The organism is Pantoea sp., from assembly GCF_028283705.1.
In the GTDB taxonomy this organism is placed as follows: Bacteria; Pseudomonadota; Gammaproteobacteria; order Enterobacterales; family Enterobacteriaceae; genus Pantoea.
The window spans coordinates 340,541-398,211 of the sequence record NZ_JAPWKD010000034.1 but is presented as its reverse complement, the minus strand read 5'-3'; the positions used below and the strand labels follow the sequence as shown (position 1 = coordinate 398,211).

The window sequence follows — 57,671 nt, the reverse complement described above, 5'->3', positions numbered from 1 at the left end:
TGCCCGTATTGCATCCTTTTGCACCCGGTAACCTGATCTTCCTGCGCTATACGCCAGACACCCCGCTTAGCCCGAATAAATTGCGTATCCCCGAGCCACCGCTGGATATCACCCGCATGGCAACGCTCGATCAACTGGATGTGATCATGGTGCCGTTAGTGGCGTTCGACCATAGCGGGCAGCGTCTGGGTATGGGTAAGGGTTTTTACGATCGCACCCTGCAAAACTGGCAGCAACATGGTGTCCTGCCCATCGGGATAGCGCATGATTGCCAGCGCGTGGAAGCGTTGCCGGTAGCGGCGTGGGATGTGCCTTTGCCTGCGGTGATTACCCCCTCAAAGCTGTGGCAGTGGTGATTGGCGCGATAAATCGCGCCGCTACAAAGATATGCAGCAGCGCGATGTTAAATCAGTACAGCAGACGTGCGCGGATGGTACCCGGAATCGCCTTCATCAGTTGCAGCGCTTTGTCCGCTACATCCTGCTGAGCGTCGATATCGATGACCACATAACCCATCAGCGGAGACGTTTGCAGATACTGGGCGGCAATGTTGATGCCCTGCTCAGCAAAAATCTGGTTGATGGCGGTCAGCACGCCCGGACGGTTTTCGTGGATGTGCAGCAGGCGGCTGGCACTGGCAGCATGCATCGGCAACGACACTTCCGGGAAATTCACCGCAGACAGCGTAGAACCGTTGTCCGAATACTTCGCCAGCTTGCCAGACACTTCCAGGCCGATGTTTTCCTGCGCTTCCTGAGTCGAACCACCGATATGCGGCGTCAGAATCACGTTATCAAATTCACACAGCGGTGAGTTAAACGGATCGCTGTTCGTCGCGGGCTCAGTCGGGAATACGTCAATTGCCGCACCCGCCAGATGTTTGTTCGACAAAGCATCGCACAGCGCCGGAATATCAATCACCGTACCGCGTGCGGCGTTAATCAGCAGCGCACCCGGCTTCATCAGCGCCAGTTCAGCGGCGCCGATCATATTCTGCGTGGACGGGGTTTCCGGCACGTGCAGGCTGACCACATCGCTCATGTTCAGCAGGTCAGACAGATGGCGCACCTGGGTCGCATTGCCCAGCGGCAGCTTGCTCTCGATATCGTAGAAGAACACGTGCATGCCGAGGCTCTCAGCCAGCACGCCCAGCTGCATACCGATGTGGCCATAGCCAATGATGCCCAGCTTTTTGCCACGCGCTTCGTAGGAACCCGACGCAATTTTATTCCAGATACCGCGATGTGCTTTGGCGTTCGCTTCCGGGATGCCACGCAGCATCAGCAGCATTTCACCAATCACCAGCTCCGCCACCGAACGGGTGTTGGAGAACGGGGCGTTGAACACCGGTACACCGCGTTTTGCCGCTGCATTCAGGTTGACCTGATTGGTGCCGATACAGAAGCAGCCAACCGCGACCAGTTTCTCAGCCGCAGCGAAAATCTCTTCGGTCAGTTGGGTACGGGAACGGATACCAATGAAGTGCGCGTCGCGGATGGAGGACTTCAGCGTCTCCGCATCCAATGCACCTTTGTGGAATTCGATGTTGGTGTAACCTGCCGCACGCAGATTATCCAGCGCGCTCTGATGGACACCTTCCACCAGCAGGAACTTAATCTTGTCTTTTTCCAGTGATAACTCTGCCATTTCCCGACCCTATTCAGAATTCAACGAGGGCTGCCATAAGCCAGCCTTCTGTCAAAATATCAAAAAATTCGATTGCAGCAAGACAATCGATTGCCTCCGCCCCAGCACGCGTCAGTGCTGGGGCAGCACAATGCCGTACAAAATCGGGATATGCGCCCGGAGCGAAGAATTAACCTGCTGTTGATGACTGTTTTGTGACATAAGTCACCGAATTTCAGCATACGAAGAAAAGATGTTTTGCGTACGGAAATAAGCGGCGCTACGAGAGCGCCGGACAGATCATTTTTTGATGGTTTTTACGCCATCGGCAGTGCCGATCAGGGCGATATCCGCACCACGCGCCGCAAATAACCCGACGGTCACCACGCCAGGCAGCGCGTTGATGGATTTTTCCAGCGCGATAGGGTCGAGAATGCGAAGATTATGCACGTCGAGAATAATGTTGCCATTATCGGTCAACACGTTCTGACGGTATTCCGGCAAGCCGCCCAGCTTCACCAGTTCACGCGCCACATAGGAACGCGCCATGGGAATGACTTCAACGGGCAGCGGAAAGTGGCCCAGCACATCCACTTCTTTCGACGCATCAGCAATGCAGATAAATTTCTCAGCCACCGCCGAGACAATTTTCTCACGCGTCAGCGCCGCACCACCGCCTTTGATCATCTGCATTTGTGGATTGATCTCATCAGCGCCATCAACGTAAACCGACAGCGAGTCCACTTCATTGAGATCAAATACGTGAATGCCAAGGGATTTCAGCTTCTGCGTTGAGGCTTCCGAACTGGAAACCGCACCCTCGATTTGATGCTTAATCGAGCCTAAAGCATCAATAAAGTGGGCGGCGGTTGAACCGGTGCCAACGCCAACAATGGTGCCCGGCTGCACATATTGCAGTGCTGCCCAACCTACCGCTTTTTTCAGTTCATCCTGGGTCATGGTATGTTTAAAACCTGTGCGACAACGAGGTGCGCGTAGTATAAAACAAGGCGGCATAAAAATGCGCGGCTGTTAAAGGCTTTGTAACTCAGTCCACAAAAACCATCTTTTACATTTTTGTGGCATAGTAACCTCCACCCTGAACGAGAGAGAACAAGAATGAAACGCCCGGATTATCGAACGCTTCAGGCGCTGGATGCTGTGATTCGTGAGCGCGGCTTTGAGCGCGCCGCGCAGAAACTTTGCATTACGCAATCGGCGGTATCGCAGCGTATTAAACAGCTGGAGAATTTATTCGGCCAGCCGCTGCTGGTACGAACCGTGCCGCCGCGTCCGACTGAGCAGGGGCAGAAGCTGCTGGCGTTATTGCATCAGGTGGAGTTGCTGGAAGAGGAATGGCTGGGTGATGAAAATGGTGGCACCACGCCGCTGCTGTTATCGCTGGCGGTGAACGCCGACAGTCTGGCAACCTGGTTGCTGCCCGCGCTGAAGGATGTGCTGGCAGATTCGCCGGTGCGCCTGAATATCCAGGTTGAGGATGAAACCCGTACTCAGGAACGTTTACGTCGCGGCGAAGTGGTAGGCGCAGTGAGTATTCAGCCGCAGCCACTGCCGAGTTGCCTGGTGGACCAGCTGGGCGCGCTCGACTATCTGTTCGTGGCTTCACCTGAATTTGCCGATCGCTACTTTCCCAATGGCGTGACCCGTTCAGCGTTGCTGAAGGCACCGGCCATCGCCTTTGACCATCTGGATGATATGCATCAGGCTTTTCTGCAGCAGAATTTCGATTTGTCGCCGGGCAGCGTGCCCTGCCATATTGTTAACTCGTCCGAAGCCTTTGTGCAGCTGGCACGCCAGGGTTCGACCTGCTGTATGATCCCGCATCTGCAAATTGAGCGTGAGCTGGCGAGCGGAGATTTGGTTGATTTGACGCCCGGTCTGTACCAGCGCCGTATGCTGTACTGGCACCGCTTTGCACCGGAAAGCCGTCTGATGCGCCGCGTGACCGACGCGCTGATTGCGCACGGACATCGCGTACTGCGCCAGGACGACCTGGCCGCCTAAGCCAACAGGGGCGCCGCAGCGCCCCTTCTTATTACTGTGCGTTCGGTTTGATATCGAACACCACATCCACCTGATCGTCAAAGTGAATGCTCTGCTGCTCATAGGTCTGCTGTGCTGAGGTATCCGCTTCGGCGGCTGAGGCTTTAAACATGCGCGCCATCGGCATCGGCTGGTAGTTAGCAACGTGATAACGGATGCTATACACCGGACCCAGTTTGGCGTTAAAGCCTTCGGCCAGCGCCGCCGCTTGTTGCGTCGCATTGGCGATTGCGGCTTTGCGTGCCTGGTCTTTGTAGGTTTCCGGGTGTGCCACGCCGAGGTCCACGGCACGGATTTCGTTCAGACCGGATTTCAGCGCCCCATCCAGCAACTCATTCAGCTTCTCCAGCTGACGCAACGTCACCTGCACCTGACGCACCGCGCGATAGCCTTTCAGCACCGATTTACCCTCTTTGGTGTAATCGTACTCTGGCTGAGTGCTCAGATTGGCTGCATCAATATCTTTCTTTTCGATACCGTTTTTTTGCAGGAAATCAAAATATTGCGCGACACGGCTGTCGGCTTGTTTTTTCGCATCTGCCGCATCTTTCGATGAAACATTCACCACAATCGAAAGCGTAGCGATATCCGGACGGGCCTCCACGCTGGCCTGTCCTGAGGTGACCACATGCGGTCCGTTCGGCAATTCACCCGCCAGAACCATACCAGGCAATGCGCCTGCGCTCATTACGGCGGCCAGCGCCAGTGCTTTCAGTTTCACGGAAGTCCTCCTTGAAGAGTCAGTTCTAAGGCCGCCACTATGGCGAAGCCCGCTACACATTACCATGCGTGATGGTCTGAGTTTTGATTCTGCTAAAAGTTCGGGCACTCTGCTGTTTTATCGTCTCCGCGATCACAAAATCACCGATGTTTATTCGCTGAATTTCCGTACAAATGTTTCTATTAAAGAAACACTCTGACCTCCGGGAGAGTTTCACGATGACAGAGCAGCCAATAACCCAAGCTACCGCAGGCATCCGCGCCGGACGCACCCGCTTTCTGATGCTGGGTCTGGTGTTTATCAACATCATCATCAATTATATGGATCGCACCAATCTGTCGGTCGCCGCCACGGCGATGACGGGCGAACTGCGTTTCACCCCGCTGGAGATGGGGCTGATCTTCTCTGCCTTTGGCTGGATTTACGCCGCGTTGCAGATTCCCGGCGGTTTTCTGATTGACCGTCTTGGTGCACGGCTGGTCTATGGCGTCGGGTTATTTATCTGGTCACTGGTCACTGCGCTGCACGCCTTTGCCGGTAGTTTCCTCGCGCTGTTTGGTTTGCGGCTTGGCGTCGGTGCTTTTGAAGCGCCGGTGATGCCCGCCAATAATCGGGTGATTTCCAGCTGGTTCCCGGAACAGGAACGCGCCAGCGCCATTGGCATTTATTCTTCGGCGCAGTTTGTCGGCCTCGCCTGTATGACGCCACTGCTGTTCCATGTGCAGGATGTCTTTGGCTGGCGCGGTTTGTTTGTGATCACCGGTGTCGCAGGCATGATTTGGGCGCTGGTGTGGTACCTGCTCTATCGTGAACCGACCGAACATAAAGGCGTTTCAGATGCCGAGCTGAATTATCTGCGCAGCAATGGCGCGCTGCTGGAAAGCCGTCAACACGCCAGCCAGCCACGCGCCCGCTGGCAGGATCTGGCGCACATGTTCCGCAGCCGCAAACTGGTGGGCATTTATATCGGCCAGTTCACCATCTCCGCCACCTTCTGGTTCTTCCTTACCTGGTTCCCAACTTACCTGGTGGAATATCGCCATATGGGATTTATTAAGAGCGGCTACGTGGCGGCGGTGCCCTACTTTGCGGCCTTTTGCGGCGTGTTGCTGGCGGGATTCGCCTCCGATCGTATGATGCGACGCGGCGTCTCTGCCAGCGTAGCGCGCAAGCTGCCGGTGATCCTTGGGCTGTTTCTGACGCTGTTTATCCTCGGGGCCAACTACACCGATAACGCGACCCTGATCATGCTGTTTATGTCTGTCGCCTTCTTTGGCAATGGGCTGGCCACCATCACCTGGGTCTTTGTCACCGCGCTGGCACCCCGCCATTTGATTGGTCTCGCCGGAGGGGTGTTCAACTTTACCGGCGCGCTCTCCTCGATTGTGGTGCCGATTGCCATTGGCGCGTTAATTGATGGCGATAATTTTGCCCCGGCACTGGCCTTTATTGCCGTGCTGGCTGCCATTGGTATCGCCAGCTATCTGTTTATCGTCGGGAAAATTGACCATGTCAGCGCGCACTGATCATACGCTCGGCCAGCGCCTGCAACTGCGCCAGCCGCTGGCTGAGATGCGCTTCATCCGTCTGCCAGATTTTGGCGAAAGCCAGTGCCGCACGGTTATTGTTAATCGGCTTCGCCATGCTGACTTCGCCATCATCACGATGCCAGATGAGGGTGTCCTGCGACCGTTTACGTGCCAGCAACGGGGCCAGCTGCGTCCATTGCTCATCACTGAAGCGCGGTCGCAGCGCTTCGTCGCTTTCCGCCGCCAGCAGCGAGACACCAATTACCGACTGCCAGGCAGGCAGCATATGGAATCCCGCCAGCGCCTGGCTGGTACTGGTGCGCTCGCCAGGCTCCGAGTGCCAGATATAGATCACCTGATCCTCCCACAACACGCCCAATGCCACCACGATGTCACGCGGTGCGTGCGCCTCCAGCTGCGGCAGCGCCTGGGCAAACAACGACGAACCCCGAATCGCCTGGGCCGCCAGCGCGTGGACCCCCGGTCCGGGCAAATAACGGCGATGTTCGTCCTGCATCGTCAGGCCGATAGCGGCCATGGTCATCAGCAGACGGTTTACCCGTGTGCTGTTCATCCCCATCTGGCGCGCCAGCTCACGGCAGCCTACGGCTTTGCCACTGGAGACCAGATATTGCAGACAGCGAATACCGTCAATCAGGCTTTGATTGGGTTGAGAAGACATAAGTCACCCTGTGGCGGTCAAAAATTTAATCTTAGCTTCAGAGCTACAGGAATGAAATGATGCAAATTTTCTCCTCTCAGCCCGCCCGTGCGTTCCCACTGCAAACATTGCAGGCCGATGTATTGATTGCGGGCGGTGGCCTGGCGGGCGTCTGTGCAGCGCTGGCAGCTGCGCGTGATGGTTTGCAGGTGGTGTTGATCCAGGATCGCCCGGTACTGGGCGGCAATGCCTCCAGTGAAGTGCGCCTGTGGGCCAATGGCGCGACCTCGCATATGGGCAACAACAACCGCTGGGCGCGGGAGGGCGGCATCATGGGCGAGATCATGGAGGAGAACCTGTGGCGCAATAAAGAAGGCAATCCGGTGCTGTTTGATATGGTGCTGCTGGATTTAGTGCAGGCGCAGCCGGGCCTGACGTTGCTGCTCAATACCACGGTCAGCGAGATCGAAAAGTCAGGACGGCAAATTGAGGCGGTGCACGCCTTCAATGCCATTAACCAGACGCGCTATTTTGTCAGCGCCCGGCAGTTTATCGATGCCAGCGGAGACGGGGTGCTCGGCTATCTGGCCGGGGCGGCGCATCGCGTCGGGGCCGAATCGGTGGAAGAATTCGGCGAGAAGATGGCCCCAGGTGAACATTTCGGCCATAAACTCGGTCACTCGATTTACTTCTACACCAAACGCACCACACAGCCGGTGCGCTTTGTTCCCCCCAGCTTCGCCTTGCAGGATATCCAGGCGATTCCGCGTTATAAACGCCTGACTTCCGAACTGAACGGCTGCGATCTGTGGTGGCTGGAATGGGGAGGACGGCTTGATACGGTACATGAGAGTGAAACCATCAAATGGGAACTGTGGAAAATCGTTTGGGGGGTGTGGGACTACATCAAAAACTCCGGTGAATTTCCCGATGCCAACAACCTGACCATTGAATGGGTCGGCTTAATCCCCGGCAAACGGGAGAGTCGCCGCTTTCTCGGCGCGACCCTGTTGTGCCAGCAGGATATTGTTGAACAGCGGGATCATTATGATGCGGTGGCCTATGGCGGCTGGTCGATTGATTTGCACCCCGCTGATGGCGTCTACAGCGAACATGAGGGCTGCCGTCAGTTCCACAGCAAAGGTACCTACACCATCCCGTTTCGTGCGCTCTACAGCCAGTCACTGGACAATCTGCTGCTAACCGGCCGCCTGATCTCCGCCACCCATGTGGCGTTCGGCAGCGCCCGCGTGATGTGTACCTGCGGCGTGCTCGGGGAAGTGGTGGGACACGCCGCAGCGCTTTGCCAGCAACAACAACTCACCCCGGCCCAGCTGGCCGTACCTGAGCGTATCGGGCAGTTGCAGCAACAATTACTGCGTCAGGGTGCTTATATTCCACGCCAGCAGTTGATCAGCCCGGCTGGCGCGGCAAAAATCGCGGTCAGTAGCACCCTCCAGCTCACTACCCTGCCTGCTGATGGTGGCTGGCATCCGTTGCAATCACGCTGTGCACTGCTGCTGCCGGTGAAAGCCGGTGAGCGCCTGCCCGCGCTGAGGGTACATTTACGTGCCACACAAAAACAGTCGTTACAGGTATCGTTGCTGACCAGCGAAAACCCGGCCAATACCTGCGGCGATCGGCAACTGGCCAGCCACACCCTGCTGGTTAACGATCAGGGCGAGTATCGGCTGGATTTTGCTTACCGCGCCGATTGCGATCGCTATCTGATGATCGCCTTCGCGGAAAACCCGGCGATTGAGGTTGCCCTGACGCGTGTGCAGCTGCCGGGCGTGATGATGGTGTTCAACAGCCTGAACCCGCGCGTGGCGAAGCGGACGCGCCAGATTAACGATGGCGATTATGGTGTCGATGAGTTTGATTTCTGGCTGCCGCGCCGCGCGCCGCAGCAGATACTTTTCGCCTTTAGCCTTGAGGCACCGCTGCAACTATGGCATCGCGACTATCTGCTGAATGGCAAGCTGCGACCGGAAAGCCACACCAACGGCTGGGTTCCCGCGCTCGACGATGCCGCGCCTGCGGTTAGCTGGCAATGGGAGCAACCCCAGCAGGCCAGCCAGTTAACCCTGCTGTTTGATAACGATTTTGACCACGCGATGGAGACAGTACAGATGGGCCACGCGCAGGCGGTAACGCCGCACTGCACCACCCATTATCGTCTGTGGCTGGATGAAATGTTGCTGGCAGAGGTCAGAGACAACCATCACTCCCTCTGCCATCACGCGCTACCCCCTGGGGTAAATTTCCGGCAGATACGCCTTGAGATGCTTGCCAGCGCCGGTGCTGTACCCGCGCTCTACGGTTTGCATCTGCATCACCAGTTGGCGATGCCCTGACGCGCCAGCTGGAAGGCGATCACCCACATTACCGATCCCACCAGCAGGTTAATGATCCGCTGCGCCCGCACGGTGTGCAGCCGCGGGGATAACCAGGCCGCCAGCAGTGCCAGGCCAAAAAACCAGATAACCGAGGCACTGACGCTGCCCAGTGCAAACCAGCGCCGCGCTTCTGCCGACGGTAGTTGTCCACCCAGGCTGCCCAGCACCACAAACGTATCAATATAAACATGCGGATTGAGCCAGGTCACCGCCAGCATGGTGGCGATAATGCGCCAGCGTCCCTGTTTCATGACTTCTGTCGATGCCAGCGACACATCACCCTGCCAGGCATTGCGTAGTGCGCCCCAGCCATACCAGGTCAGGAAGGCTACCCCTGCCCAGGTGATCAGCATCAGTAATAGCGGTGACTGATTGAGCAACGCACTACCACCAAAAATCCCGCCGCAAATCAGCGCGATATCACTCAGCGTACAGAGGGCTGCCGTCATCAGATGATAATGGCGCTTAATGCCTTGATTCATCACAAATGCGTTTTGCGGGCCTAGCGGCAGAATGAGCGACGCCCCAAGAGCAAGCCCTTGTAAATAAACAGATAACACGTAATTTTTCCCATCAACAGTAGCGATGACGTGGAGTATAGAGAGGCGTGGGTATTAGAGGAAATGGAAAGATTTAATAGGTCATTAGCAAAACTGCTAATGACCTGGCAGGATGATTATTCAGCGCGCTCAGCTACCGCAGCGTCACTTTTCACCTGATGGAAATGCACATCCATCTGCGGATAAGGGATGCCGATACCATGCGCATCAAGTGTGCGCTTGTAGTTTTTCAGCAGATCCCAGTAGACGTTTTGCAGGTCGCTGCTTTTGCTCCAGCAACGCACCACAAAGTTGAGCGAGGAAGCCGCCAGCTCGTTCAGGCCGATCTGAATCCCCATATCCTTCAGTACGCGCTCGTCGGCTTCGGTCACTTCTCTCAGCAACGCAATCACCTGGTCCACATCGGCATCGTAAGCCACGCCGATAATAAACTCGTTACGGCGAATGGGTTCACGGGAATAGTTGACGATGTTACCGGCAATGATCTTACCGTTGGGCACCACGACGATTTTACCGTCGGCGCTTTTCATGGTGGTGGAGAAGATCTGCACGTTCTGTACCGTACCCGTCACGCCGCCGAGATCGACAAACTCACCGGTACGGAACGGACGGAAAGTCACCAGCAAAACACCAGCGGCGAGGTTAGACAGCGACCCCTGTAACGCCAGACCTACGGCCAGACCTGCGGCACCCAGTACGGCGATAACCGAAGCCGTCTGCACCCCCACGCGCCCCAGTGCCGCGATAATGGTGAAAGCGATGATGCCATAGCGCACCAGCGCCGACAGGAAGTCCGCCACGGTCGCATCGATATGGCGCGCCACCAGCACCCGGTTGATGGTGTTAGAAATCACGCGCGCCACAATCATCCCGATGATGATGATGGCAATCGCCGCGACAATATTGACGACATAGCTCAGGATCAGCTCCTGATTACGTACCAGCCATCCGCTCGCGTTGTTAATGCCGTCAACGACATTTAAATCTTCCATTTGTTAGCCCTGTTGTTGAGTTTCCCGCAGGAAAGAACAAAAACTGCCAGAATGAATCCGACACTCCCGTGTACAAGGGTAAACAATAATGGGGATGAGCGCCAAAGGTGGTCTGAATTTACTGAATATTCCGAAAATAATGCGTAAAAAAAGGCCCTTTCGGGCCTTTTTTGTACTGTAAGTAAAAATTACAGCACGTCGATAGCGTTCAGCTCTTTGAAAGCCTGTTCCAGACGAACCACCATGGAAGCCTGAGCAGAGCGCAGCCATACACGCGGATCGTAGTATTTCTTGTTCGGGCTATCTACGCCGTTCGGGTTACCCAGCTGGCCTTGCAGATAGTCTTCGTTCTTTTTGTAGTACTGCAGGATACCGTCCCAGGTTGCCCATTGGGTGTCGGTATCGATGTTCATCTTGATCACGCCGTAGCTGATAGATTCTTCGATTTCCGCAGCAGAAGAACCGGAACCACCGTGGAACACGAAATCCAGCGCGTTATGCGGCAGACCGTGTTTTTCGCTGACGTATTTCTGAGAATCACGCAGGATGGTCGGGGTCAGTTTCACGTTACCCGGCTTGTACACACCGTGTACGTTACCGAAGGAGGCAGCGATAGTGAAACGCGGGCTGATTTTGCTCAGCTCGGTGTAGGCGTAATCAACGTCCTGCGGCTGGGTGTACAGAGCAGAAGCGTCCATGTGGCTGTTGTCCACACCATCTTCTTCGCCGCCGGTGCAGCCCAGTTCGATTTCCAGGGTCATACCCAGTTTCGCCATGCGGGTCAGGTATTTGCTGGAGATCTCGATGTTTTCTTCCAGTGACTCTTCAGACAGATCGATCATGTGAGAAGAAAACAGCGGTTTACCGGTTTTGGCGAAGTGTGCTTCACCCGCGTCCAGCAGACCGTCGATCCACGGCAGCAGTTTTTTCGCGCAGTGGTCAGTGTGCAGGATAACCGGCACGCCATACAGTTCAGCCATCAGATGCACGTGATGCGCACCGGCGATAGCACCGGCAATCGCCGCACCCTGCGGTTTATCGGTTTTGTAACCTTTACCGGCGATGAAGGCAGCACCACCATTGGAGAACTGAACGATGACCGGCGATTTCACTTTCGCTGCCGCTTCCAGTACCGCGTTGATGGAATCCGTGCCGACGCAGTTCACTGCTGGCAGGGCGAATTTGTTCTCTTTCGCCACTTTGAAGATTTTCTGAACGTCGTCACCAGTGACAACGCCGGGTTTTACGAAATCAAAAATTTTAGACATGGTTGTGTCCTGTTTCGTTTACCGTTCATCCCCGAATCGAGGGGGACTGGATTTTATGCCCCATAAGCGTCAGGGCAAGCCTTCAGGCGACGCCAGAGCGTCGCCCCCAAATGATTACTGCTTCGCGCGCTCTTCCAGCATGGCAACAGCAGGCAGTTTTTTGCCTTCCACGAATTCGAGGAATGCACCGCCACCGGTAGAGATGTAGGAGATCTTGTCTTCGATACCGAACAGATCAATCGCTGCCAGGGTGTCACCACCGCCTGCTACGGAGAACGCTTCGCTATCAGCGATAGCGTTAGCAATAATTTCAGTGCCTTTGCGGAAGTTCGGGAATTCGAACACGCCAACCGGGCCGTTCCACAGAATGGTTTTGGCGTCTTTCAGCAGTTTCGCCATGGCCAGTGCGGTTTCGTCACCGAAGTCCATAATTTCTTCGTTATCCGCCACTTCGGAAACCTTTTTCACGGTTGCCGGTGCGGTTTCAGAGAATTCTGTGCCTACGCGGGAATCGGTCGGAACCGGAATACCGTACTGGTCACGCAGGCCTTTCGCCGCCGCAACGAAGTCCGGCTCGAACAGGGATTTACCCACGTTGTTGTCGATAGCCACGAAGGTGTTGGCGATACCGCCACCGACGATCACGGTGTCAGCGATTTTCACCAGCGACTGCAACACGTCGAATTTAGTAGAAACTTTAGAACCACCCACCACCGCCACCAGCGGACGCTGCGGGTTGCTCATCACTTTGCCCAGCGCTTCCAGCTCGGCAGACAGCAGCGGACCGGCACAGGCGATCGGTGCGAATTTGCCGACACCATGAGTAGAGGCTTGTGCGCGGTGCGCGGTACCAAAAGCGTCCATCACAAATACGTCGCACAGCGCAGCGTATTTTTTCGACAGCGCTTCGTCGTCTTTCTTCTCACCTTTGTTAAAACGAACGTTTTCCAGCACCACCAGCTCACCCGCAGCGACGTCAACGCCGTCGAGGTAATCTTTTGCCAGGGTAACATTGGTGCCGTTCAGTTTGTCTTTCAGATAGTTAACAACCGGTAACAGGGAGAACTCTTCGTTGTATTCACCTTCGGTCGGACGACCCAGGTGAGAGGTAACCATCACTTTCGCGCCCTGTTTCAACGCCGCTTCGATGGTGGGCAGAGAAGCACGGATACGTGCATCAGACGTCACTTTCCCTTCCTTCACTGGTACGTTGAGATCGGCACGGATCAGAACACGTTTTCCAGCAAGATCCAGATCGGTCATCTTAATTACAGACATGGTGAACCCTCTCGTTGATTCTCATAAGTTTTGCCAGACGCAGACCGCGTCTTACCTGAAACCGCTTGCGGCCATTGCTAACGTTGTGTCGAGCATGCGGTTAGCAAAGCCCCATTCGTTGTCACACCAAACCAGGGTTTTGATGAGGTGGTGACCACTGACCCGCGTTTGGGTGCCGTCCACAATGGCACTGTGCGGATCATGGTTAAAATCGACTGAGACTAACGGTAATTCCGTATAGTCAACTATACCACGAAATGCCCCTTCTGATGCGTTTTGCAGCAAGGCGTTGACCTCACAAGCCTTCACCGCCTGACGTACCGAAACGCTTAAATCAATGGCTGTCACGTTGATGGTTGGCACACGCACCGCGATAGCTTCGAAGCGATCGTTAAATTTCGGAAAAATACGCGTAATGCCCGCCGCCAGACGCGTATCCACCGGAATGATCGATTGGCTTGCAGCACGAGTACGCCGCAGATCACTGTGATAGGCATCAATCACCTGCTGATCGTGCATCGCCGAATGGATCGTGGTGACGGTGCCCGACTCAATGCCAAAGGCGTCATCCAGCAACTTTATCACCGGAATAATACAGTTGGTGGTGCAGGATGCGTTGGAGACAATGCGGTCAGTTTGTTTAAGAGCCTGTTCGTTCACACCGAACACTACCGTGGCATCCAGATCGTTGCCGCCCGGATGCGAGAACAACACCTTCTTCGCGCCCGCCTGCAAATGGGCTTCGCCATCCGCACGGCTGCCAAAAACGCCGGTGCAGTCCAGCACGATATCGACATTCAGTTCCTGCCACGGCAGGGTGGCGATATCGGCCTGATGCAGGATACGGATGGTATCGTCACCGACGAACATCAGATCGCGCTCCTGGCGTACGTCAAAGGCAAAACGACCATGGCTGGTGTCATACTTCAGCAAATGCGCCATCCCGACGGCTTCAGCCAGTTCATTGATCGCCACCACGGTGATTTCCGCCCTGCGGCCCGTTTCATACAGTGCGCGCAGCACATTACGCCCGATACGACCAAAACCATTTATAGCTATGCGAACGGTCATCTCTACCTTCAACAACACCTGAAAAAACGTGCCGTTAGCCTGAGCGTTTCAACCTGTTTTGTACAGGGAATTCTTGCTGGCCAGTACAGGGGGAAAACGGTCACATCGCCACAACTGAAACGGTTCAGCCAGAATAAAGCAAGGAAGGAATAACAGGAATGATTGCGATCAAGTGCGCTGCTGATTATTGGATCTGTGTCACAAAATCAGCCAATTTAAGATTATTACTGGAGGAATAATTGGGTGTTTTTACGCCAAAAACAAATCGGGCGGCACTCAGGCCGCCCGTAGGTCTTACAGAATAGATTTCGCAGTCGCAACCACATTCTCAACGGTGAAGCCGAACTCTTTGAACAGCAGTTCTGCCGGAGCCGACTCACCAAAGGTAGTCATGCCGACGATAGCGCCGTTCAGGCCGGTGTACTTGAACCAGTAATCTGCGATACCGGCTTCAATTGCCACGCGCGCAGCCACTGCTTTCGGCAGCACGGATTCGCGGTAGGCCGCATCCTGCCTGTCGAACGCATCGGTAGACGGCATGGAAACCACGCGTACTTTGCGGCCTTCGGTGGTCAGCTGGTCGTAAGCGGCTACTGCCAGTTCCACTTCTGAACCGGTGGCGATCAGGATCAGTTCCGGCTGACCGGCACAGTCCTTCAGCACATAACCGCCGCGCGCCACGTTCGCCAGCTGTTCAGCCGTACGATCCTGCTGCGCCAGGTTCTGGCGGGAGAAAATCAGCGCGCTCGGGCCATCCTGACGCTCGATAGCGTATTTCCACGCCACCGCAGATTCCACCTGGTCACACGGACGCCACAGGCTCATGTTCGGGGTGGTACGCAGGCTCGCCATCTGCTCAACCGGCTGATGCGTCGGACCGTCTTCGCCCAGACCGATGGAGTCGTGGGTGTAGACCATCACCTGACGGATCTTCATCAGCGCCGCCATACGCACCGCGTTACGCGCATATTCCACGAACATCAGGAAGGTGGCGGTGTACGGCAGGAAGCCACCGTGCAGCGCGATACCGTTGGCGATGGCGGTCATACCGAATTCACGCACGCCGTAATGGATGTAGTTACCGGCCGGGTCTTCGTTGATCGGCTTAGAGCCGGACCACATGGTCAGGTTGCTTGGTGCCAGGTCAGCCGAACCGCCGAGGTATTCCGGCAGGATTTTACCGAAGGCTTCGATGGCATTCTGCGACGCTTTACGGCTGGCGATTTTCGCCGGATTCGCCTGCAGCTGCTCAATGAATTTCTGTGACTCTTCTGCCCAGTTGGCCGGCAGCTCGTTGTTCATACGACGTTTGAATTCAGCCGCCAGCTCCGGGTGCGCCGCCGCGTAGGCCGCGAATTTCGCGTCCCATGCCGCTTCTTTCGCCTGACCGGCTTCTTTCGCATCCCACTGCGCGTAGATGTCTGACGGGATTTCAAACGGTGCGTAGTCCCAGCCCAGCTGTTTGCGGGTCAGCGCCACTTCCGCGTCGCCCAGCGGGGCGCCGTGGGAATCATGGGTACCGGCTTTGTTCGGGGAACCGAAACCGATAATGGTTTTGCACATCAGCAGAGAAGGCTTGTCGCTGACCGCTTTAGCTTCTTCCACCGCTTTTTTGATGGCGTCAGCGTCGTGACCGTCCACGCCGCGCACCACGTGCCAGCCGTAGGCTTCAAAGCGTTTTGCGGTGTCGTCGGTGAACCAGCCATCCACGTGACCGTCGATAGAGATGCCGTTGTCATCATAGAAGGCAACCAGTTTGCCGAGTTTCAGCGTACCGGCGATGGAGCAGACCTCGTGCGAGATACCTTCCATCATGCAGCCGTCGCCCATGAACACATAAGTGTTGTGGTCCACGATGTCGTGGCCCGGACGGTTGAACTGCGCCGCCAGGGTGCGTTCAGCGATAGCGAAACCGACGGCATTGGCGATGCCCTGGCCCAGCGGGCCGGTGGTGGTTTCAACACCAACGGTGTAGCCGTATTCCGGGTGACCTGGAGTTTTGGAATGCAGCTGACGGAAGTTCTGCAGCTCGCTCATTGGCAGATCGTAACCGCTGAGGTGCAGCAGGCTGTAAATCAGCATTGAGCCGTGGCCGTTAGACAGTACAAAGCGGTCACGTGCGGCCCACTGCGGGTTCGTCGGGTTATGGTTCAGAAAATCACGCCACAGAACTTCGGCGATATCTGCCATACCCATCGGGGCACCCGGGTGTCCCGATTTGGCTTTCTGTACTGCATCCATACTTAACGCGCGAATGGCGTTGGCAAGCTCTTTACGAGAGGGCATTTTCTACTCCAGGTCGGATTAATACTTCGCCACTCCTAACTTATTGTAATTAATCAGCTATCAGGCGAAGCAAGGGAAAAGTTGCACATCAATGTACATGAAAATCGGGGCAAAAGTACATGCTGCGGGGTGCTAAATTAGGGAGCCTGCGGTTGCAATTTAGCTGCCGTCTGCTAGCCCGCAGAGATAATCGCAGCGAGGGAATGTGACAGGTGGTTGTTTTGACGTAAATAAAAGGTGAAGACAAATGCGATTGTAGCGGCACGATTTATCGCGCCGCTACGGGGTATATCACCGCTTAAACAGCTGATCCACCATCGAACCTAAATCCAGCTGGTTATCATGCAAACTCTGCTCATCCAGCTGTCCCTGCGGTGACATTTTATCGATCAGTTGCGGCAGCAGCAGCGCCAGTGTCCCGGATGCGCCCGGCACATCAGTACCGAGCTTATCCGCCAGCGACTGCAAATCTGCCTGACCAAACGCCGACTGGATATCGCCACTGTCCACTGGCTGGTTATTGCCGGTGCCAATCCACGAACCCAATACGTCGCCTAACCCGCCCTGCTGGAATTTATGCAGCAGCACTTCAACGCCGCCCTGCTCCTGTACCCAGTGCCAGATAGCCTGCAACTGACCCAGCTGATTGCCCGGCCCGGGGCTACCCTCCAACGATCCGACTAAATCATCCAGTAAGCCCATCATGACCTCCGAAGATTAATTGACCGTCAGTAAGTTTAGCCCTTATTGGCCGCCTGCACGTGAAGCATGTCCAGCGCCAGCGTTGCCGCAGCCAGCGAGGTCAGATCGGCGTGATCGTAACCCGGTGCCACTTCCACCAGATCCATCCCGACAATATTCATGCCCTGCAAACCACGAATCAGCTTAGTGGCTTTATCGGTGGTCAGGCCGCCAATCACTGGCGTGCCGGTGCCCGGTGCGTGGGCCGGATCGAGGCAGTCGATATCGAAGGTCAGATACACCGGCAGATCGCCCACGGTGCGTTTTATTTCCGCCAGGATGTCATCCACGCTACGGTCGTTCACCTGCGCCGCATCCAGCACGTTAAAGCCGAGGCTCTTATCAAACTCGGTACGGATACCGATCTGCACCGAATGATTCGGATCGATCAGCCCTTCTTTCGGCGCGGTGAAGAACATGGTGCCGTGGTCAAAGGTTGGGCCGTTGGAATAGGTGTCGGTGTGCGCGTCAAAGTGCACCAGCGCCATTTTGCCGAAGTGCTTCGCATGGGCGCGCAACAGCGGAAGCGTGACGTAATGGTCACCGCCGAACGTCAGCATGCGTTTGCCATTTGCCAGCAGCTTTTCGGCGTGCGCCTGCAGTTTGTCAGACAGATCCTGCGAATCGCCGAAGGCGTACACCAGGTCGCCACAGTCCACCACGTTGAGACGCTGGCGCAGATCAAAATCCCACGGCCAGCGGCAGCCTTCCCACGCAAGGTTGGTGGAGATCTGACGGATCGCCCCCGGCCCTAAACGGCTGCCCGGACGGCCTGATGTTGCCGCATCGAAAGGTACGCCGGTGATCACCCACTCGGCATCGCTGTCGTAGGGCTGGAAGTTAACCGGAAAACGCATGAAACCAAAGGCGTTCGAAACCAGGGAGTTATCATATTGATTACCCAGGGTGTTATACATAAATCGTCCTCTTTAGATCCTGAATCAGCGTATTAAGTTATAGGTGAAATATGACCAAAAAAAATCCCTTCCGCGTCGTTAAACCCGACGAGGAAGGGATTTGATGGCGCTGATTATCGCGAAGATTGGCTCCGCCTGCAATTAACGTTCGCGCAAGGCTTCTTTGGCGCGGTTAAACGGTTTAATCAGATAATCCATCACCGTCTTCTCACCGGTTTTAATATCCACCGTCGCCACCATACCGGGGCTGATCGAGAAACGTTTACCGGCCTTGTTCTGCACAAAATCATGGTCGGTGCGAATATAGACGCGGTAGTAATAAATCTCCGGTTTCACCTCATCCTGGATGGTATCCGGCGAGATGCTCTCCACCACGCCATCGAGGCCGCCATAAATGGAATAGTCATAGGCGGAGATCTTCACCAGCGCTTTCTGATCCGGATGAATAAACGCGATATCACGCGGGGAAAGGCGCGCTTCAATCAGCAGATGATCGTCCATCGGCACGATATTCATCAGTTCGCCATTCGGCGGGATAACGCCACCTACCGTGGTCACCTTGATATCTTTCACCACGCCGCGCATTGGTGCACGAATCGTCAGGCGACTCACGGTATCTTCGCGCCCTCTGACCGTCTGCAACAGGCTATCGGCTTCTGCCGTGGCTTTCGCCAGATCCTCACGCGCCTGCACATAATATTGTGAGCGCACATCCGTCATCTTCAGTTCGAGGTCTGACTTATCACGCTGCAAACGCAGCACTTCGACGCTACTGGCTGCGCCGGTTTTTGCCAGACGCTGGGTAATCGCCAGCTCACGGTTCGCCAGATTGAGCGATTGCTGGATTTGCGAGGTTGAATCCCTCAACTGCGCACGACGCGTGTTGTACAGACGGGTTTCTGAGGCGATCAGGTCAGGAAATTTATTCAGCGCGGCCGGAAACGTCAGCGGCAGATCGTTGACCTCGGCATTAAGGCGCGCACTGGCCGCCAGCGCAGCACGGTAACGGGCGGCACTCTCCCCCACGCTGGATTCCGAGCGAATCGGGTCCAGTTTCGCCACGATTTGTCCAGCCTCGACATGGCTGCCTTCGTGCACAAAAATATCGTCAAGGATGCCCCCTTCCAGCGATTGCAGCACCTGATCATGGGAGCTGGGGATCACTTTGCCGGTGCCGGTAGAGACTTCATCCAGCACGCCAAACCAGGCCCAGATGCAGCTGACCAACAATAAAAAGAAGCTGATGATGATCAGACGTACCGCGCCTGAATAATGCGTTTCCGATTGCAGATCGCCCGCCAGGTCGTCAGAGCTGTCGCCTTCCGCCGCCACCAGCCGCAGTTTTGCCGGTAAGTGTTTCATGGGTTGGCCTCCGGACGCGGATTCGACGCGCGTGGCGGTGGTAATGCATTCTCTTTCGGGCTGTCCATCACCAGTTGTCCCTCTTTTAATACCAGGATGCGATCCACCAGCGCCAGAATAGCCGCCCGGTGGGTAGCGACGATCAGGGTGCGGCCATTCAGCCACTGCCCGAGCCGCTCGATAAACTCTTTTTCTGTGTGAGCGTCCAGCGATGCGGTGGGCTCATCCAGCAGGACGATATTGGGATCGCGCAGCAGCATCCGCGCCAGCAGCACTGACTGGCGCTGACCGCCCGATAGTCCGACACCACCTTCCATCACCGGATGATCAAGGCCGAGCGGCAAACGGTGGATAAAATCAGCCCCGCCACTCACCACCAGCGCGGCAAAAATGGCGTCATCGGTGGCGTGTGCCGCGCCCATTGTCAGGTTTTCCCGCAATGTGCCGTGGAACAGGCGCGCGTTTTGCGTCATCAGGCCCACGTTGCGCCGCACATCCGCCAGATCGATATGCGGCAGGCTGAGGTTGTCCAGCAGCAGCTCACCGCCAATCAGCTCTATGCCACCAATCATCGCCTGCAGCATGGTCGATTTACCGGCTCCGTTACGCCCCAGCACCGCAATGCGTTCGCCCTGCTTGATCGTCAGACGGTTGATGCGCAGCGCCACGGTGAGCGTGTCGCTGTAATAACGGAACATCGCGTCGTTAAACTGATAGTTACCAAACAGCACCGGGCAATGAATGCGGGTTTCGTCGGTGCTGTTCTCCACCGGCAGCGCCATCAGGCCATCAAGGCTGGTTTTCGCCGCTTTGACCTGCTGCCAGCGTGCCAGCACGCCACACAACGTCGCCATCGGCGCAATCATGCGTGATGACAACAGCGATGCCGCCACGATGGCACCGGTGGTGATATCGCCGTCGATAACCATCGGCGCACCAATCACAATCACCGTGGCATAAACCATGCCCTGAATGGTGACGCCCCAGCTCATCAGCGAGTGCATCGCTTTACGCGTCTCCACGCCCGATTGCGCGGTGATGCGAATATAGCTGTTCCACTGTTGCAGAAAGCGGTCCTCCGCCTGCATCAGCTTGATATCCTCCAGCCCCTGCACGCTCTCCACCAGCACCGCATTGCGTAAGGTCGATTCCTTCAGCGCCTGCTGCGCCAGCTTCGACAGTTTTTTCTGCATAAACACACCCGGCAGCACCATCAGAATCACCGCCACCGGCGCGACCCACGCCAGCTGCGGAGCGATGATCGCCATCACCAGTAAAAACAGCAGGAAAAACGGCATATCGACAATCGCGGTCACGGTGGTGGAGGTGACCATCTCGCGGATCGCCTCCAGCTCGCGCAGCTGCGAGATAAAGGTACCGGTGGAACGCGGCACCGCGCTGTTGCGCAGGCGCAGCGCATGACCAAATACCCGGTCGGAGACGCGCATATCCGCCCGCTTGCCGAGCAGATCGGTCACATGATCGCGCCCGACGCGCAGGATGTAGGTGAAGATCACCGAGATAATTACCCCGATATACAGCACATACAGCGTGGGATAGGATTGCGCCGGGATCACCCGGTCATAGACCTGCATCGAAAAGATGATCCCCACCAGCGCCAGCAGGTTGATCAGAAACGATCCCAGCATCACATAACCATAAGGGTGTAGATCTTTCAGTACCAGACGGCGTAACCAGTCCGGTTTCATGGCTTCGAGATAGCGATCGACCCGGCTGTCTTTCGCCGGTGCCAGCGGGCGCAGCGCGGCGGCAAAGCAGATGTCCGGCAGCAGCGCCAGCAGCGAAACGGGCGTCGGCTGTTCATCACCGGCAAAGTGCACACGCACTTCGTCTTCGCCATCGAAGGCGGTGATCACCCCCACCTGGCCATCTACCAGTTCCACAGCCAGCGGCAGACGCCAGTGGGTCAGCTGCCATTTGTCATCCTCATACAGCTGTAACGATAAACCGGCCTGACGCGCCAGATGGCGTAACGCCTTGTCGCGCGTCTGTTTGCCCTGCCACTCGCTGGAGGCGAGGATCATGCCCGGCGAACAGGGTAAGCGATAATGTGTGGCGATCAGGATGATCGCCGTAGCCCATCCGTGTAAGGGAACGCCTCCTTCAGCCTGATCGGGTTTTCCGCCAGGGGCGTCGGGTATTTGCAGTTGCGTCATGGCTGGATCTCCACGGACTGGATCCGCTGATTATTCAAAGCAAACGCCGACCGCATATGCCCGGTGCTATAGAGGCAATCGAGCTGCAGCGAGCGTAACTGGCTGATGGTTTGCTGAAGCGTGAAACGGGTCTGGTACACCTCCTGCTCGGCGTTCAACACATCAAGCAGAGGACGGGTGCCCAGTTGCAGATATTGGTCCTGGTAGAGTTGCTGAGTTTTCTCAGTCAGCTGTTGTTGTCGTCCCAGAATGTTGAGACTGAGGGCAAGACTTTGTGACTCATTTTGCGATTCACTCAGCTGTTGCCGCGCTTTTAAACGCGCCGAATTGACCGCCGCATTGGCTGAACTGAGTGCATTGGCGGCCGCATCACGACTGGCGGTCATCCCACCGCCCTGATAAATCGGCATCTCCACTTTGACCCACGCGGAATACTGGGTGCGATCCAGCGTTTCGCTGCTGGCATAGTGGTCGTTGAGATAATGGGTAACTTCCGGTTCGAGTGAGATGGTCGGCAACATTTGCGCGTTGGCGTTATCCAGCTTGGCCTGCGCCTGATTGGCCGCCGCCCAGGCGGCGAGCACCGCCGGAATCAGCCGATCTTCCGCCTGGGATGACTGGCAGGATCGCATCAGTTTTGCGGGAAAATCATCACTAACGTTATTCACCGTGGGCCAGCCGAGATAGGTTGCCAGCGTAGCGCGCCAGCGATCAAGATTGGCCTGATATTGCGTCAGGGTGGTACGCGCCCCTTCAATACGCGCATCGGTTTGCGTGGCATCAGAGAGTGACGCCGCCCCTTCGTCGTTACGCTGGCGGGCCAAATCACCAATTTTACTCAGCGCTGCCAGCTGCTGTCGGGCAATGACCACCAGCTGCTGATAGCCCTGCACTTCAATCAGGGCAGCAGCCGTGTCATGTGCCACGGTGTCGATGCTGACCAGTACGTTGGCCTGCTCCTGCGCCACGCCCGCTTCGGCGGATCGCACTGAGCTGCTGACTTTGCCAAAGTCATACAACATTTGTGATATCGAGAGGACAAAAGAGGGACTGTAGCCCTTTTCCGTGTAGCTATTGGAGTAGCCGTTATTCATCCCGGCGCTGATTTGTGGATAGTATTTGGCCTTCGCCACATCAACCTGATCGGCCTGCTCCAGTAGCTTTCCCACCGCTTCGGCAATATCGGGATGCCAGTGCACCGCCCGCTGTACTGCCTGATTAAGCGTCAGGGTATCCGGGACGTGGTTCAGTGCGGGTTCCGCCACTTCGCCGGTTAATGAGGGCAGGTCCTGCGGTTGTGACAGACCCTGTGTGGTAATGCGACCGGCCCTGGTCAGGGCAGTATCAGCCGCGTTTGCTTGTGAATGAGTGAGAAAGGCAATGCCAGCACAGAAAACGCTGAGCTTCCAGGAACGGCGAGATAGTGCGCTTGATTGCATCAGGTCCATCGATAGTCCACCCGTGATTGATAGAAACAGGCACATCCTTGTGCCCCGGTTCATCCCTGCCTGCCCCACAGCGCTTACGCCGTATGGGTTTGATGCGGTTGTTGCAGCAACTCCTCCAGTGATGCGTTAGTGCCTTCCAGCGTCACCAACTGGGTACTGCTGTACGCCGTACCGGTGCCATCACGGTCAATCGAGAGCACGGTGCTGCCATCAGCGGTATGATCCACTTTCACAAAATCATTAATGTTACTTGTGTCGTCATTCCAGCCGATAAGCAGGTTGCTGACGTCGATCTTGTCGCCATTTGTGACCGAGAAATCAGTCCAGGTATCATGACCATTGCCACCTGTGGCATCGGCGCTGTTCAGCAGGTGGTAAACCAGCGTATCTGTTCCGGCACCCGAGGTGATGGTGTCGTCATAGGCACTACTGGTCAGCGTATCTGCCGCCGCCGTTCCGGTGATGGTCGGATGCAGCTCAATGGTGAACGAGTTGCTGATCAGGGTGCCGTCGGTTGACGCCAGGGTGTAGCTGAACACTTCCTTATGGGTGATGTTCTGCACGTTAACGTCGGCACTCAACGCGTAGGTGTAGCTGCCGTTGGCAGCAATACTTAACGTACCGTAATCCCCCGCCACCAGGGTGTTACCGCTACTGCTCACGGTCGTGGTGTCACCATGCTCGTTGGCGATGGTCAGCGTACCGGTGTGGCTGGTACTGCTGTCGGCCCAGATGCTGCCGCTCACCGAATGGTCACTGTCAGTGGTGGTCGCTTCTGCGAAGAGGCTGTTGACCGACAGCAACGATGTCGTCGTTGTGCCATGTACCAAATCAATCGTCAGCGTGGCAGTAGTCACAACCCCCTGAGCATCCGTCACCGAATAACTGAAGGTGTCGGTAGTGGGTAACGTACCTGCATCCAGACCAGCCTTCAGCGTATAGGTGTAGTTACCGTGTGAGTCGATGGTCAACGTGCCATAGGCGGTGCTGAACGAGGTACTTGTCCCCACCGTATGACCCGAGACCGATGTCACTGCCGTGCCTGTCGGCACCGTACCTGCAACTGAACTGGTGTCGTTGGTTAGCAAGTTGCCGGTGACAGTGGCCGCCACCGTCGCCGCGATGGTGGTGATATCCGACACCGTGGTAACACTGGTAGAAGGCAGTACACTGATTCCGCTACTGGCCCCCAGTACAACGGCGTAAGTCCCAGTGCCCAGATTGCTATAGGTTATGTTGGATCCGGTTTGTGTCAGCAACGACAGTATCGTCGTGGAGATGTAGTTAGTCGTGGTGGAGATAACCTTCCAGGTACCATCCGTCTGCTGCTGGTAAAGATACAGCGAGTAGCTACCTATCAGAGATATCAGGCTGGTCTCAGACGCGTGCAACGTCACTGTTCGCGTATCACCGGTGCCGACGTTAATCATGTAGGCATTGGAGCTGCTCAACACACCGACTCCAAGCACGCTACCCAGATTGACACTCAACAACGCGGTACCCGTATTTGTGGTACCTGTGGTGTTGCTGATCGTTCCTGAAGTGGTGCTGTAATCCAGTTCGTTGAAGTCATTAACCGCGACAATTTTGATGGCACCCAGCACCGTGGCGGTTGGTGAGGTGTTACCCGCCGCATCGGTCAGGGAGACAGACAACGTTGCCCCGGTTGTTTGCGCGGTGGTCAGCGTGACCGAGAAGCTGCCGGTGACGCCGACGGTGCCAGTACCGATGGTGTTACCTCCGGCATCTTTCACCGTCACCGTGCTGCCCGCTTCGCCCGTACCGGTCAGTGTGGTACCCGCCGAGTTGACCGCCAGCGCGGTGGCAGCTGTCGGTGCCACGGTATCCACATTTACCGTCGCCGTGGTGATGTTACTGACGTTGCCTGCCGTATCCGTTGCCGTGACGCTTATCGGATGAGAACCGTCAGCCAGCACCGCTGTGGTAAAACTCCATGTCCCACTGGCTCCAACCGTGACAGAACCGATGATGGTCGCACCATCATAAATGGTGACACGACTGCCCACCTCTGCCGTACCGCTCAGTACCGGCGTGGTGTCTCTGGTATAGCCACCATTCGGTATCGTCACGTTTGGCGTGACGTTATCGGCGGTGACCGTCAGCGTCGAAGCCGTCGGTGCCACCGTATCCACCGTCAGCGTAACTGACGCGTTCGGGCTGACGTTGCCCGCCGCATCGGTGGCGGTGACGTTCAGGGTGTGGGTGCCTTCAGTCAGGGTGCTGGTGGTAAAGCTCCATGCCCCACTGCTGGCCGCCGTGGTGGTGCCAAGCAACGTCGCACCGTCGTAGATGGAGATCTTCGCCCCGGCTTCCGACGTGCCGCTCAGCAACGGCGTGTTGTCATTGGTGGTGCCATTGTTGGGAATGGCCACCGCCGTACCGCCGTTGTTGTTGCTGGCCGCCAGGCCGGTCACCGCTGCCGGTGCCACGGTATCGATGATCACGCTGGCGGAGGTAGTCCCACTGACGTTGCCCGCCAGGTCAGTCACCGTGACACTCAGCGGATGGGTGCCATTGGTCAGCGTGGCGGTGGTGAAGCTCCAGGTGCCGCTTCCCCCTACGGTTAACGTACCCAGCACCGCGCTGCCGTCATAGATGGTGACTTTGCTGCCGATTTCTGCCGTACCGCTCAGCGTAGGTGTCGTGTCGTTGGTCGAGCCGCCACTCGGCACTGTCACGTTTGGCGTGACGTTATCGGCGGTGACCGTCAGCGTGGAAGCCGTCGGTGCCACAGTATCAACAATCACCGTCGCCGCCGTGGCTGGGCTGACGTTACCGGCCGCATCTTTCACCGTCACGCTCAGCGGATGCGTACCGTTACTCAACGCACTGGTGGTGAAGCTCCATGCTCCTCCCGCACCAACAGTGACCGAACCCAGCACCGTACTGCCATCAGTAATGGTGACGACTGACCCCGCTTCTGCCGTGCCGCTCAGAGTTGGCGTGTTGTCGTTGGTGTAACCACCACTCGGTATCGTCACGTTTGGCGTGACGTTATCAGCGGTGACCGTCAGCGTCGAAGCCGCCGGTACACCGGTATCCACCGTCAGCGTCACGGACGCGTTCGGGCTGACGTTGCCCGCCGCATCGGTGGCGGTGACGTTCAGGGTATGAGGACCATCAGCCAGCGTCGATGTGGTGAAGCTCCATGCCCCGTTGCTGCCTGCGGTCACCGTACCCAGCAATGTCGCACCATCATAAATAGCGACTTTGCTGCCCGCTTCCGCCGTGCCACTCAGGGCCGGGGTGTTGTCGTTAGTGCTACCGTTGTTGGGGATCGCCACTGGCGTACTGCCGTTGTTGTTGCTGGCCGCCAGACCGGTCACCGCTGCCGGTGCCACGGTATCGATAATCACACTGGCAGAGGTGGTGCCACTGACGTTGCCCGCCAGGTCAGTCACCGTGACGCTCAGTGGATGGGTGCCGTTGGTCAGCGTGGCGGTGGTGAAACTCCAGGTGCCGCCTGCACCAACCGTCACCGTCCCCAGCACCGTGCTGCCGTCAGAGATAGTGACTTTGCTGCCCGCTTCTGCCGTACCACTCAACACTGGCGTGCTGTCGTTGGTCGAACCGCCATTCGGTACCACCACACCCGCCGCATCGTTGGTAATGACCAGCGTCGAGGCCGCCGGTGCGACGGTATCGACAATCACCGTCGCCGCCGTAGCCGGGCTGACGTTACCCGCCGCATCTTTCACCGTCACACTCAGTGGATGCGTACCATTACTCAGCGCGCTGGTGGTGAAGCTCCATGCACCGCCCGCGCCTGCCGTCACAGAACCCAGCACCGTGCTGCCATCAGAGATGGTGACCACCGCACCTGCTTCCGCCGTGCCGCTCAGGGTTGGCGTGTTGTCGTTGGTGTAGCCACCACTCGGTATGGTCACGTTTGGTGTGACGTTATCGGCGGTGACCGTCAGCGTTGAAGCGGTTGGTACGCCGGTATCCACCGTCAGGGTCACGGACGCGTTCGGGCTGACGTTGCCCGCCGCATCGGTGGCGGTGACGTTCAGGGTATGAGGACCATCAGCCAGCGTCGATGTGGTGAAGCTCCACGCCCCGTTGCTGCCTGCGGTCACGGTACCCAGCACGGTAGTGCCATCAGAGATGGTGATTTTGCTGCCAGCTTCCGCCGTGCCACTCAACAACGGTGTGTTGTCGTTGGTGGTGCCGTTGTTAGCAATCGCCACTGGCGTACTGCCGTTGTTGTTGCTGGCCGCCAGTCCAGCTATCGCCGCTGGCGCTACGGTATCGATGACCACCGTCGCCGAGGTGGTGCCACTGACGTTACCCGCCAAATCAGTCACCGTGACGCTCAGCGGGTGAGTACCATCGAGCAAGGCAGTTGGGATAAAGCTCCAGGTACCACCCGCGCCAACCGTCACCGTACCCAGCACCGTGCTGCCGTCAGAGATGGTAACTCTGCTGCCAACTTCCGCCGTGCCGCTCAGGGTTGGCGTGTTGTCATTCGTCGAACCGCCGTTTGGAACCACCGTGCTGGTGACATCGTTGGTCACTACCAGCGTGGAAGCCGCCGGTGCCACAGTATCGACAATCACCGTCGCCGACGTGGCCGCACTGACGTTACCCGCCGCATCTTTCACCGTCACGCTCAGCGGATGCGTACCATTACTCAGCGCACTGGTAGTGAAGCTCCATGCGCCACCCGCGCCTGCCGTCACGGAACCCAGCACCGTGCTGCCATCAGAGATGGTGACCACCGCACCCACTTCCGCCGTGCCGCTCAGGGTTGGCGTGTTGTCGTTAGTCGAGCCGCCGCTCGGTATGGTCACGTTTGGCGTGACGTTATCAGCGGTGACCGTCAGCGTCGAAGCAGTTGGTGCTGTAGTATCCACCGTCAGGGTCACGGACGCGGTCGGGCTGACGTTGCCCGCCGCATCGGTGGCGGTGACGTTCAGGGTATGAGGACCATCAGCCAGTGTCGATGTGGTGAAACTCCACGCCCCGTTGCTGCCTGCGGTCACGGTACCCAGCACGGTAGTGCCGTCAGAGATGGTGATTTTACTGCCTGCTTCCGCCGTGCCACTCAACAACGGTGTGTTGTCGTTGGTGGTGCCGTTGCTGGCAATCGGTATCGCCGTGCTGCCGTTGTTGTTGCTGGCAGCCAGGGTCACCGCGCCCGGTGCCACGGTATCAATCACTACCGTAGCCGTGCTGGATGCCACACTGACGTTACCTGCCGCATCGGTCGCCCTGACGCTCAGCGCATGACTGCCCTCGGCAAGGGTGGCGATGGTGAAACTCCAGGTACCGCCTGCACTCGCTGCGACAGAACCCAGCACCGTGGTGCCATCGTAGATAGTGACCACGCTGTTCGCTTCCGCCGTACCGCTCAGGGTTGGCGTACTGTCGTTGGTGGAACCGCCATTCGGTACTACTGCGCTGGTGACATCATTGGTCACCACCAGCGTTGCGGCAGCCGGTGCGTGGGTATCCACCGTGAACGTCACCGCAGTGGAGTTGCCGCTGGCATTACCGGCTGCATCGGTCGCCGTTACGCTCAGAGTATGCGAACCGTTGCTGAGGGTCGGAGTATTGTAGCTCCAGTTACCCGAGGCATTCGTGATGGTGGAACCTACCACGCTGGTGCCATCGTAAATGGTGATCACCGCATTCGCCTCTGCGGTGCCGGTGAGCAATGGCGTGCTGTCATTGGTTGAACTGCCGTCCGCAATCGCCACTGGCGTGCCGCTGCTGTCGTTGCTAACCACCAAATCAGCCACGGTAGCCGGAGCAACGGTATCGACGGTGATATTGATGGTAGCGGAGGTGGCACCAGGGTTACCCAGGCCATCCACCGTGGTAATGAACAGCGCATGGGCACCATCAGCCAGCACCGGTGAGGGCGTGAAAGTCCACTGCCCGCTGGCATCCACCAGCACCGAACCCAGTACCGTCGCCCCATCGTGAATGGTGATGATGTCATTCTCTGCGGCCAGGCCGCTCAGAACCGGCGTATTGTCTTTGGTATCGGCACCATTGGACAGCTGTACCAGAGTACTGCCGCTATCGTCGGTAATTTCCAGCGTACTGGTGGCTGGCGGTTGTCCGGCGCTGATGATGAGATCAAACGCTGGCGATGAGACCGCACTGACGTTCCCTGCCGGATCCGTCACGGTGACGGTGAAGCTATGGTTGCCATTACTCAGGGCCGCAGGCGTAAAGCTCCATGCCCCTGCCGCAGCCGTGACGGTGCCAAGCAACGTGGTGCCATCGTAGATGGAAACCACATCACCGGTCGCCGCGCTACCGCTCAACGTAGGCGTGTTGTCATCCGTGGTGTCGCCACTGGTCAGCTCACCGGTCTGCGCACCGGCATCGTCCGTCACCACCAGATCGTTCACCGCACCCGGCGCGATGGTATCGATGGTCACGGTGTAGTCCGCAGACAATGCGCTGGTATTACCCGCCGCATCGGTCACTGATACCGCATAAGTGTAGAGACCGTCAGTCAGTGCGGTCGTTTCAAAACGCCAGGTACCGTTATCCGCCACCGTCGTGGTGCCAATTAAGGTGCCATCCTGGAAGATATTGATGGTATCCCCGGCCGCCGCGTTACCGCGCAGCACCGGCGTGTTATCGTCGGTCGAGCCATTATTTGCCACCAGCACCGGCGTGGTACCGTCGTTGTCATAAATAGCGAAGTTACTGACCGGATCAGGCACGACGTTGTTCACCGTAACGGTGACGGATGTGGTTGAACTGACGTTGCCTGCCTCGTCGGTGACGGTGACATTTAACGTATGGGTCGCATTCGACAAGGTCGAGGTGACGTAGCTCCAGTTGCCGGAGCCATCTGCTGCCACCGATCCCAGCAACGTCGTGCCATCATAGACCGTGACGATGCTGTTTGCTTCCGCCGTACCGCTCAGCTCAGGGGTGTTATCGTTGGTACTGCCGCCATCCGCGATGGTCACCGCAGGCGTGCTGTTGTTGTTTTGCAGCAGCAGATCGCTCACCGGTTCCGGTGCGGTCGCATCGACCGCCACCGTGATGGTAGTGGAGGCGGTGCTGACGTTACCGAACGTATCGGTGACCGTGGCGCTCAGGATATGGGTACCGTCCGTCAGCGTCGGTGCACTAAAGCTCCAGTTGCCGGAGCCATCAGCAGCAACCGAACCAATCACCACCGTGCCATCATAGATAGTGATGATGCTGCTGGCTTCTGCCGTACCGGTCAGCAACGGCGTGTTGTCGTTGGTGGTTGCACCATCCGCCAGCGGAACCGGTGTGGTGCCGTTGTCATCGCTGACGACCAGGCTGGTGGGGTCAGGTTGTGCGGTATCCACCGTGAAGGTGATCGGCGTCGACGCCGCGCTGGTGTTGCCAGCCGCATCGGTGACGGTCACGCTCAGGCTGTGCGAGGCATCGCTCAGCGTCGGGGTGTTGAAACTCCACTGCCCATTACTGTCCACCAGTACGGTACCCAGTACCGTCGAGCCATCCAGGATGGTCACGGTGCTGCCTGCTTCTGCCGTACCAGCCAGCAACGGCGTGCTGTCACCCGTGGTGCTGCCGTCAGTGATCGCGGTTGGTGTGGTGCCGTTATCGTTGCTGAGCGTAATGCCCGCCGCAGGGTCTGGCGCGGTGGCATCAACAACCAGGCTGATGGTCGCCGGGATACTGGCGTTTCCGGCTGCATCGGTTGCCGTCACGCTCAGGGTATGGGAACCATCTGCCAGCGCGCTGGTAGTAAAGCTCCAGGTACCTGCGTCCCCGACGATAACGGAACCCAGCACGCCATTCTCATCAGAGATAACGATAATGCTGCCCGCGTCTGCTGCACCACTCAGCACTGGCGTGTTGTCGTTGGTCAGCCCACCATCGGGGATCGCTACCGGATCGGTGCCTGCATCGTTGGTCAGTGCCAAATTGCTTGCCGCAGACGGAGCTACGGTATCCACGGTCAGCGCGATCGGTGCCGTCGGATCGCTGACGTTACCCGCCACATCCGCAACGGTCACGCTCAGACTATGTGTGCCGTCATTTAACGTCGGTGTGGTGAAACTCCAGTTACCATCAGCATCGGTGATAGCGGTGCCCAGCACGTTGCTGCCATCCGACACGGTCACGATACTGTTCGCTTCCGCAGTACCACTCAGCACTGGCGTGTTGTCGTTAGTGGAACCGCCTGCCGCGATTGTTGTACCGCTCTGGTCATTGGTCAGCACCAGATTATCCGCCGCCGCAGGCGCTTCACTGTCAACGGTGAAATCCACCGTGGCCGAGTTGGCACTGGTGTTGCCCGCGGCATCGCTGACGGTGACACTCAGACTGTGCGGCCCCTGGCCCAGCTCAGAAGTGATAAAGGTCCAGCTGCCATCCGCCCCGGCGGACGTGGTGCCGAGCAGGGTGTTGCCGTCATAGATGCTAACGATGCTGCCTGCTTCAGCGGTACCGGTCAGCTCTGGTGTCGCATCGTTGGTAAGGTTACCTTCGGTGATCGGCACCAGCGTACTGCCTTCGTTGTTGTTCACCGCCAGGTCAGTCACCGGATCCGGTGCCGTCGTGTCGATGGCGAAGTTCAGCGCCGCCGAGGATGGACCGGTATTACCTGCCGCATCAGTTACAGTAATGCTCAACGCATGGTCGCCATCCGGCAATGGCGTGGTGATAAAACTCCAGTTGCCGCTGCCATCGGTGGTTACGCTGCCAATCGCATCTGTGCCGTCATAAATGGTGATCAGGCTATTCGGCTCGGTGGTACCACTTAATACCGGTGAGTTGTCATTGGTGATGCCACCATTGGCAATCGGAATTTCCGTACTGCCGTTGTTGTTGTTGTTGAGCGCAAAATCCGCTGCGTCAGGTGCGGTGGTATCCACCGTCAACGCCACCATATTGCTTGGTGCGCTGATATTACCGGCCGGATCGGTTTCGGTGACCATCAGGTTGTGATCGCCATCAGTCAACGTCTGTAGTGTGACACTCCATGCGCCGGTAGTGGCATCCGCCAGAACCGTACCGATCAGCGCCATATTGTCATAAATGCTGATGATACTGCCCGCTTCTGCCGTACCGCTCAGCGTTGGGGTGCTGTCATTGGTCAGGCCGTTCAGCGTATCACCATTGTCATTGGTCGCCGTCAGATTGGTAACCGGATCCGGAGCCGTGGTGTCCACCGTCAGAAGGATCGGATCGGAAGCCGTACCGGTATTCCCTGCCGGATCGGTGACGGTGGTGGTCAGGCTGTGATCGCCCTGATCCAGCGCCGGGGTGGTAAAACTCCAGTTACCATCGCTATCGACAATGGCAGTACCCAGCACGTTAGTACCATCGGAAACGGTTACGGTGCTGCCCGCTTCGGCGGTTCCGCTCAATACCGGGGTGGTATCGTTGGTCGCACCCGTGGTAATCGGCACCAGTGCTCCGCTGTTGTCGTTACTGAGTTGCAGATTATCGGCAACTGCCGGGGCGGTGGTATCAATGGTGACAGCGATGGGATCCGAAACCGGGCCAACGTTACCTGCCGCATCCGTCACGGTGGTGGTCAGGCTGTGATCGCCTTCGTCCAGCGCCGGGGTGGTGAAGCTCCAGTTACCATCGCCATCTACCGTTGCCGTGCCCAGCACGTTAGTGCCATCGGAAACCGTGACCGTGCTGCCCGGTTCGGCAGTTCCACTCAACACCGGCGTGGTGTCGTTGGTCGCGCCACCTGCGGCAATCAGCACCGGAGTACCGCTGGTATCATTGCTCAATTGCAGGCCGGTCGCCGCCGCTGGCGGCTGAGTATCCACCGTAAACGCCACCGGATCGGAAGTGACGCTGATGTTACCTGCCGGATCGGTCACGGTGGTGGTCAGGCTGTGTGAGCCTTCGCTCAGTTCCGGCGTGGTGAAGCTCCAGTTGCCGGCATTATCCACAGTTGCCGTACCCAACACCACGCTGCCGTCGGAGACCGTGACAGTGCTGCCCGCCTCGGCAGTGCCACTTAACACTGGCGTGGTATCGTTGGTCGCACCGGAGGTGATCGGGACGGATGAGCCGCTGGAGTCATTACTCAGCAGCAGATCCGCTGCCGCTGCCGGAGCGGTGGTATCGATGGTGACCGCAATCGGGTCCGAGGCTGCTCCCGTGTTACCGGCCGCATCGGTTACCGTGGCCGTGAGGCTGTGATCACCCTCATCCAGCGCCGGGGTGGTGAAGCTCCAGTTACCGTTGCCATCTACAACTGCCGAACCCAGCACGTTAGCGCCATCGGCAATCGTAACGGTACTGCCCGGTTCTGCGCTGCCACTTAACACCGGCGTGGTGTCGTTGGTGGTGCCGCCTGCGGCAATCGGGATGGAGGTACCACTCTCGTCGTTACTGAGCTGCAAGCCTGTCGCCGCCGCTGGAGCCGTTGTATCAACGGTGAACTCAATCGCCGCAGACGGTGGACTGGTGTTTCCTGCCGGATCGGTCACGGTAGCCGTCAGGCTGTGCGCCCCCTCGCCCAGTTCCGGCGTGGTGAAGCTCCAGTTGCCGTCGTTATCAACGGTGGCCGTACCCAGCACCGAGCCATTGTCAGCAACCGTCACGGTAGTGCCCGGATCGGCGGTGCCGCTCAGTACTGGCGTGGTGTCGTTAGTCGCTCCCCCTGCGGCAATAGCGACGGGTGTGCCGCTGGTATCATTACTCAGCAGCACATCGCCCGCCACCGCCGGGGCGGTGGTATCAATGGTCACGGAGACCGGATCTGAAGCGGCACTGGTATTACCCGCCGGATCGGTGACGGTGGCGGTCAGGCTGTGGTCACCCTCACCCAATGGCGTGGTGGTAAAGCTCCAGTTACCGTCGCTGCCTACCGTTGCCGTACCCAGTACGGTGCTGCCGTCAGAGACAGTCACGGTGCTGCCCGGCTCTGCCGTGCCACTCAATACCGGCGTGGTATCGTTGGTAACGCCACCATCCGCAATCGGCACTGGGGTGCCCGTCAAATCATTGCTGAGTTGCAGCCCGGTGGCAGCATCCGGTGCGGTGGTATCAACATTCACCACAATCGGGGTAGTGGCCGGACCGGTGTTGCCTGCCGGATCGGTGACCGTAGTGGTCAGACTATGATCGCCCTGATCCAGCGTCGGGGTGGTGAAACTCCAGTTACCGTCGCTATCCGTCGTGGTGGTGCCCAGCACCGTGCTGCCATCAGAGACGGTCACGGTACTGCCCGGCTCAGCCGTACCACTCAATACCGGGGTGGTGTCATTGGTGGCACCGGAGGTGATCGGTACCGGGGTGCCGCTTGAGTCGTTGCTCAGTTGAACATTGTCAGCAGCCGCTGGCGGGGTGGTATCCACGGTGAACACAAAGGGACTGGATGGATCACTGATATTACCCGCCTGGTCGGTTACCGTGGTGGTCAGGCTATGCTCGCCTTCGGTCAGGGTGGGTAACGTGAAGCTCCAGTTACCATTGGTATCCACCGTTGTGGTGCCCAGCAAAGTGTCACCATCAAGGATTGATACGATGGAGTTCGGTTCGGCGCTACCGCTCAGCACCGGGGTGTTATCATTCGTGGCGCTGCCTGGTTCGATCGGAACTGGCGTACCGCTTTCGTCATTGCTGAGCTGCAACCCAGCTGCGGCCCCCGTTGCTACCGTATCAATAGTGATATTAATGGTTGCGGAGTCGGTCACATTGCCATTGATATCGGTGATGCTGGCATGAAACGCGTGCGCACCATCAGCCAGCGCGGTTGGTGTAAAGACCCATTGACCATTACCGTCTGCGGTTACGCTGCCCAGCACCGTGGTGCCGTCATACAGGGTGATCAGGTTGTTAGCACCCGACAGACCACTGAGCACTGGTGTGCTGTCGTGGGTAAAATCACCGTCACTCAACTGTACCAGTGTGTTGCCCGTGTCATCTGTCACCTGCAACGAGCTGGTGGCTGGCGGCAGGTCGGCATTGATGGTCACGTTGAACGGGGTGGTCGCCGGGCTGACATTACCTGCCGCATCGGTCACGGTGGCGGTCAGGCTGTGGCTGCCGTTGGTCAGCGCATCTGGTGTAAAGCTCCAGCTGCCATCACTGCCCACGGTAACGGTGCCCAGCAAAGTATTGCCATCGTAAACGCTGACAACGCTATTCGCTTCAGCCTGACCACTGAGGGTGGGCGTGTTGTCATCACTGAAACCACCGGAAGTGAGCGGTCCCTGGCTGTCACCAACGTTATCCGTCACTACCAGGCCGCTGACTGCGGCGGGCGGTGTCGTGTCAACGGTAAAGGTGACTGGCGCGGTGGCCGGACTGGTATTGCCTGCCGCATCCGTCACCGTGGTAGTCAGGCTGTGGCTGCCGTCGGTCAACTGAGGCGTGGTGTAGCTCCAGCTGCCATCAGGGTTGACCGTGGCCGTACCCAGCACTGTGGTGCCATCGGAAATAGTCACTGTGCTGCCCGGCTCAGCCGTTCCGCTCAGCTGTGGCGAACTGTCATTCGTTGCGCTTCCTGCCGTAATCGGCACGACAGTGCTACCGTCGTTGTTACTGAGCTGCAAGTCACCCGCCGCCGTCGGTGCCTGAGTATCAATGGTGATATTGATGGTGATGGAATCGGTGATGTTGCCAGTGCCGTCCGTGCTGGTGGCATGGAAGGCATGAGCACCATCTGCCAGCGCCGTCGGGGTAAAGCTCCACTGCCCGTTACTGTCTGCGGTGACGCTGCCCAATACGGTGGTACCGTCATAGAGGGTGATCAGAGTATTGGCAACCGACAGACCGCTCAGTACCGGCGTGTTGTCATTGGTGCTGGCTCCGTTGCTCAGTTGCTCCAGAGTGTTGCCGTTGTCGTTCGTCACCTCCAGAGAACTGGTGGCTGGTGGCACACCGGCATTCACGTCAACCACAAATGCCGGGGTTGCTGCACTCACATTACCGGCGTTGTCCGTCACCGTCACCGTCAGGCTATGATTGCCATTGGTCAGCGCCGGGGTGGTAAAGCTCCAGTTTCCGTTAACGTCAGTAGTCGCATTCCCCAACAGCGTGGTGCCGTCATAAATACTGATCAGACTGTTCGGTTCCGCCTGACCGCTCAGCGTTGGCGTGTTGTCGTCCGTCGCCTCTCCGGAAGTCAACGCCCCCTGGCTATCACCCACATTATCCGTTACCGTCAGCCCGCTGGCTGCCGCAGGAGGTGTGGTATCTACAGTAAAGTTGATGGGATCGGACGCCGGGCTGGTATTGCCCGCCGGATCGGTGACGGTGGTGGTCAGGCTGTGCTGGCCCTCACCCAAAGTCGGGGTAGTGAAGATCCAGTTACCGTCACTCCCCACAACCGCCGTGCCGAGTACCGTGGTCCCATCCGAAATGGTGACTGTACTGCCTGGTTCAGCGGTCCCTGTCAGTAACGGGGTGGTATCGTTGGTCGAACTGCCCGCAGGAACCGGAACTATCGTACTGCCGTCGTTGTTGCTGAGATGCAAATCACCGGCGGCTTCCGGTGCCACCGTATCGATGTTGATGATAATGGTGTTGGAGTCAGTCTGATTACCCTGAGCATCAGTGATGATGGCATGGAAGCTATGCGATCCATCAGCCAGTACGGTTGGCGTAAACACCCATTGGCCGTCACTGCCTGCCACGACGCTGCCCAGCAACGTATTACCGTCATAAAGGGTGATAACCGCGTTCGCCGTCGCCAGGCCGCTCAGTACCGGTGTATTGTCATGCGTGCTGGCACCGTCGCCCAGTTGTCTTGGGGTGCTACCACTGTCGTCAGTGACCTGCAGGCTGCTGGTCGCCGGCGCGATCGCGTCAACGGTGAGGTCAAAAGCCGGAGTGGCGGCACTGACGTTGCCAGCGGCATCGGTCACCGTGACGCTCAGGCTGTGGTTACCATTACTCAGCACCGGGGTCGTGAAACTCCAGTCACCGTTGGAACCAACTACCACCGTTCCTAATAGCGTGGTGCCATCGTAAATACTGACCGTGGCACCCGCCTCGGCCCTGCCGCTCAAGGTTGGCGTGTTGTCATCGGTAGAACTGCCAGACGTCAGTGGCCCTTGTGTACCACCGACATTATCGGTCACCACCAAATCACTTGCCGCTACCGGGGCAACGGTATCGACGGTGAAGTTAATCGGATCGGATGCCGCACTGGTATTTCCAGCAGCGTCAGTGACCGTTGTCGTCAGGCTGTGTGAACCATCCCCCAGCGTTGGTGTGGTGAAGCTCCAGGTGCCATCGGCACCTACAGTAACAGTACCCAGCAGAGTGTTACCGTCGTAAATGCTGACCGTGCTACCCGCTTCTGCGGTACCGCTTAAGGTTGGAGTGGTGTCGTCGGTACTCGATCCGCTAGCGATAGCCCCCTGAATAGAGCCTGCGGTATCTGTCAGAACCAGGTTAGTGGCGACACCCGGTGCAGTGGTATCACCACCGCCACCGCCATTGTTACCGCCACCACCACCGTTGTTACCCCCACCGCCATTGTCACCGCCGCCGCCGTTATCGCCGCCGCCAGCATTGCTGCTACCGCCGCCACCGCTACTGGAACCGGCAAACATCGCAGCAATCCCCGCCAGAGCGGCACCACCGAGACCAAAGGCGGCAATCGCACCGTCATGTGTGGTGTTTTCCGCCAACAACCCATCGGTGCTGTCGATACTCACATACTGGAAGCCAGACTCCCCCGGATGCTCTACCCACCACAATGCTCCATTGTGGTCCTGCAATACCAGGTCGCTCTCGCCATTTGGACCGTAAAAATTATGAATAACAACAACTTCACCCGATTTCGTGGTGACAATAAGATCATTACCGTTGCGTGTGTAGGATTTAATATCTGACTTTTCAAGTTTGAGCTGAACCACACTCGGAGAGGTCAACGTGATATTGTTGCCATTCAGCACCGACGCGATGGTGCCTCCTTTAGGCGTGACTGAGATATTATTCATTTCTCTATATTCCACCGAAGGTTATCAGAATCCATGAAAACGCCCGAAATCCGCAGATCCCGGTCTCACCAGTGAATACGCTTTTGGTTATTCACTTCTCTCTTTGACGACCTCAAACATGCTGATGATGAAATCGTACTGAGCCTTGTTAAGCCGCCATCCTGGTAATGGGGACGTTTTATTTCTTAAAATGACAACGGGGAAAATGTCTTTTTTATTGATTGGCAAAATGCGAACTACATGAAACTCCTTAAACTCTTTTTTTGGCATATCTGTTTTCCAGAAAGGTTTTCCGAACCAGAACCTCTCCATGACTTATCAATAAAATCATCAAGATAAACGCCATTCCAGAGGTATCCCTGCATGCCGTATATAGCTTTATTTGCCAGTAGTTCAACATGGCGTTGAGTTTCTACCCCCTCAACAATGACGCCACTGCATAAATCGTTGAGATGGCCTAACAGAATGTCAAATATGTGATTTTCGCCATATTTCCAGAAAAAAGCCTTGTCGATCTTGACGCATTCAAATATTCCGCTACTCATCATGGTTAGATTGGAATATCCCGGACCAAAATCATCGAGCCATAAAGGGGCTAATTTCGCCAAACCTTTTAAAATCAACAGATCTGCACGCGTATAACGGGCAATGAAAAAGGCCGATATTTCGAAGCGAAAAAAGGGTAATAGCGCCAGTTTTTGCTGGATGCCCTCATCAGTGAAGATGCAGGTTACAATATCCCTGTTAATGTTTACGCTAATGATCTGCTGGAAACCTTCGCGATAAAGTTTTTCAAGGTGTTCAATCTGCAACAGGAATATCTGCCATTTCTCATCCACCGATAAGTGGCTGAAAAAAACAGGGGCTCTGGCTGAGTTACGCTCATGGTTAATATCGGCATCATCGGCAAAACGCGTCAGCAATTCCCAGGCAATCAGCTTGCCTGATAAACCGTATACCGGTTCCAATATGAAGACGTATTGCTGTTGCATGCCCACCAACGCTCCCTTTCACCACGATCCAACAGGATCTAAATGTCAGAATCCCTCATGTAAACAGCAAGAAAAACATCGCTAAAACTTAACTCCCTTACTGAAGGTTAACGTATAACTTACAGTTTGAGAAATAGGCAAGGCCTAATCATCCGCTTCGTTTAATAGAAATCTCAAATTGATTTACTTTTGGTACTGTTTGAATCGTGATCAAAGTTTCAGATAAGTCTTAGATCAAAGTACCCACCCCAATCATCACGACAAGATAAAATCAAATTAATATATTGATTTTTAAAATAAAAAAATAAAATAAATCAGAAAAAACTCATCTGATATCAAAAAACCATAATTGAACCTGCGATCATATGTTTCCTAAAAGCTCCAGAAATAAAAAAGGTAACGTAGAGTAATTATTGTGTGACCAATGATCAAATTTTTATTATGCATAAAAATAAAACATAACAGTAAAGCTGTTTAGTAACAGAGAGTAGCCATACTGATAGTAATGATAACCGTGCAAGGCATGCAGGTAGCGGCCTCGCTTTTTTAAATAAATGAATAAGATAGCTATTAAGCTAGGGTTTATTCTTGCCTGTTGATCATCTCGTTTATTAACACGGTGACCACGATCGCAAATTGAATAAGATGGATGACAGCGGAGATAATAACGGAGCAGAAAATAAACCGAGCCACGGGGGTGGCTCGGTAAAGAGATGATTAATTATTCGTCTTCAAGATAGGTATAGCCATACAGCCCGCTTTCGAACTCTTCAAGGAACTGCGCACGCAGTTCTTCGTCGATATCGGTCTGCTTCACCTGATTGCGGAACAACGTCATCAGTTCAGCCGGGTTCAGCTGAACATATTGCAGCATATCGGCGACGGTATCACCTTCATCTGACAGCTGAACTTCGACACTGCCATCCGGGAAGGCAAACACATCCACGGCTTCTGTATCACCAAACAGGTTATGCATGTTGCCCAGGATTTCCTGATAGGCCCCAACCATAAAGAAGCCCAGCATTGGCGGGTTGTCGATATCGTATTCCGGCATCGGCATGGTGGTGGCTATGCCATCACCGTCGACATAGTGATCGATGGTGCCATCGGAGTCACAGGTGATATCGAGCAACACCGCACGGCGCTGCGGCATTTTGTTCAGCCCTTCCAGCGGCAGTACCGGGAACAGCTGATCGATACCCCATGCATCCGGCATCGACTGGAACAGTGAGAAGTTGACATAAATCTTGTCTGCCATACGCTCCTGCAACTCATCGATAATCGGGCGATGTGCACGATTGCTCGGATCGAGATGCTGCTGAATATAATGACAGATGCTGAGATACAACTGCTCGGCCCAGGCGCGCTGGCGCAGATCATAAGTACCCGAAGAATAACCGGTGTGGATGTCGAACAGGTCCATCTGGCTGTCATGCAGCCACTCACGCAGCGAACGACGCACGTTAGGTTCGTGCATCTCCTGCCAGGTATCCCACATACTTTGGATTGGACGCGGTGCATCAACATCCGGCGCGACCGGCGTGCTGAATTCGTTACGTTCGACCCCAATAATGTTGGAAACCAGCACCGTATGGTGCGCAGTCACCGCACGACCGGATTCGGTAATCACCGTCGGATGCTCCAGGCCATTTTCTTCACAGGCATCACCAATCGCCCAGATCACGTTATTGGCGTATTCATTCAGGCCATAGTTAACCGAACAATCCGACTGCGAGCGCGTCCCTTCGTAATCCACCCCGAGACCGCCACCCACATCGAAACATTTAATGTTGACGCCCAGCTTCGCCAGTTCGACATAGAAGCGTGCCGATTCGCGCACACCGGTGGCGATATCGCGAATGTTGGCCATCTGTGAACCAAGATGGAAATGCAGCAGTTGCAGGCTGTCGATACGGCCGGCCTTACGCATGATCTCAACCAGCTGCAATACCTGCGAAGCCGCCAGACCAAACTTAGATTTCTCACCACCGCTCGACTGCCATTTACCGGAACCCTGTGACGCCAGGCGCGCGCGGATACCCAGACGCGGCACCACATTGAGACGTTCGGCTTCTTCCAGCACCAGTCGCACCTCGGTCATCTTTTCGAGTACCAGGTAAACTTTATGACCGAGCTTCTCACCAATCAGCGCCAGGCGAATATATTCGCGATCTTTATAGCCGTTACAGACGATAACCGTACGCGTCTTACCGGCGTGTGCCAGTACCGCCATCAGCTCCGCTTTGGAACCCGCTTCCAGGCCCAGCGGCTCGCCGGAGTTAACCAGCGATTCGATCACACGTTTGTGCTGGTTAACCTTGATCGGATAAACCAGGAAGTAATCACCTTTATAGCCATAAGATTCACGCGCGCGTTTAAAGGCACCGTTAATCGAACGCAGGCGATGTTGCAGAATCTGCGGGAAGCAGAATAACGCAGGCAGACGCTGACCATCCGCTTCACGTTCTTTCACCAGCTTAGCGAGATCGACACGAACTTCCGGCATGTCCGGATCCGGGCACACGCTGATGTGACCCAGTTCGTTCACGTCATAATAGTTATTGCCCCACCAGGCAATATTGTAGGTGCGCAGCATTCTGCTCGCTTCCTGGTCGTTCATCGCCACCTCCTGCATGGAGCGGAGTACACCCTGTTCGCCTGCTGACGAACCCTTGATATTCTTCATGTCGTCAGACATCGCGAACCTCAATTTTCCGTTGGAATAAGAAACAGTTGCCGATTTTTGTCATTGTTACGTCGGAAAAAAATGCCCCATCCTGCGCAGACTCCCTCATCAGGTGCTCCTGGTAAGTGTAAAACACCGGGCCGGGATGCGTGCAACCGGGCCAGAAATAGCCTGATATTTCCAGCGCTGTGGGCGCGTGAAAAACATCGACAGAATTGTGGGGACAGTTTAGCCGGCGCTCGTGTCGGGATAATTACCGCAACGAACAAAACTTCGACTGGAGAGTAAAACAGAAATGGAAATGGGAAGGATGGCCAGCGCGCACGCTGAACGCAGTGAACCGTATAAAGAGAAAGATGGGTTCATTACTTTAATCACCTCCAACGCATGGGGAAAACATGCGGTAAACGGCCTGGGTGAAAGCCAGATATCGACATATCTGACGAGCGCGACGCACGGCGGCGTCATCCTTTTGGGCTGTGGTCGACAGCAGCGGCGATTTATACAGCCTGACGCGTAAAATTGCAAAAGCTTTCATGTAACCTGCCGATACCCTGTGAGTAGCAGGCATCCGTGTCAGGAAAATTTGCCAGTTCTGCTGTTGCGTAAAATGCGGAAACAGAAAAAGGGCTGGTAATTCGCTCAGTGAGTAACCTAGAATAGCCATCCAGATGCTCATCCATCTATACTGGTTAATTAACTTCCAGGCTGGCCTTGCTTACGCTACGCAGTCGAATTCAAACCATTTGTAAGGTAAAGAACAGAATGGCTAAACACCTTTTTACGTCTGAGTCCGTATCAGAAGGACATCCTGATAAAATCGCTGACCAAATTTCTGACGCCGTGTTGGACGCCATCCTTGAACAGGATCCGAAAGCACGCGTGGCCTGCGAAACATACGTGAAAACCGGTATGGTGCTGGTTGGCGGTGAAATCACCACCAGCGCATGGGTTGATATCGAAGAGATCACCCGTAATACCGTTCGTGAAATCGGCTATGTTCATTCCGATATGGGTTTTGATGCCAATTCCTGTGCGGTACTGAGCGCCATCGGTAAACAGTCCCCTGACATCAACCAGGGCGTTGATCGTACCGATCCGCTGGAGCAGGGAGCCGGTGACCAGGGCCTGATGTTTGGCTACGCCACCAACGAAACTGATGTGCTGATGCCTGCGCCGGTAACCTACGCGCACCGTCTGGTGCAGCGTCAGGCTGAAGTGCGTAAAAATGGCACCCTGCCGTGGCTGCGTCCGGACGCGAAAAGCCAGATCACTTTCCAGTACGATGGCGGCAAGATTGTCGGTATTGACGCTGTAGTCCTGTCAACTCAGCATGCTGAAGATATTTCTCAGGCAGACCTGCGTGAAGCCGTAATGGAAGAGATCATCAAGCCGGTTCTGCCGACTGAGTGGATCAACGCCAGCACCAAATACCATATCAACCCGACTGGCCGTTTCGTTATCGGTGGCCCGATGGGTGACTGCGGTCTGACCGGTCGTAAAATCATCGTTGATACCTACGGCGGCATGGCTCGTCACGGTGGCGGTGCATTCTCCGGTAAAGATCCATCAAAAGTTGACCGTTCTGCAGCTTACGCTGCACGCTATGTGGCGAAAAACATCGTTGCAGCCGGTCTGGCTGACCGTTGTGAGATTCAGGTTTCCTACGCGATTGGCGTGGCCGAACCAACCTCCATCATGGTGGAAACCTTCGGTACCGAGAAAGTGGCAACCGAACAGCTGACCCTGCTGGTACGCGAGTTCTTCGATCTGCGTCCTTACGGCCTGATTCAGATGATGGATCTGCTGCAGCCGATCTACAAAGAGACTGCTGCTTACGGTCACTTTGGTCGCGAACACTTCCCGTGGGAAAAAACCGACAAAGCTGCACAGCTGCGTGAAGCTGCCGGCCTGTAAGTTTTAGCCCATCAGTGAAAAATCAGGGAGGCCTTTGGCCTCCCTGATTCATTTCTGTCGCTCGTCCCTCACCTGCTACGCTTACTGCATCCTGTTTACAACAAAATGTTAACGATTACATTTTGAAACGCTTTAAATATCTGTGATTTAGGAATTTTGCAGCGTAGTCATTCCAGTAAAAATGCGTTATTTTCAGCGTCGTCTGATAGCCGATATTTAGAATGATGTCAGAAACTTAACGGGTGCTATACCTTACTGGTTACTGAACCATTTCGGGCGAAAAATGCTGAATTACAGGGTTTCAGTGTGTGTAACCGATTACATTCATGTGATCGCCCTCACTTTTTCCCGGAAGCAGGTTCCTTAACATTGATAAAAACAACGATGGATAAATTTGGAGGCAATATGCCTGGCAATACTCATAAAAGCAGAACCTCAAATAAGGCAATGACCTTATTTGTCTGCTTTCTCGCGGCTCTGGCCGGCCTGCTGTTCGGTCTCGATATCGGTGTCATCGCGGGTGCCCTGCCCTTTATCGCAAAAGATTTTAACGTGACTGCTCACCAACAGGAGTGGATCGTCAGTTCCATGATGTTTGGTGCCGCAGTAGGTGCCATTGGTAGTGGCTGGATGTCTTCGCAACTGGGTCGTAAAAAGAGCCTGATGGCCGGTGCCATCCTGTTCGTTATCGGTTCGCTGTGGTCATCTATGGCACCGAACCCGGAAATGCTGATTGCCGCCCGTGTAGTTCTGGGTCTGGCGGTGGGTGTTGCGTCTTACACAGCGCCGTTGTATCTCTCTGAAATCGCACCGGAAAAAATCCGTGGCAGTATGATTTCTCTGTATCAGCTGATGATCACCATCGGTATTCTGGCGGCTTACCTGTCTGATACCGCGTTCAGTGATGCTGGCGCATGGCGCTGGATGCTGGGTGTGATCACCATTCCGGCGATTCTGCTGCTGGTCGGTGTGGTGTTCCTGCCAAACAGCCCACGCTGGCTGGCGGCAAAAGGTAACTTCCGCGATGCACAGCGCGTACTGGATCGTCTGCGTGACACCAGCGAGCAGGCGAAACGTGAGCTGGATGAAATCCGTGAAAGCCTGAAGATCAAGCAGTCAGGCTGGCAGCTGTTCCAGAGCAATAGCAACTTCCGTCGCGCAGTGTTCCTCGGCGTGCTGTTGCAGGTGATGCAGCAGTTCACCGGCATGAACGTCATCATGTACTATGCGCCGAAAATCTTTGAAATCGCTGGTTTTGCCAACACCACGCAGCAAATGTGGGGCACGGTGATTGTCGGCCTGGTGAACGTGCTGGCAACCTTTATCGCTATCGGCCTGGTGGATCGCTGGGGTCGTAAACCGACGCTGGTACTGGGCTTCCTGGTGATGGCGGCAGGTATGGGTATCCTCGGTTCCATGTTGCACGTGGGTATTCACTCCGAAGGTGCGCAATACTTTGCGGTTGCTATGCTGCTGATGTTTATCGTTGGTTTTGCCATGAGTGCCGGCCCGCTGATTTGGGTACTGTGCTCTGAAATCCAGCCGCTGAAAGGTCGTGACTTTGGTATCACCGTCTCAACCGCCACCAACTGGATTGCCAACATGATTGTCGGCGCAACCTTCCTGACGATGCTGAACTCGCTGGGCAACGCACCGACCTTCTGGGTTTACGCGGGACTGAACGTGTTCTTTATCCTGCTGACACTGGTGCTGATTCCGGAGACCAAAAACGTCTCACTGGAGCACATCGAACGTAACCTGCTGTCGGGCAAAAAGCTGCGCGAAATCGGTCAGCAGTGATCGAGATATAACGCACAAGGGCTGCCAGCTGGCAGCCCTTTTTTATTGCCCGCCCCGCAACGGTTGAGTTCCCTGGCGCAACATCTTATGCTGGCCGACATGAAAACACCCCGCCTGCCTATCGCTATCCAACAAGCCGTGATGCGCTCACTGCGCCAGTTCCTGCAACTGGCTAACGAGCGGCTGGAACGCAGCTATCCCGAACCCAAACTGATCTATCAGCAACGCGGCACTGCGGCGGGAACCGCCTGGCTGGAAAAGTGGGAAATTCGCCTCAACCCGGTATTGCTGCTGGAAAATCAGCAGGCATTTATCGATGAAGTGGTGCCACACGAACTGGCACATCTGCTGGTGTGGAAAACCTTCGGTCGCGTTGCACCACACGGCAAAGAGTGGAAATGGATGATGGAAAACGTGCTGGGCGTTGCGGCACGTCGCACCCACCAGTTTGAAATCGACTCCGTGCGCAGCCAGACTTTCCCCTACCGCTGCGGTTGCCAGCAACATCAGCTAACCGTGCGTCGCCACAATCGTGTGCTGCGCGGCGAAAGTGAATATCGCTGCGTCCATTGCGGCACTTTGCTGCAACCCGGTGAATTTTCAGCAAGTTAGTCCGATTATCCCATTTCACCCCCGCCAGCATTCTGCTAACCTGCCGCCTTTTTTCGCACCCGGTTAATTTTTGGAATATGTCTCGCAAAATTATTATCGCCCTGACCTTGTTAGTCGCGCCGCTCAGCGCGTATAGCCTTAACCTCAACAATTATCATCAGAACAACTTCCAGCAAGCCAAAGAATACGCGGCCTATATCAATGCCGATGCCCCCGGCAGTTTCTACTGTGGTTGCAAAATTAACTGGCACGGCAAAAAAGGCGTGCCAGACCTGAGCAGCTGCGGTTATAGCGTGCGTAAAAATGCCAATCGTGCAGAGCGCATTGAATGGGAACATGTGATGCCAGCCTGGGAGTTCGGCCATCAGCGTCAATGTTGGCAGAACGGCGGCCGTAAGAATTGCAGCAAAGATGCCGACTACCGCCGGATTGAGAGCGATCTGCATAACCTGCAACCGGCGATTGGTGAAGTGAACGGCGACCGTGGCAATTTTCAGTACAGCCAGTGGAACGGTGGTGATCAACCTTATGGTCAGTGCAGCATGAAGATTGATTTCAAACAGAAGCTGGCGCAGCCGCCGGAACGTGCCCGTGGCGCGATTGCCCGCACCTACTTCTATATGCGCGATCAATATCACCTGAGTCTGTCACGCCAGCAAACTCAGCTGTTTACTGCCTGGGATAAGCAATATCCGGTAACGCCGTGGGAGTGCGAACGCGATAACCGCATTGCCAAAGTCCAGGGTAATCATAATCCTTATGTGCTTCAGGCTTGCCAGCGCTAAAAGCGCTACCCTAAACTATCGGTTTTCCGATTGGGCCGTGCCTGAGGCACGGCATTAACGCTGGCAGGAACCCAATGCGTATACCTCGCATTTTTCACCCCGAATCACTGACTGTGGACAGTGAGATTTTCCTCGACGAAGACGCCGCCAACCACGTCGGGCGTGTGCTGCGCATGAGCACCGGCCAGCGCCTTGAGCTGTTTGATGGCAGTAATCTGACTTTTGCTGGCGAAATCACCCAGGCCGATAAAAAGCGTGTACAAGTAAGAGTTCTTACCAGCCAACTGGACGATCGCGAATCACCGCTGCACCTGCATCTCGGCCAGGTGATGTCGCGTGGTGAAAAGATGGAATTCACTATTCAGAAATCGATCGAGCTTGGCGTCAACGTCATTACGCCCTTGTTTTCTGAACGCTGCGGCGTAAAGCTGGATGCAGAGCGTCTGGCGAAGAAAATTCAGCAATGGCAGAAAATCGCAATTGCCGCCTGTGAGCAGTGCGGCCGTAATCGTGTGCCGGAAATTCGGGCAGCGATGACGCTGGAGGCGTGGTGCGCTGAAGCGGATGACGGTCTAAAACTTAATTTGTACCCGCGCGCCAGCCACAGTATCAACACGCTGCCGTTGCCGGTGGAACGCATCCGTCTGCTGATTGGCCCGGAAGGTGGCCTGTCAACAGACGAAATTAGCATGACGTCGCAGCATGGTTTTACCGATATTCTGCTGGGACCACGCGTGCTGCGCACCGAAACCACCGCTCTCACCGCCATTACGGCACTTCAGGTGAGGTTTGGTGACCTCGGTTAAGGGATACTTGCGGGTTACAGACTAGGCAGGGGTAGCTGATTCCCCCTTTGAGGAGAGAATAATGATTAAGCTTGGCATCGTTATGGACCCGATTTCGTCCATCAACATTAAAAAAGACACCAGCTTCGCCATGTTGCTGGAAGCACAGCGCCGTGGTTACGAAATTCACTACATGGAGATGAACGATCTCTCCCTGCGCGGCGGCGTCACTTATGCGCGCACGCGCCTGCTCAGCGTGGAACAAAACTACGACAAATGGTACGAATTTGGCAGCGAGCAGGAGATCAAACTGGCCGATCTCAACGTGGTGCTGATGCGCAAAGATCCGCCGTTTGATACCGAGTTCATCTACGCCACCTATCTGCTGGAACGCGCGGAAGAACAAGGCACGCTGATCGTTAACAAACCGCAGAGCCTGCGCGACTGTAACGAAAAACTGTACACCGCCTGGTTTGCTGATTTAACCCCGGACACCCTGGTCACCCGCAGCAAAGAGAAACTGCGCGCGTTCTGGCAGGAACACGGTGATGTGATCCTGAAACCGCTGGACGGCATGGGCGGCGCATCGATCTTCCGCGTGAAGCAGGATGATCCTAACTTTGGCGTGATCACCGAAACCCTGACCAACCACGGCCAGAACTTCTGCATGGCACAAAATTACCTGCCAGCGATTAAAGACGGTGATAAACGTGTACTGGTCGTGGATGGTGAACCCGTCCCGTACTGTCTGGCGCGCATCCCGCAGGGTGGCGAAACCCGTGGTAACCTCGCGGCAGGTGGACGTGGCGAAGCACGCCCGCTGAGCGACAGCGACTGGGAAATTGCCCGTCGTGTTGGCCCCACGCTGAAAGCAAAAGGGTTGATTTTTGTCGGTCTCGATATCATCGGTGATAAACTGACTGAAGTGAACGTAACCAGCCCGACCTGCGTGCGTGAAATTGAAGCCGCCTTCCCAATCTCCATCACCGGTATGCTGATGGATGCAATTGAGAAACGTCTGGGCTAAGGATGCCGCCGGAGCCTGTGCTCCATGAACCACCCAATACCGGTATTGCTGCGGCAATGCCGGTTATTTTTGGTATACGAGTGAGAATGAATTTACAGCATCATTTTTTGATTGCGATGCCATCCCTACAGGATCCCTTCTTCAAACGCTCGGTGGTCTACATTTGCGAGCATAACGAAGACGGTGCCATGGGCTTAATCATCAACAAGCCAATGGATAATCTGACGGTTGAAGGCATCCTTAAAAAGCTCAAAATCAGCCCATCAGATCGCGATCCGGCCATCAGGCTGGATAAACCGGTATTCGCTGGCGGCCCGCTGGCGGAGGACCGCGGCTTTATTCTGCACTCTGCTCAGCGCATCTATTCATCCAGCATCCGCATCTCCGACACCACCGTGATTACCACTTCACGAGATGTGCTGGAAGCCATTGGCAGCACCTCCCAGCCGGAGAACGTGCTGGTAGCGCTGGGTTACTGTGCCTGGGAGAAGGATCAGCTGGAAAACGAATTGCTGGAAAATGCGTGGCTGACGACGCCAGCTTCCACCAATATCCTGTTCCAGACACCGATCGCGGAGCGCTGGCGTGAAGCCGCTAAATGCCTGGGCGTGGATATCCATAATATGACCAACGATGCAGGGCACGCCTGATGGCCAGTGAAACACTGCTGGGCTTTGATTTCGGCACCAAAAGCATCGGTGTAGCCGTCGGCCAACAGCTGACGGGAACCGCACGCGCGCTGACCGCGTTAAAAGCACAGGACGGTACGCCGGACTGGAATCAGATCGAGCGTCTGCTGAAAGAGTGGCAGCCCGATTACGTGGTAGTTGGGCTGCCGTTAAATATGGATGGCACCGAACAGGAACTGACGGCGCGCGCCCGTAAATTTGCCAATCGTCTGCATGGTCGGTTTGGCGTGCGCGTCGAGTTGCAGGATGAACGCCTCAGCACCGTTGAAGCGCGCGCCGGTTTGTTCGAGCGTGGCGGCTACCGCGCCCTGCAAAAAGGACGGGTTGATGCGCAATCGGCGGTGATCATCCTTGAGGATTGGTTCGACAATCACTGATCCATCAGATTACCCCCTGTTGTCGCCGTGCCTGCTCACTCTGGGCAAAGGTTTGCATCCCGGCCTGAGCGCCGGTTTGCAGCACGCCCGGCAGCTGATGCATTTTGCCCTCGCGAATCAGATTAGCCACTGCCGTGGTCGCCACCAGCACTTCAAATAAGCCAATCCGCCCCCCGTTTTTCGCCGCAACCAGCCGTTGCGCCAGCACCGCTTTCAGGCTACCCGCCAGCTGGCTGCGTACCAGGTTCTTCTCCTCGGCAGGGAACACATCCACCAGCCGGTCCACCGCCTGGGTCGCCCCACGCGTGTGCAGTGTCGCCAGCACCAGATGGCCGGTTTCGGCTGCCGTTAATGCCAGCCGAATGGTTTCGCTATCGCGCAGCTCACCCAGCAGAATCACATCCGGGTCTTCACGCAGCGCCGCTTTTAATCCCTGACGAAACGAGGCGCAGTGCGCCCCCACCTCCCGCTGCTGAATCAGCGAACGCTGGCTGTGGTGGACAAACTCGATGGGATCTTCCAGCGTCAGAATATGGCGCGCCTGATGGCGATTCAGGCTATCTACCAGCGCCGCCAGGGTAGTGGATTTGCCGCTGCCAGTGGCCCCGGTAATTAATATCAGCCCCTCATCCAGCTGCAACAACTGTTCAACCACCGGCGGTAAATGCAGGCTGGCAAGCTCGGGAACCTGGCTGGCAATCAGACGCAACGCCAGCGATAACCCCTGCCGTTGCAGGAACAGATTGGCGCGTAGCCGCACTCCACTTGCCAGCGTGATGGCGAAATCCATATGGCCTTCCTCATTAAGCAGAGCCTGCTGCGTGCTATCCAGCCACTGGGTGATAAAGGTTTCCAGCCAGAGAGGAGCCAGCACAGCCTGTTCGGGGATGGGTTCCAGCACGCCCTGACGCCGCCAGTGTGGCAAATGTCCGCTGCAAAGGTGCAGATCGGCGGCGTTATGCTTTACACTAAGGGCCACAACTTTATCCAAATCCATAGAAATTCTCCTGACTATGACTTCCATTGAGCACAACTTACAGCAAGTGCGCGAGCGTATCGCCGCTGCCGCTGCGCGTTGCGGACGCGCGCCAGAAGAAATCACGCTGCTTGCAGTGAGTAAAACCAAACCTGTGAGCGCAGTTGCAGAAGCGATAGCAGCCGGACAACGGGCATTCGGCGAAAATTACGTGCAGGAAGGGGTTGAAAAAGTCACCGCGCTGGCCGCACATCCTGATCTGCAATGGCACTTCATCGGGCCGTTGCAGTCGAATAAGAGCCGTCTGGTGGCGGAGCATTTTGCCTGGTGCCACACCGTCGATCGACTGCGCATCGCGCAGCGTCTGAATGACCAGCGCCCGGCACATTTGCCGCCGCTTAATGTGTTAATTCAGGTAAATATCAGTGACGAGAACAGCAAATCTGGCATCATGCTGGATGCGCTGCCAACGCTGGCGCAGGAGATCGCAGCTTTACCGCAGCTGCGTTTACGCGGTCTGATGGCGATTCCAGCCCCCGAGCAGGATTACGATCGCCAACTGGCAGTATGTCAGCAGATGGCTGCTGCGTTTCGTGCCTTGCAACAGGATTACCCTGGCGTCGATACGCTTTCTCTGGGAATGAGCGACGACATGGAAGCGGCCATCGCCGCAGGCAGTACCATGGTGCGCATCGGCACCGCCGTATTTGGCGCGCGGGATTATGCGCGCACTTCACAACAATAATTGAGGAACCTCATGTTAACAATGACGTTTTTAGTCAAAACGCTGATCGACCTGTACGTGATGGTATTACTGCTGCGTATCTGGATGCAGTGGTCACGCTGTGACTTCTATAATCCGCTGTCGCAGTTTGTCGTGAAGATTACCCAGCCGATCATCAAACCGCTGCGCCGCGTGCTGCCTGCTTTAGGGCCGATTGATACCGCGTCGCTGCTGCTGGCGTTTGTGCTGACCACCCTGAAATACCCGATTCTGCTGTTAATTCAGGTCGGCGTGTTCTCAGTCGATCCCACCAACCTGTTGGTCGGATTGCTGTCGTTGCTGAAGTCTGCCGGTTATCTGGTGTTCTGGGTGATCATCATCCGTTCGCTGATGAGCTGGATCAGCCAGGGCCGTGGTCCGATTGATTATGTATTGATTCAACTGACCGAACCGCTGATGGCACCGATTCGTCGCATTCTGCCAGCGATGGGCGGCATCGATTTTTCTGCCATGATTGTGATTCTGGTGCTGTATGCGCTGAATTTCCTCGGTATGGACCTGTTCCCGGGTCTCTGGTACCTGCTGTAATTCGTTAATCTGGAACTGTTATGCAAAAAGTTGTTCTCGCCACCGGTAATCCGGGCAAAGTTCGTGAACTGGCCGACCTGCTGTCGGCCTTTGGCCTCGATATCGTGGCACAAACCGAGCTGGGCGTGGAGTCAGCGGAAGAAACCGGTCTGACTTTTATCGAAAACGCTATCCTGAAAGCACGCCATGCTGCCCAAATCACCGGCCTGCCCGCGATTGCGGATGACTCCGGTCTGGCGGTAGATGCCCTCGGCGGTGCTCCGGGCATCTACTCCGCGCGCTACGCGGGCCTGGAAGCCAGCGATCAACAGAATCTTGAGAAGCTGCTGGTCGCACTGGAAAACGTCGCGGATGGCGAGCGTCAGGCCCAGTTCCATTGCGTGCTGGTGTATGTACGCCATGCCGCGGATCCTACGCCGCTGGTGTTTCATGGCAGCTGGGCAGGCGAAATCACCCGTGCCGCAGCAGGCCAGGGTGGTTTTGGCTACGATCCGATTTTCTATGTCCCTGAACTGGGCAAAACGGCTGCGGAGCTGAGTAAAGATGAAAAGCGCGCCGTTTCTCACCGTGGCAAAGCATTGACGCTGTTACTGGATGCGATGCGCAATGCCTGATTTACCGCCGTTAAGCCTTTACATCCACATTCCGTGGTGTGTACAGAAGTGCCCCTACTGTGATTTCAACTCTCATGCATTGAAAGGCGAGGTGCCGCACATCGAGTATGTGCAGCACCTGCTGAACGATCTGGAGCAGGATTTGCCGCTCACCAGCGGACGCGAAGTTCGCACCATTTTTATTGGTGGTGGCACCCCCAGTCTGCTGAGCAGCAATGCCATGCAGATGCTGATGGATGGCGTGCGTGCGCGGCTGCCGCTGGCAGCAGACGCAGAAATCACTATGGAAGCCAATCCCGGCACGGTCGAAGCCGATCGTTTCAGCGGCTACCAGCGGGCCGGAATCAACCGTATTTCGATTGGGGTGCAGAGTTTCAGCCCGCAGAAGCTGGAGCGTCTGGGTCGTATTCATGGCCCGGAAGAAGCGAAACGCGCCGCCCATCTCGCCGCCGGGCTTGGCCTGCGCAGCTTTAACCTCGATTTGATGCATGGCCTGCCCGATCAGTCGCTGGAGGAAGCGCTCGACGATTTACGCCAGGCGATTGCGCTTAATCCGCCGCATCTGTCGTGGTATCAGCTGACTATCGAGCCAAATACGCTGTTTGGTTCGCGTCCCCCGGTGCTGCCGGATGATGACGCGCTGTGGGATATCTTCGAACAAGGCCATCAGCTGCTGACGGCGGCCGGTTATCAGCAATATGAAACCTCCGCCTATGCGAAACCTGGCTACCGTTGCGAGCACAACCTCAATTACTGGCGCTTTGGTGATTACCTCGGCATTGGTTGTGGCGCTCACGGCAAGCTGACGCAACCGGATGGCAGTATCCTGCGTACGGTGAAAACCCGCCATCCACGTGGCTTTATGAAGGGCAATTATCTGGATAAGCAGTATCAGGTTGCGGATGCGGATAAACCTTTCGAGTTCTTTATGAACCGTTTCCGTCTGCTGGAAGCAGCGCCGCGTGCTGACTTCCGTCGCTATACCGGGCTGGATGAGGCGATCATCCGTCCGCAGATTGATGCAGCCATTGCGGCCGGATACGTGGTTGAAACGGAGCAACAGTGGCAGATTACGGAAAAAGGCAAGTTGTTCCTTAATTCGCTGCTAGAGTTGTTCTTAGCCGAAGAATAAAAATAGCCCGGATAATTCCGGGCCATTTTATTAATTCCGCTCAGTATTCTGTCTTAATTGCAGCAGATGCGTATTGATTAATGCAATATTCACTTCACAGGGTGAACCATCATCCAGATAGACGGTTTCCGCTATCTCCAGCACTGCATCATTTTCTTTTAATTGCAGAAGATTAATCTGCTCCGGATTGGTCAGGTTAATTGCGTTTAAATGTTGGTCCCTGCGCTGAACCTTCTTGCCCGTAATTTGTTCAATATACGAGTATTTAGATATTTCCAGCTTGCTGAACTCCATGCTGCTAAACATACTTACCGGCAGATGGCACTGTTCCAGTGCGACAGGAATATCATCAAAACACATCAGACGAACAATTTTGTACACCTGGTCGCTGTTTTTAATGCGCAGTGCCTGCGCCATATCCGCTGATGGCACTTTGATGATGCTGGCGGTAATGACTTTTCTGATCCCTTTATAACCCTTTTTCTGCGCCTGATAATCAAAAGGTGACAGGGCGTGAAAGCGGCCAGAATGATTACTTTTCCCAATAGACCCCACGAAAAGGCCAGACCCTTTCACCCGGTAAATGCGCTGCTGCTCAATCAGAATACGGGTTGCTTCCCGCACAGTGGCACGGGTAATGCCGATGTTTTTCGCGATCGCAATTTCGGTATCGAGTTTATCGCCAGGCAGAAGCCCTTCATCTTTAATCTTGCGGAGGATGTAATCGACAACCTCTTTCTGCTTCTCAGTAATGCCATCGACCATCAACGTTGTTCCCGATAAGAGTAGGCTCTGGCTCCGTGAGCCATGAGTGCACATGTATGCCTGAGTTTATTTTCTAAGTGCCAGTCTGACCGCATCAGGATGTGATCGAGTTAACGAATTTGCACTCAATCTCAGGGTGTCCAGCCAGATTTCAATCTTACATATTGTATCTATACACGTCCATGTGCATTATCAAGATGACTAGACACATTAAACATGTCTATACCTGAAAACCAACACCGTTGTGTTGATGAAAAACTTAAGAACAAAATATAACTATATGATTAATATTATTTTTTATTAAAAAAATAGTTCTGCAACAACAAAAACAGAAAACATTACGCGCACAACACCAGGTGCAGTAACCATCAGGTTTCAGGGATAAATGACTGGACACCTTTTGCCACAGAAGCGTTAACGGCCAACAGTAAAGCGTCCGGGTTACTGCATAAAACGGAGCTAAAGCGAGATCAGTTCATGGTAAATAGAGAGTTAGCAAACGCGATTCGATTTCTCAGCATTGATGCGATCCAGAAGGCCAATTCAGGGCATCCTGGTGCCCCGATGGGAATGGCGGATATTGCCGAAGTTGTCTGGCGTCACCATTTACGCCACAACCCCAAAAATCCTCAGTGGTTCAATCGCGACCGTTATGTTCAGTCCAACGGACATGGCTCGATGCTGCTTTATTCCCTGCTGCATCTGACTGGCTATGATCTGTCGATTGAGGACATCCGCCAGTTTCGTCAGCTACATTCCCGCACCCCAGGACATCCTGAATATGGTTATACCCCAGGGGTAGAGACCACCACCGGGCCACTCGGTCAGGGTGTGGCGAATGCAGTCGGCATGGCGATTGCCGAGAAAGCACTGGCGGCTCAGTTCAATAAACCTGATTTTGCCGTTGTCGATCATTATACCTGGCTGTTTTTGGGTGACGGTTGCCTGATGGAAGGGATTTCCCATGAGGCCTGCGGCCTGGCGGGCACCCTGCAACTCGGTAAACTGATCGCCATCTGGGATGACAACGGTATCTCCATTGATGGTCATGTCGAAGGCTGGTTCTCCGAAGATACCGCCGCACGTTTCCGCGCTTACGGCTGGCATGTGATTGAAGGTGTCGATGGGCATAATGCCGCTGCTGTCGATGCGGCGGTACGCGAGGCCAAAGCGGTCACTGACAAACCCAGCCTGTTATGTTGCAAAACCATCATCGGCTTTGGCTCACCGAATAAAGCCAATAGCCACGATTGTCATGGTTCCGCCCTTGGCACCGCAGAAGTCGCGCTGGTGCGTGAAACACTGAACTGGCCTTACGCGCCATTTGAAATTCCCGATTCGATCTACCAGGCCTGGGATGCCCGCGAACAAGGGGCAAAAAATCAACAAGCGTGGGATCAGCTGTTTGCCGCTTATCAACAGCAATGGCCGCAGCTCGCTGATGAATTCACCCGCCGTATGCAGGGTGAACTACCAGCCAACTGGGCTGAGGATATGGATAACTACATCGCGGCGTTACAGGCAACGCCAGCCAGCCTGGCAACCCGTCAGGTCAGCCAGAAGTGCCTGAATCATTTCGCCGATTTATTGCCGGAAATGCTGGGCGGCTCGGCAGACCTGTCACCGTCGAATCTGACCAGACAGCAGCAATCCGTCGATTTCAGCGCTGAAAATCCGGCGGGCAATTACATTTCCTACGGCGTGCGCGAGTTCGGCATGTCCGCCATTATGAATGGCCTGGCCCTGCATGGCGGCTTCATCCCCTACGGCGGCACCTTCCTGATGTTTATGGAATACGCCCGCAATGCGGTGCGTATGGCGGCACTCATGAATATCCGTTCGGTATTCGTGTATAGCCATGACACCATCGGCCTCGGTGAAGATGGCCCTACCCATCAACCGGTTGAACAATTAGCCTCGCTGCGACTGACCCCCAATATGGAAACCTGGCGCGGTTGCGATCAGGTCGAAGTGGCAGTGGCATGGCGTCAGGCGATTGAACGTAAAAACGGACCCAGTGCGTTAATTCTGACCCGGCAACCGCTTGAGCAGCAACCGCGCTCTGCGGCACAACTGGCTGATATTTCGCGCGGCGGATATGTGCTGCTTGATTGCGAGGACAAACCCGAGCTGTTGCTGATTTCATCCGGTTCAGAAATCGAGCTGGTGGTCGCTGCCGCAAAAGTTCTGTTACAGGAAGGTCGCAAGGTACGGGTGGTGTCTATCCCCTGCACCGAACGTTTTGATCAGCAGGATGCGCAATATAAAGAATCGGTACTGCCGCACGACGTACGTAAACGCCTGGCAGTTGAAGCCAGTATTGAGGGATTCTGGCAGCGCTACACCGGTCTGGATGGCAAAGTGATCGGTATGAAATCTTTCGGTGAGTCCGCTCCGGCAAACGTACTTTTCAAACATTTCGGCTTTACGGTAGAAAACGTACTTGAATCCGCCCGTAGCTTACTGAAGTAATCACTGAACACGTATTTAATGCAGGAAAACGATATGTCGAATCTGTCAAAGTGGCTGAATGATGAGAAGATCCAGTACCGGGAAAACGTCTCTGACTGGAAAGAGGCCATTCAGGTAGCAGGACGTCCGCTGCTGGAGGAAGGTGCCATTTCTCAGCAATACATTGATGTCATCATTCAGCAAAAAGAGGACATTGGCCCCTACTTTGTTATCGCCCCGCGGATAGCCATGCCGCATGCTCGTCCAGAGCAGGGAGCGAATAAACTCGGGTTATCCATCGTCAAACTGGCGACGCCCGTCAAATTTGATGCTGATGAAAACGATCCGGTTGATGCTATTTTTTTGTTCTCAGCCGCAGATAGTAATAGTCATATTGAAATGATTTCAGAGCTGGCAGAAGTCCTTTCAGATGAAGACAAGATGAATCAATTCTTCAACTCCCGCAGTAAAGAAGAATTGCGTGCGGTGTTGCTGGCAGACAACATTGTTAATTAAACAAGCATGACGAATATATTTCAGAATAGAAACCAAGAGGTGTGAAATGAAAATTATGGCGGTTTGCGGTTCAGGGCTGGGAAGCAGCTTTATGATGGAGATGAACATTAAAAAAGTGCTGAAAGCCATCGACATCACTGCGGAAGTTGAACATTCCGACCTGGGTTCAGTAACCCCCGACGTTGCGGATGTTTTTGTCATGGGTAAAGACATTGCCTAC

The 57,671-nt window shown here is 55.7% G+C and carries 40 protein-coding genes (2 of these 40 running past the window's edge); 19 read left to right on the top strand and 21 right to left on the bottom strand.

The window, feature by feature from the left end:
• Nucleotides 1-356, top strand: partial view of a 5-formyltetrahydrofolate cyclo-ligase gene (locus PW844_RS28620; RefSeq protein ID WP_299460026.1) — the 3' portion only. The gene continues 235 nt to the left of window position 1, outside the view; only the last 356 of its 591 coding nucleotides appear in the window; the start codon falls outside the window, past its left edge; the stop codon is at nucleotides 354-356.
• Between the two features lie 52 nt (nucleotides 357-408).
• Here the strand turns inward: PW844_RS28620 and serA are convergent, their stop codons facing one another.
• Nucleotides 409-1,647: a phosphoglycerate dehydrogenase gene (serA, locus tag PW844_RS28615; RefSeq protein WP_299460023.1), complete on the bottom strand. Its 1,239-nt coding sequence runs from the start codon at nucleotides 1,645-1,647 to the stop codon at nucleotides 409-411.
• A gap of 279 nt (nucleotides 1,648-1,926) precedes the next feature.
• Nucleotides 1,927-2,586, bottom strand: coding sequence for a ribose-5-phosphate isomerase RpiA (rpiA, locus tag PW844_RS28610; RefSeq protein ID WP_299460020.1), 660 nt, complete (start codon nucleotides 2,584-2,586; stop codon nucleotides 1,927-1,929).
• A 159-nt stretch (nucleotides 2,587-2,745) separates the two neighbouring features.
• On the opposite strand from rpiA, the gene PW844_RS28605 reads away from it, so the two are divergent.
• Nucleotides 2,746-3,651: a LysR family transcriptional regulator ArgP gene (locus tag PW844_RS28605; RefSeq protein WP_084876568.1), complete on the top strand. Its 906-nt coding sequence runs from the start codon at nucleotides 2,746-2,748 to the stop codon at nucleotides 3,649-3,651.
• Between the two features lie 31 nt (nucleotides 3,652-3,682).
• Here the strand turns inward: PW844_RS28605 and PW844_RS28600 are convergent, their stop codons facing one another.
• Nucleotides 3,683-4,411, bottom strand: coding sequence for an oxidative stress defense protein (locus PW844_RS28600; RefSeq protein ID WP_084876569.1), 729 nt, complete (start codon nucleotides 4,409-4,411; stop codon nucleotides 3,683-3,685).
• A 218-nt stretch (nucleotides 4,412-4,629) separates the two neighbouring features.
• Between PW844_RS28600 and PW844_RS28595 the strand changes: the two genes are divergently transcribed.
• Nucleotides 4,630-5,937 carry an MFS transporter gene (locus tag PW844_RS28595; RefSeq protein WP_299460013.1) on the top strand — a complete coding sequence of 436 codons (1,308 nt, stop codon included), beginning with the start codon at nucleotides 4,630-4,632 and terminating at the stop codon, nucleotides 5,935-5,937.
• Here PW844_RS28595 and PW844_RS28590 read toward each other — a convergent pair.
• Nucleotides 5,924-6,622, bottom strand: a complete 699-nt coding sequence (locus PW844_RS28590; protein ID WP_299460010.1) for an IclR family transcriptional regulator — start codon at nucleotides 6,620-6,622, stop codon at nucleotides 5,924-5,926. The two genes, PW844_RS28595 and PW844_RS28590, sit on opposite strands and share 14 nt — an antisense overlap.
• Nucleotides 6,623-6,678: 56 nt before the next feature.
• Between PW844_RS28590 and PW844_RS28585 the strand changes: the two genes are divergently transcribed.
• Nucleotides 6,679-8,958: an FAD-dependent oxidoreductase gene (locus PW844_RS28585; RefSeq protein WP_299460008.1), complete on the top strand. Its 2,280-nt coding sequence runs from the start codon at nucleotides 6,679-6,681 to the stop codon at nucleotides 8,956-8,958.
• Here the strand turns inward: PW844_RS28585 and argO are convergent.
• The 15 genes from argO to PW844_RS28510 all read right to left on the bottom strand — a co-directional run bounded on the left by argO (nucleotide 8,937) and on the right by PW844_RS28510 (nucleotide 42,360).
• A complete protein-coding gene (gene argO / locus PW844_RS28580; protein WP_299460004.1) occupies nucleotides 8,937-9,560 on the bottom strand; it encodes an arginine exporter ArgO in 624 nt (207 codons plus the stop codon). The genes PW844_RS28585 and argO overlap by 22 nt on opposite strands.
• A gap of 116 nt (nucleotides 9,561-9,676) precedes the next feature.
• Complete coding sequence (gene mscS / locus PW844_RS28575) at nucleotides 9,677-10,552, bottom strand: small-conductance mechanosensitive channel MscS (protein ID WP_299460001.1); 876 nt, start codon at nucleotides 10,550-10,552, stop codon at nucleotides 9,677-9,679.
• 188 nt (nucleotides 10,553-10,740) lie between these two features.
• Nucleotides 10,741-11,820 (bottom strand): class II fructose-bisphosphate aldolase, encoded by a 1,080-nt coding sequence (fbaA, locus tag PW844_RS28570; RefSeq protein WP_084876575.1) that lies wholly within the window; start codon nucleotides 11,818-11,820, stop codon nucleotides 10,741-10,743.
• A 114-nt stretch (nucleotides 11,821-11,934) separates the two neighbouring features.
• Nucleotides 11,935-13,098, bottom strand: a complete 1,164-nt coding sequence (pgk, locus tag PW844_RS28565; protein ID WP_299459992.1) for a phosphoglycerate kinase — start codon at nucleotides 13,096-13,098, stop codon at nucleotides 11,935-11,937.
• 51 nt (nucleotides 13,099-13,149) lie between these two features.
• Entirely contained in the window at nucleotides 13,150-14,169 is a 1,020-nt protein-coding gene (epd, locus tag PW844_RS28560) for an erythrose-4-phosphate dehydrogenase (protein WP_208716366.1), read from the bottom strand.
• Nucleotides 14,170-14,463: 294 nt separating this feature from the next.
• Nucleotides 14,464-16,455 carry a transketolase gene (gene tkt, locus PW844_RS28555; protein ID WP_299459987.1) on the bottom strand — a complete coding sequence of 664 codons (1,992 nt, stop codon included), beginning with the start codon at nucleotides 16,453-16,455 and terminating at the stop codon, nucleotides 14,464-14,466.
• Nucleotides 16,456-16,746: 291 nt separating this feature from the next.
• On the bottom strand, nucleotides 16,747-17,160 hold the full coding sequence (locus PW844_RS28550) for a YidB family protein (RefSeq protein ID WP_299459984.1): 414 nt from the start codon (nucleotides 17,158-17,160) through the stop codon (nucleotides 16,747-16,749).
• A 32-nt stretch (nucleotides 17,161-17,192) separates the two neighbouring features.
• A complete protein-coding gene (gene speB / locus PW844_RS28545; RefSeq protein ID WP_299459981.1) occupies nucleotides 17,193-18,113 on the bottom strand; it encodes an agmatinase in 921 nt (306 codons plus the stop codon).
• 141 nt (nucleotides 18,114-18,254) lie between these two features.
• Nucleotides 18,255-19,475 carry an HlyD family type I secretion periplasmic adaptor subunit gene (locus tag PW844_RS28540; RefSeq protein ID WP_299459978.1) on the bottom strand — a complete coding sequence of 407 codons (1,221 nt, stop codon included), beginning with the start codon at nucleotides 19,473-19,475 and terminating at the stop codon, nucleotides 18,255-18,257.
• Nucleotides 19,472-21,652 carry a type I secretion system permease/ATPase gene (locus tag PW844_RS28535; RefSeq protein ID WP_299459975.1) on the bottom strand — a complete coding sequence of 727 codons (2,181 nt, stop codon included), beginning with the start codon at nucleotides 21,650-21,652 and terminating at the stop codon, nucleotides 19,472-19,474. Before PW844_RS28535 ends, PW844_RS28540 begins: the two co-directional genes overlap by 4 nt.
• Complete coding sequence (locus PW844_RS28530) at nucleotides 21,649-23,100, bottom strand: TolC family outer membrane protein (protein WP_299459972.1); 1,452 nt, start codon at nucleotides 23,098-23,100, stop codon at nucleotides 21,649-21,651. Before PW844_RS28530 ends, PW844_RS28535 begins: the two co-directional genes overlap by 4 nt.
• A gap of 74 nt (nucleotides 23,101-23,174) precedes the next feature.
• Nucleotides 23,175-38,015, bottom strand: coding sequence for an Ig-like domain-containing protein (locus PW844_RS28525; protein ID WP_299459969.1), 14,841 nt, complete (start codon nucleotides 38,013-38,015; stop codon nucleotides 23,175-23,177).
• A gap of 236 nt (nucleotides 38,016-38,251) precedes the next feature.
• A complete protein-coding gene (locus tag PW844_RS28520; RefSeq protein WP_299460487.1) occupies nucleotides 38,252-39,007 on the bottom strand; it encodes an EAL domain-containing protein in 756 nt (251 codons plus the stop codon).
• 721 nt (nucleotides 39,008-39,728) lie between these two features.
• Entirely contained in the window at nucleotides 39,729-41,705 is a 1,977-nt protein-coding gene (gene speA / locus PW844_RS28515; RefSeq protein ID WP_299459966.1) for a biosynthetic arginine decarboxylase, read from the bottom strand.
• Nucleotides 41,706-42,063: 358 nt separating this feature from the next.
• Nucleotides 42,064-42,360, bottom strand: a complete 297-nt coding sequence (locus tag PW844_RS28510) for a hypothetical protein (protein ID WP_299459963.1) — start codon at nucleotides 42,358-42,360, stop codon at nucleotides 42,064-42,066.
• A gap of 98 nt (nucleotides 42,361-42,458) precedes the next feature.
• Between PW844_RS28510 and metK the strand changes: the two genes are divergently transcribed.
• From metK to ruvX, 8 genes are all read left to right on the top strand, one after another.
• Complete coding sequence (gene metK, locus PW844_RS28505; RefSeq protein ID WP_084876587.1) at nucleotides 42,459-43,610, top strand: methionine adenosyltransferase; 1,152 nt, start codon at nucleotides 42,459-42,461, stop codon at nucleotides 43,608-43,610.
• 405 nt (nucleotides 43,611-44,015) lie between these two features.
• Nucleotides 44,016-45,410: a sugar porter family MFS transporter gene (locus PW844_RS28500; protein ID WP_299459958.1), complete on the top strand. Its 1,395-nt coding sequence runs from the start codon at nucleotides 44,016-44,018 to the stop codon at nucleotides 45,408-45,410.
• Between the two features lie 99 nt (nucleotides 45,411-45,509).
• Nucleotides 45,510-46,022, top strand: coding sequence for a SprT family zinc-dependent metalloprotease (locus PW844_RS28495; RefSeq protein WP_299459956.1), 513 nt, complete (start codon nucleotides 45,510-45,512; stop codon nucleotides 46,020-46,022).
• 77 nt (nucleotides 46,023-46,099) lie between these two features.
• A complete protein-coding gene (gene endA, locus PW844_RS28490) occupies nucleotides 46,100-46,807 on the top strand; it encodes a deoxyribonuclease I (protein WP_299459953.1) in 708 nt (235 codons plus the stop codon).
• Between the two features lie 74 nt (nucleotides 46,808-46,881).
• Nucleotides 46,882-47,613, top strand: a complete 732-nt coding sequence (gene rsmE, locus PW844_RS28485) for a 16S rRNA (uracil(1498)-N(3))-methyltransferase (protein WP_299459950.1) — start codon at nucleotides 46,882-46,884, stop codon at nucleotides 47,611-47,613.
• 61 nt (nucleotides 47,614-47,674) lie between these two features.
• A complete protein-coding gene (gene gshB / locus PW844_RS28480) occupies nucleotides 47,675-48,619 on the top strand; it encodes a glutathione synthase (protein ID WP_013510368.1) in 945 nt (314 codons plus the stop codon).
• Between the two features lie 86 nt (nucleotides 48,620-48,705).
• Nucleotides 48,706-49,269: a YqgE/AlgH family protein gene (locus PW844_RS28475; RefSeq protein WP_084878574.1), complete on the top strand. Its 564-nt coding sequence runs from the start codon at nucleotides 48,706-48,708 to the stop codon at nucleotides 49,267-49,269.
• The gene (gene ruvX / locus PW844_RS28470; RefSeq protein ID WP_084876592.1) at nucleotides 49,269-49,685 is read left to right on the top strand and encodes a Holliday junction resolvase RuvX; all 417 of its coding nucleotides are present in this window, start codon (nucleotides 49,269-49,271) and stop codon (nucleotides 49,683-49,685) included. The genes PW844_RS28475 and ruvX overlap by 1 nt, the downstream gene beginning before the upstream one ends.
• A 4-nt stretch (nucleotides 49,686-49,689) precedes the next feature.
• Here the strand turns inward: ruvX and PW844_RS28465 are convergent, their stop codons facing one another.
• On the bottom strand, nucleotides 49,690-50,682 hold the full coding sequence (locus PW844_RS28465) for a type IV pilus twitching motility protein PilT (protein ID WP_299459944.1): 993 nt from the start codon (nucleotides 50,680-50,682) through the stop codon (nucleotides 49,690-49,692).
• Nucleotides 50,683-50,698: 16 nt separating this feature from the next.
• Here PW844_RS28465 and PW844_RS28460 point away from each other — a divergent pair, with 16 nt between their 5' ends.
• Genes PW844_RS28460 through hemW form a run of 4 tightly spaced genes read left to right on the top strand, consistent with a single transcriptional unit; the run spans nucleotide 50,699 to nucleotide 53,719 of the window.
• On the top strand, nucleotides 50,699-51,406 hold the full coding sequence (locus PW844_RS28460; protein ID WP_084876594.1) for a YggS family pyridoxal phosphate-dependent enzyme: 708 nt from the start codon (nucleotides 50,699-50,701) through the stop codon (nucleotides 51,404-51,406).
• Nucleotides 51,407-51,418: 12 nt separating this feature from the next.
• On the top strand, nucleotides 51,419-51,973 hold the full coding sequence (locus PW844_RS28455) for a YggT family protein (RefSeq protein WP_021186199.1): 555 nt from the start codon (nucleotides 51,419-51,421) through the stop codon (nucleotides 51,971-51,973).
• A 20-nt stretch (nucleotides 51,974-51,993) separates the two neighbouring features.
• The gene (locus tag PW844_RS28450; RefSeq protein ID WP_208716385.1) at nucleotides 51,994-52,587 is read left to right on the top strand and encodes an XTP/dITP diphosphatase; all 594 of its coding nucleotides are present in this window, start codon (nucleotides 51,994-51,996) and stop codon (nucleotides 52,585-52,587) included.
• The gene (gene hemW, locus PW844_RS28445; protein ID WP_299459930.1) at nucleotides 52,580-53,719 is read left to right on the top strand and encodes a radical SAM family heme chaperone HemW; all 1,140 of its coding nucleotides are present in this window, start codon (nucleotides 52,580-52,582) and stop codon (nucleotides 53,717-53,719) included. The genes PW844_RS28450 and hemW overlap by 8 nt, the downstream gene beginning before the upstream one ends.
• 30 nt (nucleotides 53,720-53,749) lie before the next feature.
• Here the strand turns inward: hemW and PW844_RS28440 are convergent, their stop codons facing one another.
• Entirely contained in the window at nucleotides 53,750-54,484 is a 735-nt protein-coding gene (locus PW844_RS28440; RefSeq protein ID WP_299459927.1) for a GntR family transcriptional regulator, read from the bottom strand.
• 477 nt (nucleotides 54,485-54,961) lie between these two features.
• On the opposite strand from PW844_RS28440, the gene tkt (PW844_RS28435) reads away from it, so the two are divergent.
• The 3 genes in view from tkt (PW844_RS28435) to PW844_RS28425 are tightly spaced (at most 46 nt apart) and all read left to right on the top strand, a layout consistent with a single transcriptional unit that may run on beyond the window.
• Complete coding sequence (gene tkt / locus PW844_RS28435; protein ID WP_299459925.1) at nucleotides 54,962-56,956, top strand: transketolase; 1,995 nt, start codon at nucleotides 54,962-54,964, stop codon at nucleotides 56,954-56,956.
• Nucleotides 56,957-56,989: 33 nt separating this feature from the next.
• Nucleotides 56,990-57,451, top strand: a complete 462-nt coding sequence (locus PW844_RS28430) for a PTS sugar transporter subunit IIA (RefSeq protein WP_299460482.1) — start codon at nucleotides 56,990-56,992, stop codon at nucleotides 57,449-57,451.
• Between the two features lie 46 nt (nucleotides 57,452-57,497).
• Nucleotides 57,498-57,671, top strand: the 5' portion of a protein-coding gene (locus PW844_RS28425; RefSeq protein ID WP_299459922.1) for a PTS sugar transporter subunit IIB. 99 nt of this gene lie beyond the right edge of the window; only the first 174 of its 273 coding nucleotides appear in the window; it begins with the start codon at nucleotides 57,498-57,500; its stop codon lies beyond the right edge, outside the window.

Bases quoted from the DNA above. Each gene is read 5' to 3' on its own strand.
- serA (WP_299460023.1), bottom strand. From the start codon at position 1,647: ATGGCAGAGTTATCACTGGAAAAAGACAAGATTAAGTTCCTGCTGGTG.
- rpiA (WP_299460020.1), bottom strand. From the start codon at position 2,586: ATGACCCAGGATGAACTGAAAAAAGCGGTAGGTTGGGCAGCACTGCAA.
- PW844_RS28605 (WP_084876568.1), top strand. From the start codon at position 2,746: ATGAAACGCCCGGATTATCGAACGCTTCAGGCGCTGGATGCTGTGATT.
- PW844_RS28595 (WP_299460013.1), top strand. From the start codon at position 4,630: ATGACAGAGCAGCCAATAACCCAAGCTACCGCAGGCATCCGCGCCGGA.
- PW844_RS28590 (WP_299460010.1), bottom strand. From the start codon at position 6,622: ATGTCTTCTCAACCCAATCAAAGCCTGATTGACGGTATTCGCTGTCTG.
- PW844_RS28585 (WP_299460008.1), top strand. From the start codon at position 6,679: ATGATGCAAATTTTCTCCTCTCAGCCCGCCCGTGCGTTCCCACTGCAA.
- mscS (WP_299460001.1), bottom strand. From the start codon at position 10,552: ATGGAAGATTTAAATGTCGTTGACGGCATTAACAACGCGAGCGGATGG.
- fbaA (WP_084876575.1), bottom strand. From the start codon at position 11,820: ATGTCTAAAATTTTTGATTTCGTAAAACCCGGCGTTGTCACTGGTGAC.
- pgk (WP_299459992.1), bottom strand. From the start codon at position 13,098: ATGTCTGTAATTAAGATGACCGATCTGGATCTTGCTGGAAAACGTGTT.
- epd (WP_208716366.1), bottom strand. From the start codon at position 14,169: ATGACCGTTCGCATAGCTATAAATGGTTTTGGTCGTATCGGGCGTAAT.
- tkt (WP_299459987.1), bottom strand. From the start codon at position 16,455: ATGCCCTCTCGTAAAGAGCTTGCCAACGCCATTCGCGCGTTAAGTATG.
- PW844_RS28550 (WP_299459984.1), bottom strand. From the start codon at position 17,160: ATGATGGGCTTACTGGATGATTTAGTCGGATCGTTGGAGGGTAGCCCC.
- speB (WP_299459981.1), bottom strand. From the start codon at position 18,113: ATGTATAACACCCTGGGTAATCAATATGATAACTCCCTGGTTTCGAAC.
- PW844_RS28540 (WP_299459978.1), bottom strand. From the start codon at position 19,475: ATGAAACACTTACCGGCAAAACTGCGGCTGGTGGCGGCGGAAGGCGAC.
- PW844_RS28535 (WP_299459975.1), bottom strand. From the start codon at position 21,652: ATGACGCAACTGCAAATACCCGACGCCCCTGGCGGAAAACCCGATCAG.
- PW844_RS28530 (WP_299459972.1), bottom strand. From the start codon at position 23,100: ATGGACCTGATGCAATCAAGCGCACTATCTCGCCGTTCCTGGAAGCTC.
- PW844_RS28525 (WP_299459969.1), bottom strand. From the start codon at position 38,015: ATGAATAATATCTCAGTCACGCCTAAAGGAGGCACCATCGCGTCGGTG.
- PW844_RS28520 (WP_299460487.1), bottom strand. From the start codon at position 39,007: ATGCAACAGCAATACGTCTTCATATTGGAACCGGTATACGGTTTATCA.
- speA (WP_299459966.1), bottom strand. From the start codon at position 41,705: ATGTCTGACGACATGAAGAATATCAAGGGTTCGTCAGCAGGCGAACAG.
- PW844_RS28510 (WP_299459963.1), bottom strand. From the start codon at position 42,360: ATGGCTATTCTAGGTTACTCACTGAGCGAATTACCAGCCCTTTTTCTG.
- metK (WP_084876587.1), top strand. From the start codon at position 42,459: ATGGCTAAACACCTTTTTACGTCTGAGTCCGTATCAGAAGGACATCCT.
- PW844_RS28500 (WP_299459958.1), top strand. From the start codon at position 44,016: ATGCCTGGCAATACTCATAAAAGCAGAACCTCAAATAAGGCAATGACC.
- PW844_RS28495 (WP_299459956.1), top strand. From the start codon at position 45,510: ATGAAAACACCCCGCCTGCCTATCGCTATCCAACAAGCCGTGATGCGC.
- endA (WP_299459953.1), top strand. From the start codon at position 46,100: ATGTCTCGCAAAATTATTATCGCCCTGACCTTGTTAGTCGCGCCGCTC.
- rsmE (WP_299459950.1), top strand. From the start codon at position 46,882: ATGCGTATACCTCGCATTTTTCACCCCGAATCACTGACTGTGGACAGT.
- gshB (WP_013510368.1), top strand. From the start codon at position 47,675: ATGATTAAGCTTGGCATCGTTATGGACCCGATTTCGTCCATCAACATT.
- PW844_RS28475 (WP_084878574.1), top strand. From the start codon at position 48,706: ATGAATTTACAGCATCATTTTTTGATTGCGATGCCATCCCTACAGGAT.
- ruvX (WP_084876592.1), top strand. From the start codon at position 49,269: ATGGCCAGTGAAACACTGCTGGGCTTTGATTTCGGCACCAAAAGCATC.
- PW844_RS28465 (WP_299459944.1), bottom strand. From the start codon at position 50,682: ATGGATTTGGATAAAGTTGTGGCCCTTAGTGTAAAGCATAACGCCGCC.
- PW844_RS28460 (WP_084876594.1), top strand. From the start codon at position 50,699: ATGACTTCCATTGAGCACAACTTACAGCAAGTGCGCGAGCGTATCGCC.
- PW844_RS28455 (WP_021186199.1), top strand. From the start codon at position 51,419: ATGTTAACAATGACGTTTTTAGTCAAAACGCTGATCGACCTGTACGTG.
- PW844_RS28450 (WP_208716385.1), top strand. From the start codon at position 51,994: ATGCAAAAAGTTGTTCTCGCCACCGGTAATCCGGGCAAAGTTCGTGAA.
- hemW (WP_299459930.1), top strand. From the start codon at position 52,580: ATGCCTGATTTACCGCCGTTAAGCCTTTACATCCACATTCCGTGGTGT.
- PW844_RS28440 (WP_299459927.1), bottom strand. From the start codon at position 54,484: ATGGTCGATGGCATTACTGAGAAGCAGAAAGAGGTTGTCGATTACATC.
- tkt (WP_299459925.1), top strand. From the start codon at position 54,962: ATGGTAAATAGAGAGTTAGCAAACGCGATTCGATTTCTCAGCATTGAT.
- PW844_RS28430 (WP_299460482.1), top strand. From the start codon at position 56,990: ATGTCGAATCTGTCAAAGTGGCTGAATGATGAGAAGATCCAGTACCGG.